This window comes from Halocynthiibacter sp. C4 (assembly GCF_028823805.1).
GTDB lineage: Bacteria > Pseudomonadota > Alphaproteobacteria > Rhodobacterales > Rhodobacteraceae > Falsihalocynthiibacter > Falsihalocynthiibacter halioticoli.
On record NZ_JAPEIE010000001.1, the window covers coordinates 1,132,547 to 1,190,217 of the forward strand.

Consider the following 57,671-nt stretch of genomic DNA (forward strand, 5'->3'; position numbering starts at 1 on the left):
GAAATCCGCGTGCCACGCAAGCGTCGTCCACGCAAATATAAAATCCAAGAGGTGATCAAGGTTCGCCAAATCCTTTTGGTACAGGTTGTAAAAGAAGAGCGCGGCAACAAAGGCGCGGCGCTGACCACATATCTTTCGCTCGCAGGCCGGTACTGTGTTCTGATGCCAAACACTGCGCGCGGTGGCGGCATTTCACGCAAGATCACCAACGTGGCCGACCGCAAGAAACTCAAGCAGATCGCGCAAGAGATCGACGTGCCAGAAGGCGCGGGCCTTATTGTGCGTACGGCTGGGGCCGAGCGGACCAAGCCCGAGATCAAGCGCGACTATGAATACCTTCAGCGCCTTTGGGAGCAGATCCGCGCCCTGACCCTGAAATCCATCGCACCTGCGAAAATCTATGAAGAGGGCGATCTGATCAAACGGTCGATCCGCGATCTTTATAACCGTGATATCGACGAAGTCGCGGTAGAGGGCGAAGCTGGCTATCGCGTGGCCAAGGACTTCATGAAAATGATCATGCCGTCCCACGCCAAAAATGTGAAACGCTATACTGATCCTTTGCCGCTGTTTGCGCGCTATCAGGTCGAGAGCTATCTGGCGGGAATGTTTAACCCGACGGTGCAGCTTAAATCAGGTGGTTACATCGTGATTGGTGTGACTGAGGCGCTTGTGGCCATTGACGTGAACTCCGGTCGCGCCACCAAAGAAGGTTCGATCGAAGACACGGCCGTCAAAACAAACCTTGAGGCCGCCGATGAGGTGGCTCGTCAGTTGCGTCTGCGTGATTTGGCCGGTCTGATCGTGATTGACTTCATCGACATGGAAGACCGCCGCAACAACGCCGCCGTTGAAAAGCGGATGAAGGAAAAGCTCAAGACCGATCGCGCCCGAATTCAGGTTGGTCGCATCTCTGGATTTGGCTTGATGGAAATGTCGCGCCAGCGCCTGCGCCCTGGTATGATCGAAGCTACAACACAGCCATGTCACCATTGTCACGGCACGGGCTTGATCCGTTCTGATGACAACCTTGCGCTGTCCATCCTTCGCCAGCTTGAAGAAGAGGGTGTGCGCCGCCGTTCGCGCGAGGTTCTGTTGAAGGTGCCGGTTGGCATTATGAACTTCCTCGTGAACACCAAGCGTGAACACATCGCCCAGATCGAAGCGCGTTACGGCCTTTCGGTGCGGATTGAAGCTGATCCGTTCCTTGTTAGCCCTGATTTCTCGATTGAGCGGTTCAAAACAGCGACGCGGAACCTTCGCGAAACCGCTGCGCCAGTTGTATCAGTTGATGCATCCCTGATGGATGGCGTTGACGAGGATATCGAGAGCGAAAACGGCCAATCCAACGATCAGAACGGTGAGAATTCCGCGCGGTCCGAGGAAGAGCAGCAGCCCAAGAAGCGCCGTCGTCGTCGTCGCCGTCGTCGTGGTGGCGGAGGCAATAACAATGCTGACGCTGAAAACGCCAACAACGAAAACGCGACAGATACGCAAACCTCTGATGACAAGCCGACAGAGGCTCAGAACGAGGAGAAAGCGGACGCTGAAGCAAAACCGGCGGAAGCGGCAGACTCTTCTGAAGCAAAGACAGAGGAGGCGCCTAAGAAACGCCGCCGCGCTCCACGTAAGAAAGCCTCTGACGCTGAGGTAAAAGAGGTGGCTTCCACAGAGGGCGAAGACGCTAAAGCAGAGTCCGCTGAAGAAGAGAAGCCAGCGAAGAAACCAGCGCGTCGCCGCACTTCCAAGAAAAAGGAAGCTGCAGAAGCTGCTGATCAAGGTGACGCAACTGTTTCTACGGATGCGCCAGAAGCAGCGTCTGAAGAGGCGCCGGCTAAGCCAGCACGCAAACGCGCACCGCGTAAAAAGGCAAAAGAAGACGCTTCAACAGAAGCGGCGGCCGAGGAAGCTCCCGCCAAGAAGACACGAAGCCGCAAGCCAAAGGCCAAACCTGCGGAAGAGGCCCCTGCAGTGGCCGCAGAGCCTGCTAAGGAAGAGGCCGCAATTGCGGTTGCAACGCCTGAACCGGAAGCCGCGCCAGTGGCAAAGCCGGAGCCAGAGCCTGTAGCTGCCGCGCCTGAAGTTAAAGAGAAGCCCAAGAAAAAGGGCTGGTGGTCGCTTGGGAAGTAGCTCTTAGTGGCACATTAGAAAATCGAAGCAACGCCGAGTCTTGGACTCGGCGTTGGCATTTGTAGCGTTGAATTTCTATTTTCGGCGGATGAAGTACCGCGTCGCTGCACGACCATTTCCAAGGCCTTCTGCGGTTTCCTGACCTAGAAACTCGTGTCCGTTTTCAGCACAGAAATGCGGCACGTCGATCTCTGCGGCGGGATCATCTGCGATCACGGCGAGAACCGCTCCAGCTTGCATTGTGCCAAGTTTCTTGCGGGCTTTCAAAACAGGTAGCGGGCACAGAAGGCCAAGCGCATCAATGTCTTCGTCATAGATCATGCACAGAACCTATGGCGCGCCTTGCGGTTTGTCCATTGCTCTTAGCCGCCGCTGATTTTGTACTTATTTCATTCAGATAATTGCGCTAGGCTGTGGTTTATCGAGGGCAAGAACGGGCAAATTGACGTGGTGGGGCAAGAGCTTAGGCAGAAAACACCGGGATCGGTGAGTAAGCGCAAGGTATTTTACATTCCCGGATATGATCCGCATCCGCCTCGGCGGTATCGTGAGTTGTATCGCACAGAGGCAATTCGACAGAGCGAAATTTCGGAATACGACATAACCTTCGGCCGCCCGATCATCGGCGAGGATGATTTTGGCTGGCAGGTACTTTCGCAAATTGACGGCACTCCCGTCCAAGCAGATGTAACCGTTTTGCCATGGACGGACATCGTCAAGAAATCCATGTCGCGCGGCGTTCTGTCGACCTATTGGCAGCTTGTTCGAACGGCGTGGATTTATACGAGAACCGGAACATTGCGCAGCCTGATGATGTTGCGCAAGGGGCCAATTATCGCGGCATTTTACCCTGTTTTGATGCTGCTCTTGCAACTCTTGGCCGCGTTCCTCGTTGCGCGTGTAGCGGCGGGGGCAGTGTCTTGGGCGATTTATCCCAACGTCGGTTGGGTGATTTTCCCGCTTGTATTCGTGATGATCCTCAGGTGGTTTCGCTCGATCGATAGCAAGATCTACGCTTATTACCTGATGCATGACTACGCGCATGCGGTCCAACTGCGCGGAGCGTATTCGGATGCGGATGAGGCAGTTATCAAAGCGTTTCGACACAGAATAGCAGATGCGATGGAACAGGATTACGACGAGGTTCTCGTTGTTGGTCACTCTTCCGGCGCGCATTTGGCTGTATCGATCCTTGCTGATTTGATCCGCAAGGCGCCACCTTCGCCACAGGGGCCTGCGTTGGCGCTGCTCACGCTCGGGCAAGCCATTCCTATGATGTCTTTCTTACCCGAGGCGCGTCGACTACGTGGCGATTTGGCGTTCTTGTCAACGCGTGATGATTTGTGCTGGGTTGATGTGTCTGCGCCGGCGGATGGGTGTTCCTTCGCGCTCTGCGATCCTGTTGCTGTGTCTGGTGTCGCGCCGCGCAACAAGAAATGGCCGCTCGTAATCTCTGCGGCATTTTCTCAAACTCTAAGCCCCGAGATGTGGCAGAAGCTCAAACGGCGCTATTTTCGCCTGCATTTTCAATATCTCTGTGCGTTTGAGCGCCCCAACGACTATGACTACTTCCAGATTACGGCTGGCCCGCTCACCTTGGCCGAACGCTTTCGCGGGCGAGCCCCATCAAAATCAAGGATAGATGTTGAGGCATCGCCTTATACAGACACATGAGTTTCACACCTCCTAAACCTCCCTCACGACCCGAAAAATCCAGTCTTTTCGCCTATTTGCGGGCGTTTCGCAAAGATATCCTCTCTGCCCAGCCGGAAAAGCTCTATGGCGCCAAGATGGCCGAGTTCAAAACGCCGTTCTTTCGCTCGTTTCTCGTAAACCAGCCAGAACTTGTGGATTTTGTCCTGAAGGAACGCCCGAGTGAATTTCCCAAGTCGAACCGTATCCGAGAGGGGCTGGAACCTCTGCTCGGAAACTCTGTGTTCCTGACCAATGGTGCGGAGTGGGAGCGGCAGCGCCGTATAATCAATCCGGCGTTTGAAGGGGGGAGACTGCGCGAAGTGCTTCCGGCGATGGAGGCGGCAAGCGCGGCTATGGTGGAGCGGCTCGCGATGAGGGCGGGGGATGATCCGGTAGAGTTTGAGCAGGAAGCAAGCTTTACCGCTGCCGATATCATTTTCCGGACTTTGTTTTCCATTCCGATTACCCATCACACCGCGTCCGAAGTGTTTGTGCAGTTTCAGGGGTTCCAGCGCACACAACCGATCCTCAATCTGGCTGCGTTCTTGCCGATTCCACGTTGGGTCCCACGGTTTCACAGGCGCGCGACAATTAAGCGTGCGCGTGCCTTGCGCGGGCTTATCACTGAGCTGGTGATGGAGCGCGCCAAAGCCATTGAGCGCGGCGACGCACCAGACGACCTAGCGACGAAGATCATGACAACAAAGGATCCTCAAACCGGCAACTGCTTTTCACCCGCAGAAATGGTCGATCAGGTGGCGATTTTCTTCCTCGCAGGGCATGAAACAAGCGCCTCTGCGCTCGCTTGGGCCATGTATCTGTTGGCGGTCGATCAAGACATGCAGCGCCGTGTTCAAGACGAGATCGACGCGCAGGTTGGGCAAGGTTCGGTTAGCTTATCTAAACTCGGGAAGTTGCGGCTAACGCGCGATGTGTTTCAAGAGGCGTTGCGTCTCTATCCACCGGTTCCAATGATGGTGCGAGAGGCGCAATGTCCGCACCAGTTTCGCGGAAGGAATGTTGAGAAGGGCGCACAGGTTGTGATCTCGCCGTGGCATATGCAGCGACACACTGGCATGTGGGATAACCCAGATTGTTTTGATCCGGACCGCTTCAAAACACCTGAAGGCAAGGCCGCGCTGCGCAAGGCCTATCTTCCGTTTTCAAAGGGCGCGCGTGTCTGTCCAGGCGCGGGGTTTGCGATGGCTGAAGGGCCGATGATCCTTGCCCATCTCCTCCGCGCTTTTTCCTTTAGCGCGGCCGATGGACCAAAACCAATACCCGTTGCGCATCTCACAGTGCGCGCCAAAAATGGTATTTGGTTAAAGGTCACGCCCCGCAAAAACGCCTAGCTCTTCAGCTTGTCCTGATAATATTTCAGGATGTATAGCCGGATCGCCGAGGCAAGCCCGAGGTCAATGCCACGCTCTTTGTCTATCTGTGCCGCTAGGGCGTTTAACGGAGTATTCTGCTCGTCCGCAATTTTTTTAAAGGCCGCCCAGAATTCATCTTCCAGCGACACACTCGTTCTATGACCGTTCAAGGTCAAAGAACGCTTTTTTGGTCTCATACTCATATACTTTCGATCAAGCAATTTGGCCCGAACGTCCTTTACCTTCGGGCAAACATCACACGCCCGAACATCCCCATCGTAAATCGTCAGGAATCCTTGGCAACCTGTACAAAAGTCAGGCGACCTTACGTCAACTTGGGCGTGTTTTCTCTAATTTACTCAGAAACAAACTACGTTGGGCCGCAAGGGATGGCTACTGCGGCGCCGGATTGCCAGCCCGAGCGTGTCGGGCCGGCGGTACTAGTCGGCTTCAAAGCCGTCGTCTTCTTGCTCTGTCAACTCGTGTTGGTCGAGCATTTTGCGTGCTTTTTCGTTGCGAGATGCATCAAGTAGGCGCTCAGCCTTGGAGCGGCCAAATTGCGCGGCGTTTTGATCCGCCTGCGCGCGTTTTTCTTCCCGTGCGCGGGATTTCCGCGCACGGTTCAGATTGGTGATTTTGGTCATGCGTCTTTGGGGCCGATCATGTTTTCTGGCCGCACGACTTCGTCAAAGGTTTTCTCGTCCACAAAGCCAAGCGCAATCGCCTCTTCTTTGAGGGTTGTGCCGTTTTTGTGCGCGGTCTTGGCAACGGTTGTTGCGTTGTCATAACCAATGGTCGGTGCGAGGGCTGTTACGAGCATGAGCGATTCATTCATGATCTTCTCGATGCGGTCTTTGTTGGCTTTGATGCCGACCACACAGTTATCAGTAAACGCAGAGGCCGCGTCGCCCAGAAGCTGCATGGATTGCAGGACGTTATAAGCCATCATTGGATTATAAACGTTCAATTCGAAATGCCCTTGGCTTCCCGCAAAACCAACCGCGGCGTCATTGCCGATGACATGGGCGCAAACCTGCGTCATGGATTCACACTGTGTCGGGTTTACTTTGCCTGGCATGATCGAGGAGCCGGGTTCGTTCTCAGGCAACAACAGCTCGCCAAGGCCGCAGCGTGGGCCGGAACCGAGAAGGCGGATATCGTTCGCAATTTTGAACAGGCTCGCCGCGACGGTCTTCAACGCGCCGGAGAACATGACAAGCGCGTCATGGGCGGCAAGCGCTTCGAATTTGTTTGGTGCTGTTACGAAGGGCAGACCAGTGATTTCGGCCATATTTGCCGCAACCTTCTCGCCCCAGCCGACGCGTGTATTCAGGCCGGTTCCAACGGCAGTACCGCCCTGTGCAAGCTCGTAAACATCGTTCAGGGATGCTTTTACGCGCTCGATCCCCTTGGCAAGCTGGTGGGCATAGCCGGAGAATTCCTGCGCGAGAGTGAGCGGTGTAGCGTCCATTGTGTGGGTGCGGCCGATTTTGATGATGCCCTCAAACTCTGCAACCTTGGCTTCGAGCGCAGCGTGGAGCTTCTCAAGGCCGGGGATCAAGACATCACGCGCGGTCATTGCGGTCGCGATATGCATGGCAGTTGGGAAGGTGTCGTTCGAGGACTGGCCCATATTGCAGTGATCGTTGGGATGCACAGGATCTTTGGAGCCGATCACACCACCGAGAATTTCAATCGCACGGTTGGCGATCACCTCGTTGGAGTTCATGTTGGATTGCGTGCCGGAGCCTGTTTGCCAGACGACGAGCGGGAAGTTGTCATCGAATTTACCGTCGATGACTTCTCCAGCGGCCTCAACAATCGCACCGCCGATTTTCGCATCCAGTGCGCCGCTTTCTACGTTGGCTTGCGCACAGGCTTTCTTGATGACGCCAAGTGCCCGAACGATAGCAACGGGCTGCTTCTCCCAGCCGATCGGAAAATTGATAAGCGACCGTTGCGTTTGCGCGCCCCAGTATTTGTCGGAAGGGACCTCAAGAGGGCCAAAGCTGTCGGTTTCGGTACGAGTTGCGGTCATTTATCTCTCCTGAGAACTCAAGGCAAAATTCGCCGTAAGCTATAGAGCGCAGGCGCGGTTTTGACAATCTCTCAGGAGGGGGAAGGGGCGCGGTAAATTGCCCGAATATTAGGCGCGGTGGCTATTTACGGAAGCTGTCGAGGCTGACAACTTCGGCGTCCTTTGCCTCTTCTTCCACGTCTTCGGCCATTGGGGCTTCTTCAACGGGGGCGTCGGCCTCTTCTTCGCGGTCTTCTTGGGTTTCAAACCGAAGGCCAAACTCAACCGAAGGATCCACAAATGTTACGATGGAATCATATGGAATATATAGGTTTTCCGGAGTTCCGCCGAATTTCATCGTAACCTTGAAACCGTCATCCGAAACTTCAAGATTTTCAAACCAGTTCTGCATTACCACCGTCATTTCACCCGGATAGCGATCCGATAGCCAGTCTGCCATCTCGACGTCGGGATGCAGGGTGTCAAAGGTAATGAAAAAGTGGTGCGCGCCTGGAAGGCCATTCTCCTGAACGCCTTGAAGCACCTTTTGGATAAGGCTCCGCATGGCGCTGTGCATCAGGTTTCCATAGTCGATGAAGTCAGACATTTTTTGGCCTTTGGATAGTCGCGTCTTTAAAAAGCATAAGCCTGCGGTTTCGGGAAGGAAAGGGGGCGCGAGCGTTTTTCCCGAAACGGCGCAATGAAATTTGTGCGGTTATATGCACTTTGCCCAAAGCGCGCGGCCACAGGCTCATGACAACAACGTTTCAATTTTTGAGGTCGCTGATTACGAGAGGCAGCGGGTAATTTATCCGGATATTTCGCCCGGTGCTTTAGAGTCCAATGGTATGAAGGCCAAGGCCCGCAAGCGCCATGATAAGCAAAGTACGCCCCATGCCGAGATTGGCTGCAAACATGAGTATTCCTGCAAGTACAGCAAGGCCAGCAGCGGCAAGATCAAGGCTTGCCGGACTCGGCAGGAGCACATCAAACCAACCGTGTTTGTACTGGGTCGTTTCTTTGAATAGCACATGGGCCGCGAACCAGATCGAGAGGTTCAGAATAACACCGACCACAGCGGCAGTAATCCCCGCGAGCGCGGCGGAAAGTTTTGGTCGGGTGCTTAGAGTTGAAAGGTAAGGTGCGAAGGTAAAAATCCAAAGGAAACAGGGCACAAATGTCATCCAGAGCGCGACGAATGCCCCGGCGATCCCGAGCGCCATGCCTCCGGCGTTATAGGCAGCCTGAAATCCAACGAACTCCGTAACCAGTATAAGCGGGCCGGGGGTTGTTTCGGCCAGTCCGAGCCCGTCCATCATCGTTGCAGTACTGATCCATCCATGCTCGGCCACCACGGTTTGCGTCATATAGGCGAGCACGGCGTAGGCACCGCCAAAGGTGACGATCGCAAGTTTTGAAAAGAACAAACCGATTGCAGTTAGGAGCTGAGCGCCGGAGAGGTACAAAAGCGCGAGAGGTGCGGCCCATAGGTTTCCCCATATCAAAACGGTTTTTAACGTTTGCGGGCGCGTTGCAGGCCCATTTTCGACGGTCATTTCAGGAAGTGAACCACGAAGCCCGATTGCACCGATCAGAGCGGCAAGTGCAACAATGAGCGGGTAGGGTAACGCAAACACATAGATTGCGATGAAGCTTGAGACCGCAATTCCCCATGCGAGTGGTGATTTCAGTGCGCGGCGCGAGACCTTGAGCAATGCGTCGATGACGATCACGACCACCGCGGCTTTTACACCTAGGAAAAGAGCCTCGACCAAAGGCACCTCGCCAAAGAGCGCGTAGGCCATCGCCAACGCCAGCACCACAAAAGCCCCGGGAATGACAAACAAAGCGCCAGCAATCAGACCGCCCCTCACGCCATGAAGCCGCCAGCCAGCATAGGTCGCAAGCTGCATCGCTTCTGGTCCGGGAAGTAACATACAGAACGACAGCGCTGACAGGAATTGAGACTCGCTAAGCCACGGGCGCTCCTCAACCAACTCCTTGTGCATGAGCGCAATTTGCGCTGCCGGCCCGCCAAACGACAGCAAGCCAATACGGGCAAAGATGCGAGTTGCCTCAGAGAGAGTGGGGTTATTCACGACATACTTTCAGGCTTGATTTCAGCGCGTTAGTTGCGTCGAGAGTTAGGCGGTTATCGATATTGGGTCAATTCTTTTGAACTGACAAAGTTCAATCGCCGCGCATGACCATTTCCTTGATCTTTGCCGCTTTGACAAAGTGATCAAGCTTATGGGTCTCAATCCACCATGTCGCCGCTTCCATAAGAAGGGCGGGGTTGTCATTTTTGTTCTTGAAGAAGGCATAAAACGATACGCCAACATCATCGCCTTTACGGGCGATCTTTTCGTCGCAGACGCGAAGGATGTGTTGGCGGAGAGAAGCGCGCATAAGGAAACCCTAAAACATGGAGCTTCATACTTATGCCGAAATACTGGGGAAGGTAAGTGCAGGTTTCTGTTGCCAGGTACCTGCGAACCCCGCCTAGGGCAGCAATGCGCTAGGGCTTAAAGTTTCGACTTTTCGGACTGCTTAAGCAGCCAGAGCCATCGGAGCGTCGTTGTCATTTGCAACTAGCTTAAATGTACCGATAACGGTGGTAACTCACCGAAACAAAGCAAACCCCTTTAGACGTTCGTCGATCCTATTTCGACCCCATGGACCTCAAATGAAGGTATTTGGTGGAGTCGCCGGGTACCGCCCCCGGGTCCGATCCGCTTATTACGAGCGCGTTTATGTTCATAGTCCCGAAGGACAGTCTCAATTTAGGCGTGGCGCGCGGAACTTACAAGGGATCATCGCCGCAATTTTCCGGTCTTGCCCGCATTGGTTTGGCTGTTCTTGCAATCGGAGCCAACGTGGTGTCTTGTTGATTTAAAGGGTGGAGTGGCAAACGGGAGATTGTCTGTGATTTGCCGAAATCAGGGAGTATTTTCATATGTTTAGAGCGCTGGTTGTCGAGAAAGACGATGAGGGAAAAACACAAGCAGGTGTAAAGAATATCTCTGTCGATGATCTTCCTGACGGTGATGTCCTCGTTGATGTGGACTATTCCACTGTGAATTATAAAGACGGGCTATGTCTTGGGAGCGGAGGCGGGCTGGTCCGAAATTATCCGCATGTTCCGGGCATTGATTTTGCAGGAACCGTCGCGGAAAGCGGTGATGAGCGGTATTCGGTTGGCGACAAGGTTGTTCTAACCGGATGGCGTGTAGGCGAGGTTCACTGGGGCGGTTATGCAGAAAAGGCTCGTGTGAAGGCGGATTGGTTGGTTCCATTGCCGGACGGGCTCACAACGCGGCAAGCCATGGCGATCGGAACTGCGGGATTGACCGCAATGCTCGCGACTGTCGCGCTCGAAGAACATGGGCTTACGCCAAACAAGGGCAAGGTTCTTGTTACTGGCGCGGCTGGCGGTGTTGGCTCCGTTGCAACAGCAATCTTGGCAAATAAAGGATATGAAGTCGCTGCAGTGACTGGCCGTCCAGAAACCGAGCCATACCTGCGAGGGCTTGGCGCCACAGAAATTGTCCCGCGTGAAGCGATTGCCGAAACTGTTAAGCGGCCATTGGAGTCAGAGACATGGGCGGGGTGCGTTGATGCCGTTGGCGGCGATATGCTGGCGCGGGTGTTTGGCCAAATGCAATACGGCGCTTCGGTCGCGGCAGTTGGGCTTGCCGGAGGACCGCAATTGCCGACGACTGTATTGCCGTTTATCCTGCGTGGGGTGAACTTGCTTGGGATTGATAGTGTCATGCAACCCTTTGAAAATAGGGTGAAAGCATGGAAAGCGCTTGCGGAGTTTCTGCCAAAAGACAAGCTTGACGACATGATCGTTCCCGCGACGCTCGAAGACCTTCCTCAACTTGGCCGAGATATCCTAAAGGGGCAGGTCAAAGGACGCGTTGTTGTGGATGTGCGTGCGTGATTTGAGCGCTTGCGCTTCACCCGAACGTTGTGCGCGTGCAACCCTGCGTAGGGAAAACCGCATGTAGGCGTGAAATCCGTTGCTCCACGGAGTAAACCCCCGTACCCATGACAAAAAAGGGGTGTTTCATGCTCTCGATGTCTCGAGTTATGGCCTTTGTGACGTTTGCAGCAGTTGCGTGGTTTGCGTCTGAATTGGTGAAATTTGAACTGCCGGAAGGAATGAACGCAGGCAAACTATCAGAGGTGAACGCGATTCTTGCAGGTATCGTTGCATGGCGCGTGGCTGGCGTTCGGCAACGGATCGGCTACTCTGCTGCGCTCGGAAACGGGTTCACGGCCATGGTGGCGGCGGTTCTTACCTGCCTCTTCTTTCAATCCGGATACGAGATGATCATGACCTCTATGCGTGGCCGATATGATGGCCCGATGGATGCGCTTGTCGAGATGGCAAAAATCTACGGTGAAATGGCGCTTTACCTTGCTACGCCTGCGGTGTTTATTACGCTTCTGGTTGGCGGTTGTGCCGCTGGCTATATGGTCGAATGGGCAAGCCGCCGCTGGAACTAAGCCAGCGGTTTTCATGCTGAAAACGGCCGGAGTAATAAGGCCGTTTTGTTTATGTCTGATACGATTTTTCTTTTTGGTACATTGCGTTACCTGCCATTGCTCAACCTTGTTGCGGGGCGTGATCTAACAACAAGCCTTGGTGCGGCGGCCCTAGAAGATCATGCAATCAATACCGTTGCCGGAGCAGATTATCCCTGTTTGGTCCATGCCAAGGGCGAGCGCGCTGAGGGCCTTTGCTTGCGGAGCGCAGACACGGGCGTACGTGATCGATTGGCCTTCTACGAAGCTTGTTTTGGCTACGTGCTCGAGACGGTGACACTCGCGAATGGCGAAATCGCAGACGTGTTTCGTCCGCTCAAAGAGCCAAAAAGTTATGCGGTTTGGGACCTTGAGGCTTGGTCCACGCGGTGGGGGGACATTGCCCTTGAGGCCGCCAGTGAGGTCATGTCGCGATTTGGCAAGGAAGCGCCAGAAGAGGTTGGCACACGGTTCGGGCCGATCCGCATTCGCGCTGCCTCGAAATTGCGCGCCATGGCTGAAGTGGAGCGAGAAGGGGCAGGCGCAGCACGTCCGGTCGCGGCTGTGAAGAAGCAGTCACGCGGATATGATCGGTTCTTCGCAGTTGATGATCTTGTGCTGTCTCACACCAGCTTTGACGGGCAGCGCGAACTGGAAGTAGAGCGCGCCGTATTTCTGATGGCGGACGCTGTTACGGTCCTGCCGTATGATCCGCAGCGGGATAAAGTGTTGCTGATCGAGCAATTCCGCGCGGGGATATTTGCACGAGGAGACCGGTATTCCCTAAGTCTGGAGCCAATTGCCGGACGCATGGATCCAGGCGAAACACCAGAAGACACCGCTCACCGTGAAGCACAGGAAGAAGCTGGCGTCTCGTTTGCGCGGTTGGAGTTCATCAGTCGCTACTACCCGTCTCCGGGCGGGACGAGCGAGTATCTGACCAGCTATGTGGGGATCGCCGACCTGCCTGATAGTATCGCTGGAATCTCCGGTGTTGCCGAGGAGGGGGAAGACATCAAAAGCCATGTTCTCTCGTTTGAGGCGCTCATGTCACTGGTTTCTGGTGGGCGGAATGCCAATGGGCCGCTGGTACTTTCGGCGTTGTGGCTGGCTCAAAACCGCTCACGACTTCGTATGCTGGCCAACGCTGGCGCTTGAGTTCCGTTGCGCTGCATCCTAAACAGTGCCAACATCTTAGAAAAAGGGCTTGAAATGCGCGTTTGTAAAGACCTGCCGGAATTGATCGGCAACACCCCGATGGTGCGCCTGAACTCTGTCTCCGACGCCACTGGTTGCGAGATTTTGGGTAAGGCCGAATTCATGAATCCGGGCCAGTCGGTCAAGGATCGCGCTGCGCTTTATATCATTCGTGCGGCGATTGAATCCGGTGCGCTAAAACCGGGCGGTACGATCGTCGAGGGGACTGCGGGCAATACCGGTATTGGCCTTGCGCTTGTGGGCGCGTCGATGGGGTTCAAAACCGTGATTGTCATTCCTGAAACGCAAAGTCAGGAAAAGAAAGACATGATCCGCCTCGCAGGGGCCGAACTCGTGCAAGTGCCTGCTGCGCCTTATAAAAACCCGAACAACTACGTGCGTTACAGCCAGCGTTTGGCCGAGGAATTGGCCAAAAGCGAGCCCAACGGTGCGATCTGGGCAAACCAATTTGATAATGTCGCAAACCGTCAATCCCACTACGAGACAACTGCGCCTGAAATCTGGGAACAGACGAAGGGCAATGTCGACGGATTTATCTGTGCGGTCGGATCAGGCGGAACACTTGCGGGCGTGGCTATGGGGCTGCGTGAGAAAAAAGCGGACGTGAAAATCGGGATCGCTGATCCGGAAGGTGCGGCGCTCTATAACTTCTATAAGAACGGCGAGTTGAAGTCCGAGGGAACGTCGATCACGGAAGGTATCGGGCAGGGGCGTATCACAGCGAACCTTGAGGGGCTTTCCGTTGATCACGCTTACCAAATCCCTGATTCCGAAGCTCTGCCTTATGTATTTGACCTTCTGGAAGAAGAAGGAATTTGCCTTGGTGGATCTTCTGGTATCAACGTCGCTGGTGCAGTGCGTCTGGCAAAGGAACTTGGGCCGGGCCATACGATCGTGACGATCCTGTGCGACTACGGCACGCGTTATCAGAGTAAGCTGTTCAATCCGGCGTTCCTGAAAGATAAGGGGCTTCCTGTTCCAAACTGGCTTGATCAAGCTCCGCGCTCGATCCCCGGAGTATTCGAGGATTAAGACATGCAGCGAGCCGGTTCGGAGCGTCACATCCAATCTCTTAACTGGCTTCGTTGGGGCGCAGCGCTCTTGTGTGCTGCGTTCATTTTGCTCTGGGCTGGTGCCGGTTTTGCGCAGGATGCAGAAGCGCCAGCCGAAGGAAATGAAGCCGAGGCCGCGAGCGAAGCATCTGGAGAAAGCAAAAGCATCCCTCTTGAGGGCGAGGCCAAGCAGGTTCGAAGCCTGCTTGCGATGGCTGATCTGGATTTGCTCGACGCAGAAGATATCGTCGGCACCGGTGTTTACAGAGATTGGCAGATAACAGCGCGGCAAGCCGAGGAAACCATAGGCAACCCTGAGTCTACTGATCAAGAGATTGAGGAACTCCGGAGCGAGGTTGCTCAGTGGCGCGAGGTGTTTCTCACTGGGCGCCCTGGCAACGAAGAGCGGTTGAGAACACTTGAGGCGCAACTCGCCGCCATCGCAAAGCCCACGCCGGAAACTCCTGAAGTCGATGTTGTTACCGAAAAACGCAAAGCGCTCGAAGAAGAGATCGCCCGTGTACGATTGCCACATCAAGCCGTCGACGAGGCATTAGCACAGGCCACGGGGCTTATTCGCGAGATTGATGCCTTGATGCGCGAGCGGCAAGTTGATGCGCTGTCTGAGATTGCTCCGTCGCCACTGCTGCCGACATATTGGGGCAGCGCGCTTGAATTACTCTATAATTTTGCTTTTGAGCGCGAGGATGTCGTCTCAAGCGATTTGGTCGAACGTCGACGTTATGATCACTTCAAAGAGAACTTTCATCTTATTATTTTGTATGGGGTTCTTGGGCTTGCGCTATTGTTCCGTGGTTCAAAGCTCGTGCGATCCTACATGCCGAAATCCGATGCCGATGTCGCATCGTCGCGCCACTGGCTTATCGTATTTGTTCTAAGCTTCCTTGCGTCGATGGCGCCGCTCGCGGGGCTTCTGCTGGTGTTCGAGGCCATATCGGAAACTGGATATGTGCGATTACGGGCTGCCGCATTGGTCGAGGGGCTGCAGTATCTTGCGATCTCTTTCTATGTGGCGCATTGGCTGGCGCATATGCTGTTTCCAAGCGCGGATGATCGCATCGGCGTTGCGGATCTTGTTAGCGACAGGCGCTTTGAGGCACGGCTGTATTTCGAACTTCTTGGCTTGATCTATGGTTTGTTTCTATTTGCGCGCGTGATTTTCCGATTTGAGATTCCGGAGATCGGCACACGCGCTGTCATTCTGTTCCCGCTGATCGTGGCAACTGGCTTGTTGGCGTATCGTTTCGCGCATGTCGTGGTTAAGGCAATCTCGCTAAATCGACTTGAAGACCAAGAGCAGCAAACCGCATTTCGCGACAAGATCCTGAAGTTTATCTGCCGTATCGTTATGGCGATTTCTATTGTCGGTCCGGTTCTGGCCGCCGCTGGATACTATACCGCATCGGTTGCGCTGGTGTTCCCGATGATCCCGTCGATTGGTTTGATCGCTGTTCTGACTTTGCTTTTCCGCGTGGTTAACGAAGTTTATGACGCTGTGTCGAAGCAATCAGGCGCTCATAACGACGCGCTGTTGCCGGTGATGTTCGCCTTTCTGGTTTGTCTCGCTTCCTTGCCTATCTTTGCTTTGATCTGGGGCGTGCGGGCTGCGCAGCTCTCTGAGCTTTGGACAACAATCCGCGAGGGCGTAACCATTGGCGGGCTGCAAATCTCGCCAGAGATATTTTTCTATTTCGCGCTGATTTTTGCGATCGGCTTTATGATCACGCGGCTGGTGCAAGGAGCGTTGCGCACCACAATCTTGCCGAAAACACGCCTCGATATCGGCGGACAGAACGCTCTGGTCGCGGGTGTTGGATATGTCGGGATTTTCCTTGCTGGCCTCGTTGCTGTTATGTCTGCGGGAATTGATCTGACGTCGCTCGCATTTGTAGCGGGTGCGCTCTCGCTTGGCATTGGCTTTGGCCTGCAAAACATCGTCTCAAACTTTGTATCAGGCATTATTCTTTTGGTGGAACGACCAATCTCAGAAGGGGACTGGATCGATGTCGGTGGGCAAATGGGGTATGTGCGCGACATTTCCGTGCGCTCCACTCGCATTGAAACCTTTGACCGCACCGATGTGATTATCCCAAATGGCGATCTTGTGTCTGGCGTCGTCACAAACTGGACCCGTGGTAACTCTGTTGGTCGGCTGGTCCTTCCTGTCGGAGCGGCTTATGGGTCTGATGCGGAGCGCGTGCAAGAAATCCTGCTCGAAGTGGCCAAGGGGCATCCCATGGTTCTTGCGGCACCAGAGCCATCCGCGCTCCTTGTACGGTTTGGCGCAGACAGCATAGATTTCGAAATTCGCGCAATCCTACGTGATGTGAACTGGAAGCTCTCGGTTGCCTCGGAGTTGAACCATGAAATTCTCAAGCGTTTTGCTGCTGAGGGCATCGAAATTCCATTCGCACAGCGTGACATATGGCTGCGCAACCCAGAGGCGCTACGCCCGACTTTAGAGTCAACTGCACAACCATCGCCAAAAACTCCATCAGAGGATTCTGCATGACGGAGATGCTATTTCGTTCCGACCCGTATCAGCGTGAAGCCAAGGGCAAGGTGCTCGGCCACACGGACGAGGGCGGCATCATTTTGGATCAAACCGTGTTTTACCCCACAGGTGGCGGGCAGCCCGGGGATTCCGGTGTGCTGACATGGAATAACGGGCAGTCGCTAGAGATCGCAACGACGATCAAAGGCGAGGGGGATCAGATTGTTTTGGTTCCCGCTGCGCCAAACCCTATGCCACCAATCGGCACCCATTTGGAACAAAAGCTCGACTGGGAGCGTCGATACCGCCACATGCGCATACATACGGCGCTGCATTTGCTTTCGGTGGTTATTCCATTGCCCGTAACGGGCGGGGCAGTTGGCGCTGAAAAGGGTCGGTTGGATTTCAACATGCCCGAACCTTTAGAGAACCGAGAGGCGTTGGAAGAGGGGATAAACGGGCTGATTGACCGCGACCTTCCCATTCGCGAAACGTGGATTACCGACGAAGAACTTGATGCCAGCCCCGGCCTCGTCAAAACACTCCGCGTGCAGCCGCCGCGCGGATCGGGTCGCATTCGCCTTGTGGCAATCGGGGAAGGCAAGGACATGATCGATTTGCAACCTTGCGGCGGAACCCATGTTGCCCGCACCAGTGAAATCGGGCGCGTTCACTTCGGCAAAGTCGAGAAAAAGGGTAAAACCAATCGTCGCGTAAATCTTCTACTGGAAGCCTAAAGGCCCGAAATTGTGCTCGTTTTCCTGTTCTAACAAGGTCAGAACAGCGCGGGCCAATTTTCCTTGTGAATCCCCAAGATTTTCCCTTGCAACCCTGAAGCTCCCGCACTAAAACCCGCGCTACGGACAGGTGGCCGAGTGGTCGAAGGCGCACGCCTGGAAAGTGTGTAGGCGGGAGACCGTCTCCAGGGTTCGAATCCCTGTCTGTCCGCCACTAATTCTTATAAGTTGTTGTTTTTTAGTGAAAAATACACTTTTTCTCCTCATCGTCCCCCAATTCATACCCCTTACCAAATTGTTTATTGATCATTAGGCGGAAACGATATTTGAATCGCAAACGGCACCAACTTGTCAGTGCGAGTTAGTTTGCTGATTGAACACAAATCATCTCTTTCGGCCCAGGGCGGACCTTCGTACTCTTTGACTCGAATGTCGGCTTTGAGCCCCATTTTGCAGGCACGAACGATTCGAATGCCGACTTGGCCGTCATTCGCTTCAGATGCATGCCTCGGTTCACAGGCGCGAGTTCAGAGACTTCTGGCACGGCCACAGGTGCCTATTGTGCCAAGACCTCAACCTCTGGGAAGTGCCAACTGCTGTCGAGGATCTCAGGTCCGGGCTCGTAGAGGCGCACCGCGTAATTCCAGCCCGGGGAAATGGGAATGCAGTTGATCCGGCCATCCTCGCAACCGCCGAAGTTTATCGTGATCGCCCCGTCCGCGTCCGGCTGTGCGGTAACATCGTTGTAACTGTTCACGCCCAGATCGTTGGCTTCGAGATAGCCTTCGGCGTTGTAGACCGTGATCGACCAGAACGCGCGGACGGGGACATCGCGTAGTGTCACGGCATGCGGTGTTTTACCGTCGTTTTCCGGGACGGCATCGATAAGATACACCGCCGCGCGGGCCGGCAACCCCATGCTGCAATCGCACCGATAAGGTAGTCTACGGGATCGACCTCGTCTTTGGTGCCGTAGGCACGCGTCGCGTCGAAGCCGAGCGTGGACAAATCGTTCAGCGCCTTTCGCGCCAATGTCAGTTGGTCGAGATTCCAGTCCGGTGCCTCGAAGGGTCCGGTGCCGCCGCCGGTGACCGATATGGCATCCTGCGCCGCATGGGCGGTCGCGATGTCCTCGGGGTCGGTTACATCTACGAAGGTTCGGAAGGCAACAATGGCAAATCGCATGCCGACATTTTCCTCGGTCAACTCATAGGTTCCAGGGGTTGCCTCGGACAGCATGTAATGGTCCTGGCTGATGACGAGCATCGACATGTAGCGCCCATCAATCTCAGGCAGGGTGATCTGCACCGGTTCCGACAAATCGAGAAGGGTACCGCTGTAGAGTGTGTCCTGGTTCATCCGGATCACAGGCTGGTTGTCCGTGGTCGTGGGCTCACGCAGATGCGTCATCTGACTGAAATCAGTGCCATATACGCGCATGTTCTCACGGATCATGTGATCGGTTTCCGCACGCACGAGGTTGGCGACAGTGACATCTGCGGCCCAGGTCCAACTGGGAAGCGCAAGCGCGACGGCCAAGAGCAGTTTTCTCATAATGATCTCCAACATGGTCAGTCAGCGGGTTGCGCCGTCGGAAAGGTCCAGCTTCCGTCGAGGATCGCAGGCCCCGGCCGGTACAGCCGCACGGTATAGTTCCAGCCTTGCGTGAGCGGCAAGCAGTTTACCCGCTCGTCTTCGCAACCGCCCAGATGTATCGTCGTGCTGCCATCCTCATTTCGGTCGCCCGTGACCGAATTGACGGTGTAAGCGTCCAGCGCGTTTTGTTCGAAGAAGCCGGCAGTGTTGTAGTGGCTGACCGATCAGAATGCGTCCACCGGAACATCGGCAGGAACGTCGATGCGGTATGTCCCTACTGGTAATTCTGGGTCCACGTTGACGTAGAACGCCTCGGCTTCGGGCAGCCCGCCCCAACCACCGGCGGTGCCGATGAGATGGCGCACGCCGTCGACCTCGTCCCTGGAGCCGAACATCCGCGAACTGTCCGGCGTGAAGGGGCCGAACGCCAGGATTGTGGCGACCAACGCCTCGTATGTATCCTCGTCATAGGCGGGCGGCAGGAAGGGTCGGGAAGATCCCGCCTCGAGCGTTATCGCATCCTGAATCGCATTAACTTCGGCCACGTCCCGGGGATCAGTTGCATCCGCCAGAATCCGAAGAAACACGATAACGAATTCGGTATCGAATTCTTCCATGTCGAGCGTGTAGGTACCACTGCCGGAAAAGACCTTGTTGATAAAATGGTCCTGGTTCACCACCATCGCCGTCATGTAACGGTCGCCGACATCTGGCAGGGTCAGCGTTGCACCCGCGCTGATATCTGCCACCACCGTGCTGTAAAGCGTATCACGGTTCATGCGTATAGTTGGCTGGTTGTCGATCGGGCTGGGTGCGCGGAAATGAAAGAACTGGTTCACTCCACCGGCCAGCGTCACGTATTTGGCCAACTCGATATCGGTCGCCGCGCGTACGAAATTGTCTATGGTGACGCGCACTTCGCGCGCCTCGAGTACATCCGTAAGCCCATCCGTGACGATCTCGGCCGTTGCCGCGGCGTTGAAAAATATCCCGCAAATACCTGTGGATATGATCCATCGCAAATCCATGATCGCAATCCCCCATATAGGTCATGACAGTACCGACACTCTAAGACGGCAATCTAATGAGGATCAAGCCATACGCACATGATTTGGATCAACGGCCGCACCCACCCTGCGCTTGCCCGTCAGGCGGGTAGGTTACCGGCTGGTCTTGCGAGCATTGCCGATCTTCTTGGCGTGTTGGAGCACTCTTAGTTTACGTTGGATGTCTCGTTCTTCGTTTGTCATGAAAACTTCCTTCACCCCAAAATGGGTAATTTACAGGAAGTGTCCCAAGAGTCCGTACATATCTACAGACGGGGCTTTTCCACCCGGTTAACGAGGCAGTGAAAGCAGTTAAGTCGGCAGGTAGGCGAAGGGAAAGCTATAAACTGGATTAACCTGAAAGTTCTCGCATCCCTAGAATGTTGTTGACAAATAAGTTCCAACAGAGCTTTAAACTTTTCAAAATATTAATAAGGGAAAACATAGTGTTAGACTACTTGAATACGTTTGCGTCGGCGCAAACAACTGCGATCAGTTTCGACCTATCAATTATTATCGTATTCCTCGCGAGTATCATATCTGCTTGGTTTGCTTGGAGCAAAAGTCAGGACCTAAAAAGGCGGGAACTCGAGCAACAAAAAAGAATCGCACTTGAAAACCATTTAGGAGTCATCCGAAAAGATTTGTTTGCACTTTTCGACGCCGAGTTTCCTCAAATTTACCGATCCATCTCCGAATATGAGTTGGAATTGGGTTTCGCGAGCGAGCTAAATCCTGAACAGCAAAAGCAGGTAATACAAGATCAAAACAAAAAACTTGTCTGGACGTTGGCCAATCTTCGCGATTTTAACAAACATATCTCACATCGTTTAAATGTGGCTAACAAATTCCGAGGTATGAAAGATGACGATCTGGAATCTTTCTTCACTCAATTCACTGAACTAGATTTGGAAATCTTGTCTTTGAACCAAAGAATTGGGAAGGATCGCGAGTACTGGACGGATACTAAAAAACTTTTAGAAAACGCCAATGAGAAGTACAATACCCTGATTGCAGAGGTCACTATTTTGTAGTGACCGCACCCTAAAGTCGGGTCACATCCTCGCTATTTAGCCGCTTAGGCAGAGGCAACCGTGTTATCAGGGCCGTTTTTCATGCCAACCATATTTTGTGCCTTGGCATGGTCAATGCTTATTCGCCGGAAGCGTCGGGGCCAGCAGGGTTTCAGTTGGCTGCGCAGTGTAGTATTGGCCTCTGCGGCGTGGAAGTGGTTTATCTCTACTGCTCCGAATAGTCTCTGATCTGCCCAATAACCGCATTATCTGGCACCCGAGACCTTCAGGTACGTTCCAAAAATCCCGTTTAAGACCTAAGCAGTTGTTGAAGGTTTTTGGCTCGAAGCTTCCGTTTGCTGCAAAGTGGCTGGGCGGCGGCGTTGGGCCGATTACGACGGCTATGCAGAGATCCTGGATGGTTTTAGTTCGGAAAACACAAGGCATCGGCCCGCAGGTCGCCTATGGCGCAAGGTCGTTGTTCACCCCATCGATACCAGCCTGCGAGACTAGAATGAGTTCGGGGTCGAGGACCGGGCAGAAGGCGTGGTGGCGTGCCTAACGGTTTGCCTGTCTTTTTGACGCCTGTTTTGCACCGCGTGGCAGACTTTAATGCACTGTGCAACGATAGGCCGCTTCCCGCCCAAATGCTTCCGACCCCTCCTGACACAACCGACAGAACCGACAAAACGCGCCGTTTGCGTTTGAACCCGCCGGTTCTGTCAGTTCTGTCGGTTGTGTCATAGGCTGTTTAGGCGCTTGGTTGATGCACCGCCGGATTGATCATGTAGAGTCGTGAGCGCCGCCCTCCTTTTGGACTTGAGGGTTGTTCCACCAATCGCAAAATATCGCCGTCCTCCAATGCCTTGAGGGCGGGATTTAGTTCACTCGCGGTTGCCAGTCCCGCGCGATCGAGGCGCAAGACCTCGCGCGAGGTGAACCGTTCCCACGTCTGATCGCGAATGAGCGCCACCAGACGACGTGCAGCGCGTTCCGTTTTGGAAAGCGAGCCGCAGGCATAGGCCCGCTCTGCCATTGGCAAAGCATAAGAGGTGACAAACAGTTCTGCGCGGGCAAAATCCTCAGTCTCGATTTCCTCCGGCTCCATGCCCTTGCCTGCGGCCCACCTTAGGTAAGCTAACACAAGCGCAAGGCGAATGGTCATACCGGGCAGTTTTCCTATGTAAGATAACATTAGGCCATCGGCATGACTTTCCCGCTCCCTTATGTAGCTACGTAACCTATCAAGCTTTGGGCAGGCACTCTCTGTGAAGGGAACCTTATAAGGGTACATAACGTCGCTTTCATCTGTCACCATGTTGAGCGAGAGCAGGCGCGTGATCGTGCGATCAATGAACGCGTCGTCCGGTGTGAACTCTGGTCGCTTGATCGGAACTGGATCAGGCTAAATCGGCATAAAGCGCGCAAGCAAACCATCATCGTCGGTGTTGATAAGCAAGGCGTTCAGGCGGTCCGGTTGGATACCTCCCAACACGCCAATGGAGAGCCGGTCGATATAGACCGGATCGCGCCCCATGCGCTCCACGGTGTAGGCCCGCCCGCCATAGGCTTCGAGCCAAAACGGGCGATCAGTCCCGCCGCCGGAATAGCGCGTCATACCTTGTAGCCATCCGGCCAATTCATCCCGTGCCGTAAGCGTGCCGCGCGCTTGCCGGTCCAGTATAACTGCCAGCCTCTCAACCGTGCCGTCAGCCACACAAAGGCGCGGCAAGAATGGCTCCGGTCCCGGATTGGCCATGTCAGGCCGATCAGGTGCTTCCGTCCCTTCCTTGATTGCGGCCTTCGTCGCTTCCTTCCACGTGCTTTCAGCAATTTCTGGCAATCTCTGCTGCCTCGCGCCATTCACCGACCTCTGCCTCCGCGCTCTTACGTAAGGTACGCTCTGCCTTACGTAACGGGGATAGCACTGCATCAAGGCCCGGAGATTTCCCACTTGAGGGCAAGCCAATCGCCATAAGCCAGAGGATTGGCGGCTCCGCCCAACCGGCCCACGGGGAGACCCATCGGGTATTCCCGATGAGTGATCCTGCCACCGCCAACAGGGCTGCGACGACATAATCAGGTGATGCAGATTTGGCCTCAGCCGCTATTCTAATCCAGCGCGCCCATTCAGGACCAAATACTTCATCAAGCGGCAAAGTGGGAGCCGGAAGCCGCTCATCCTGCAAATAGCGGGATGCAGGCTCCGGCCACTCCGGCGCAATGCGTTCTTCACGTGCAAACATAGTCATACCACTTGCGCCTTACCCAAAAGAACATCATTCCAATCAGAGCCCTGTGGAGCCGCCAATATCGAAACTTGCCATCCAAAACCGTGCGCACGGGTCGCCAAAGCCTCCGCTGCGGCGCGCCCGACATCATCACCATCTGGCGCGATGAGCAACACGCCCTGCTGCCTAGGTAGGTTTAAGGATTGCATACCGCCCGCACTCAACGCGGCCCAAACTTCAATTGGGCCATCAATCAAGCCAGAGAGAAGCGATAGGCCGGTTTCAATGCCCTCAGTTACCACAAGCCTCTTTGCCGGAAGTGATAACCGCACAGCGCCGCCCTTGGTTGCGCCAAGCATGGCCTTGCTCGGAGTGAGCGCGGCTTTTCCCTGTCCTTGTATGTCGAGGTAGGTCCGATGAACGGCAAAACCTCGATTCCGTGACCTCTGCGAATGGGTGACTTGGCCAATAAGCGCCGGAACACGCTTTGCCTTGGGATGCCAGCAGGTTGCCAGATAGCGAAGGCTTTTCGGCAAGACGCATGTGATCCCGCGCGCGCGCAAATATCGCTCTGCAAGCGTTCCTTGCACAGGGATCGCATAGTCCCAACTTGAGCGCGCAAACTCACTCCGGCGCTGATTGTGCAAACGCGCGGCTTGGCATCGTTGCCAAAGCCGCTTTGTGTCCACATGCGGCGCAAACTCACCAGCATATACACCGCGCTCTTTCAGCGCTGTTAAAACCGCCTCAAAGCTGCATCCGGCGTGACAGGTCAGCAACAACTGACCTGTGTGCCCGTTCGCAATGCTCAAGCTTGGTGTGCGATCCTCATGCGCCGGACAACAGGCGCTCCCTGAATGGGCGGACCATCGACCTCCCAAGGCACGGGTGACATATTCCGCGTCGATCATTACACCGCCCCCCGTTTAAACCTGCTGGGAAGCGTGTAGAGTTTCTCATGCTGAGAAGCTCCAGTTTGCTGGTGGAGCCGCATGAGCGCTTTTCGGGTGGTGCAGTAGCCCAAGGTGTCCCAAGCCGCTCCCCCAGCCGCAAATCGCCGCCTTCGTTTCTGGAACAACCATTGAATCCCGTCGCGACATACTGCTACGCGATAGCCACCGCGCCGGAACAATTCCCCTTGATAATATTCCGCCGTTTCACGGTAGTCGGTTTGCGGGGCAACGGTTGTGCTTTGCATCGTACAATCCAGCATCACACCACCTCACTTGTCCGGCTTTCAAGCCATGCCATGACATCTGACTGACGCCACCCCACCGCGCGCTTGCCAAGTTTGACCGGTTTCGGGAAGGTGCCTTCCGCGATCATGGCATAGATCGTAGATCGGGACAGACCGACCAGAGTTTCGACGTCAGGACGTCGGAAGATAATATTCTTCACGTTATTCATTTTCTTCCTCGAGTTTTTACGCCAATTCCTTTGACGCATGTTGCATTCAGCAGTATCGAGGGCGTCAGGGATTGCTCAAATTCCCGAAAGTCCCGCCGGTTCCGGTGTTAGCGCACCGGAGCCGACACGCGGCACCAACTGCCGATAAGCACCGCGTGAGGACGAAGAAGCACAGCGGAATCCATCTCGCAATGGCACCCAGAAGAGGTGACAAAACTATTTCTTTTCAGTATTTTATGGTGATATTTGGCGGACTAAGTAGCCAGTTCATCCAAAACTGCGTGAAAGTGGACGCAAAATCCAAGTCTTTGATTTTAAATCATTCTTTTTTGAAGAAATTTTCCCAATCCACCATCATTTTACGCCGCCGCTCCAAGGCGTCGGTTCTGCGGTAAGCCCGATGTACCTCTGATCCCACATCATGGGCCAGTGCCAGTTCCGCCAAAACATGATCATACCCTTGCTCGGCCGCCCAATCGCGAAAGGTTGACCGCAGCCCGTGCGGTACGGCAGGCGCGCCAGATTTGGCGTCAATATAGCCGCGCCCTCCATTGGCAAGGTCCGCTTTATGCATTTTGCGCATAACAGACGACAGCGCCATGTCAGAAAGCATCCCGCCCTGAGCCGCGAAGAACACATAGGGTGACCCCTCCATACGGGGCAAGTCTTCCAGCATGGCGATCAATGTTGGTGTGAGAGGCACCCGATGTTGACGCCGCGCCTTCATGCGCTCTGCGGGAATCGTCCAGTGACGCGCTTCAAGGTCAACTTCATCCCATGTCATACCGCGCACTTCACCGCTGCGCGAGACAGTCAGCGCAGCAAATCGCAACGCTGCAATCGAAGTGCCTTTCCGATTGGACAGATCGGCCCACCAGCGCCCCGTGTCCTTCTGCGCTAAGGCGGGTTGGTGTCGTACCGTTGCGACCTTGCTTGGCTTTGGCAAAACTTCCGAAAGGTTGCCTTGCCAACGGGCCGGATTGTCGCCTTCCCGTAGTTCATTCACCGTCGCCCAAGACAGAACCTTTTCAATGCGTCCACGTAACCGGCTAGCGGTTTCGGTTTTTGTGTCCCAGATCGGCTTTAAGACCCGCAGAACATCTGTCACTTGAATGTCCCGCACCGGCATCGAGCCAATAACCGGAACCGCATAAGTATCCAAGGTTGCGCGCCATTGCTTCTTGTGTTTCTCGTTCCGGAACTCCGTCAGCTTGGCTTCCAGATACTGCTCCATCACCGCTTCAAAATTGCTCACGCTCTGCGCTTTGCGTTTTGCGGCCAATGGATCGCCACCCAGCGTTGCCGTACGTTTGTTTTCAAAAGCCTGCTCGCGCGCCATTTTTAACGTCACGAGAGGGTAAGCACCCAAGCCAATCTCCCGCCGCTTGCCATTCACTGTCAGACGCTGCACCCAATATTTGCGTATATTCTTGTCGATCCGCAGAAATAGCCCTGTGCGGCCTTCATCGAAATACTTACCCTGCTGCTTGATGTTCTTCACAAACGCCGTCGTCAGGCGTGTTCCTGTGGTCATACTGCTCATTGCCTCCCTGCAAACTGTCCACCATTTTATCCCCCATTTACTGGCGGATTCAGCTGGAACTCGCAAGACCTTAAAGAACGTAACAAAGGTATTTATTGTTTATTTTTAAAACTATACGGGAAATCTCAGAACCTTACCGGAATAAGGTATGGCGGCCTGTCTGTCCGCCACCTTTCTTTCTTCCACAATGCCTTTTATCTAAAAAAACCAAAGCCATATCCGAATTCGATCGGCGTTATTACCCTATGGGCTTGATTTGCTACCCAGGCAGCACCGCATTGAGGCAACGGTGAGTGGCATATGGACAATCTGGTTAGGCGTGGAACGACATGGTATTTGAAGCGACGGGTTCCTGTTCAATTTGCCCAGCTTGAACCACGCAAGATTAACTAGATTAGCCTCAAAACAGTTTCTCAATCCCTTGCCTGCATTAGAGCGAACACGACTTGGGCCGAACAGGTTGCGCTGTGGGAGGCAAAGCTGCTTGGACGCGATGGTTCCGAAGTGGAAAAATATCGCGCCGCCCAGAAGATCGCTTCTGCGCACGGCTTTACGTTTCAACATCTCTCGGAACTGCAAACCGCACCGCTGGAGGATATTCTTGAGCGCGTTGAAGCAGTGGCGACCTCAGATAGGACGCTGGACGCACAGCTTGTACCCAGTCACTTGGGCAAGCCACGGCTCCGTCTCTTAAGCTCTCCGCTTTGGTGGATCACGTTCAGGGCCTCACCGCGCATGACAATAGCTTCTAAAGTCCGGAGCAAATGCGTCTCTGGCTAAATCCTCGCAAACGGGCTGTTGGTAATCTAATCAAGGCTCTGGGAAAAGATTGCGATGTTATTGCTGTGAGTCCCCGCATGATATTCGTATTTGTCCAGCCAGATTATCGAGCATCGGATAGGTCGCCGGATCCGTATGAGCTGCTAATGCGAGTCGTTGGAAGAGGGGGCTATCGCTTGTTAGGTAAACGCCAGAGGTCGAATTGTTTGTAAGGTTTCCACCAGCTCAACGAACTTTGGCCTTTCTTAGAAGTGACCTAGAGAAAACTTTTTCTCACAGCCGTTGGAGCGTAAGGCCACCATCTGGGCGAAGTGTTTGCCCAACGCAATAGGGTAGCTCACCGTTTGAAGCGGCGGCAACAATTTTGCCCACTTCCTCTGGCTGACCGAACCTCGGCATAAGTGTAATCTCGCGTTCGTCGATAAGCTTCTTGTAGGCCTCAAGGACAGGACGCGACAGGTCGGTTTCAATTATACCTGGTTGGATATCAAATACTTGAATTCCTTCTGGGGCCAAGCGTTGAGCGTATGTTTTTGCAACCATTCCGGCGGCGGCTTCGGAAACGCAATATTCGGCCTTGTCGATTGATGAAGCAAAAGCACTGACTGAAGATACGATACTGATGAAGTAGGCAACCTCAGGGCTCCGTTCGCGTCTTAGTAGGTGGTTTGCAAACGTCTGCGTTAAGAAGAATACAGCCTTCGCGTTTTTGTCCATAACATGGTCCCAGCTATCGGCCTCGACTTCAAGGATGTCTGCTTTGCGCAAGGGGCCAACACCCGCGTTGTTAACAAGCGTTGTGAGCTTTGCTCCAAGTCGTTCTTCGGCGCTATTGATAAGCGACCGATGTTGCTCGGGATCGGTGACATCCGCTGCAACGGGAACGGCCTTGATCCCTTTTGCTTGTAAGTCATCTATAGTTTGACTCATCGCGTCAGACTCGCTTCGGCCATTGACGGCGATATCAAAGCCCTTGTCCGCAAGACTGTTGCCTGCGGAAATCGCGTTTACATGAGCCTGCAGCAAACGTGTCTCTTTTGAAACCCAAAGTTGATGTGCCACAGCAACTCGCCAAAGAGAAAAATCGGAGAAAGTTGGTTCGCTTGCTTTGTGAAATGCGGTAGAGGGCATAGTTAGCGCGAACAATCAGGTTTGCAACGCAGTCTCTTGGCTTAAGTCAACGCTGCGGTGAATTTGCTGTTCGCAGCAAGTTTGAATGAAATGAAAATCAATAATGGCGTGTACCAAATGGCGAACAAACAATCTACTCAAGCGATAATCGGAGATCCACAGTGGGACGGTCTTTGGATCAACGACCCAATGCACCAAAAGTTTCTAAAGGGCGACGTTCAGGCGCAGCTCGACTTTTTCCGACCTATGCTGCGCAGCGATGGTGGATTTGACGTGCCCGATTTTGACGGTGCACCGTTGCCTGACGGGCCGCAAGAAATTCACACAACAGCGCGCATGGTGCATTCCTTCGCGCTTGCCAAACAATTTGGATTTGGCGGGTGTGATGACGTTATTGATGCGGGGATGGCATTTCTGTGGAACCAGCAACGGGACTCGGTTCATGGCGGATACTTTTCATCAGTAAACCGCGATGGCACGGCGGCAAGTGACGTTAAGCTCGCTTATGGGCATGTCTTTGTATTGCTCGCGGCCTCGACTGCAAAAGATGCAGGGCATGGTGATGCGGATCGTTTGCTTGCCGATGTGACCGAAGTTTTGCAAACACGCTATTGGGAAGAGGCACATGGCCGGTTTGCGGATGAATTCCGTGCAGACTGGACGCCATTCTCCGCCTATCGCGGGTTAAACGCCAATATGCACGCTGTCGAAGCGCATTTGGCTGCATACGAAGCGACAGATGACACTGCATACCTCGAACGCGCTGGTCGAATTCTCTCGTTCTTCTTTGATGAACTGGCCCCTGCGTATAACTGGCGTTTGCCGGAGCATTTTGACGAGAACTGGAAGGTTGATGCCGATTACGAAGGCGACCCGATGTTCCGCCCTGCGGGAAGCACGCCTGGGCACAGCATGGAGCTTGGTCGTATGCTCTTGCAGTATTGGGATTTGAAAGGTCGAAGCGATGAGAGCCTGCCCGCCAAGGCACGGCGGGTGATTGAAACGGCCTATACAGATGCGGCACGGCCCGACGGCGGGTTGGTCTATACCTTGCGCGATGGCGAAGTATCGGTCCCTGATCGGTACTGGTGGCCTGTGACAGAGGCAATCGGCGCTTTTGCTGCTCTTCAAAAGGTCGATCCGCAAGACAAGGATGAGGAGCGCTATCGAGCGCTTTGGGCATTTGCAGACAGCTACTTGATAGACCACGAGAAGGGCGGCTGGTTCCCCGAGCTGGACGACGCCGGGCAAGCCGTTTCAAAGCAATTCTTGGGGAAGCCAGATATTTACCACGCCATCCAAGCGGGACTTTTCCCGCCTGTTCCCGCGCTCTCACGCCTGTCTGCTAAGGCAGGCTAACCGCCTAAGGGTATAATCAACTTCGAAGGTGTAAGGACTTTACGCTTATCTGTTTCAGAAAATGATCGTGATTGGCGAGATAAACCTTGTTTACACCAATTACGATCGTTTTGTCGGAGGCGGCGCGGTTTCAGGAAATGAATAGCTGGTACTTGATAAGGCCGAAGATACCTTTTGTTCAACGTCGCGAGATGGGGGCACGGTGTTCCAGGAACTTCAACACGATAAATCTCTTGGAAGACGCAATCACGGCGGATAGGTAGTTAAGAGTTCTCTCCTTACGCGAACGACAACGAAGATAGGGCAGGCAATGGCGTGAAATCGTCAGTTCGCTGACCAAGATCACATTGCCCGCTTCCAGTTGTTCGCTTGATGTGTAGTAGAGAGTTTCTTCGGGAGCCGAAAGTTTTTCGCGATAAACGGAGTTCTGAGACTTGAAAACGCATTCAATTCATCCTGCACCTGCGGATGCGGAAAATCGGCGCGCTGTTCAGCCCGTCATATGTTATCCGACCGAAAATCTGGAAGCGCCTGACCTAGATCAGATTTCCGAACTTCGGGCAGGGGCAACCAAAGTTGCGGAATGCCTTGTTGATCCTCGCGATGCGGGATGCATAGACGTCCCAGCTGGCGCGTTCTTTCGGATTGTGTCTGTTGAGGGGCCACAGGTTGGGGATCTCAATATCTGGAACACCAAAGACCTGAACGAGAGATTTTATTCCGGCAAAACACGTGCGCTGCATGGCACGCATCTTTCGACCGGAGATCGGATGTGGTCGAGTTTTCCGTTCTTACGGCCAATGGCGACGATCGTGGATGATACGCTTGATTGGTATGGGTTTGATGCGTACGGCGGCTCTGTTCATGATGTAATCGGGACGCGCTGTGATCCCTACACGGGGCGTTTGCTTGGTGGGGGGGATTATCATTACTGCTGTCATTCTAACCTCACCCGCGCCTTGGCACAGCATAGTGGGCTTGACCTACAGGTTGCAGAGGGGCTGGTGCATGATGTTTTGAATGTTTTCATGTGCACCGGATTTACGCGGGATACGGGCCAGTACTTCATGAAAGCTAGCCCAGTACGTCCGGGAGACTATCTCGAGTTTTTTGCGGAGATTGACCTTACCGTCGGGCTTTCCGCCTGTCCGGGGGGTGATTGCTCTGCATCCCACTCTTCTGACGTGGCGAAATGCTATCCATTGCTCATTGAAGTATGGGACCCGGGCGAAGAGGCGCGTGCCGCACATGTAATGCCTGCGGTTTCCGCGTATGACCGTAGTCACGGGGCCTAGGCCTTTTATGCGGTTAGTTTTATGCCCAAACGCGCGAGCATGTCACAACACTTGTTGAGCTGCTCCACCGTAATGAACTCGTCGGGTTTGTGCGCCTGCTCAATAGAGCCAGGGCCGCAGACTACAACGTTCATGCCAAGCTCTTGAAACAAACCTGCTTCCGTTCCGAACGAGACAACATCGGCGCTGTTTGATCCTGTGAGTTCTGCCACGAGATCGCGCGCGGCGTTATCGTGCATGGGGTCAAGGCCCGTGACTTCGCCGATGGTTTCGGTTGTGATCTCTGCGTGGTTGCAAACCGCATGCATGTCCGGAAGAAGGGTGTGGCGCACATAGGCGGCGAGCGCTTGCTTCACAAACTCCGCATCAGCCTTTTGCACAGGGCGCATTTCCCAATCTACCTCTGCCTTACCTGCGATCACGTTATGAGCCACCCCGCCGGCAATGCGTCCGATGTTGATGGTGGTCCACGGCGGATCAAAGCGGCTGTTCTGTGGCGCGCGAGGTTTGAGTTGTTCGCGCAGCTCCATCAAGCGGCTTACATAGCGCGCGGCGTATTCAGCGGCGTTCACACCCGCGTCGGGTAGGGAGCCATGCCCCTCAAGCCCGCTAAAGTGCGTGGTGTATTCACAGCAGCCTTTATGCCCCTCGATGATGCGCATTTCTGTTGGCTCGCCGATAATTGCAATGTCTGGCAGTATATTGCGCTGGGCCAGTTCGCCCACAAGGTGGCGTGCCCCAAGACATCCGACTTCCTCGTCATAGGTAAAGGCAAAATGCAACGGGCGGATCAGGCGGGCAGGGTCGATTTGCCCAGCGAAGGCGACGGCGGCCGCGATGAACCCCTTCATGTCGCAGGTGCCGCGACCATAAAGTCTGCCATCTCGCTCTGTCATCTCAAATGGATCGCTGCTCCAATCCTGATCCAGAACAGGCACGACATCGCTATGCCCTGAAAGAAGTATGCCGCCAGGGCCGTCAGGGCCAAGCGTAGCAAAGAGGTTGGCTTTACTGCCTGTATCGTCTCCCGAGAGAAAACAGCGCGCACCGGCGGCTTCAAGCTGTCCGGCAAGGTGCCCGATCATCTGGAGATTGCTCTCTGAGGAAACGGTTGGGTATGCGATCAGGTCGCGCAGGATATCAATGGTTTGGTCACGCATCAGGGTTTAACAAACAGTTTTTGCGGGCGGTCACAGAAACACTCGGCTGGGCCTTCAGGTTTGATCAGGATGGACTCGGTGATTTCAAGGCCCCAATCGTCCATCCATAGGCCGGGCATGAAGTGGAATGTCATCCCAGGCTCCAAAATTGTATCGTCGTTGTCACGCAAGGAAATAGTGCGCTCGCCCCAATCTGGCGGATAGGAAAGACCGATTGGATAGCCACAGCGCGCGCCGCGTTTGATACCCGCGCGCTCAAGCGGTCCTGCGAGCGCATGTGCGATGTCCTTGGCTCGGTTTCCAGCGCGGGCAGCGTCAAGTCCAGCTTGCAAGCCCTCCACAAGTGCAGCTTCGGCCCGTTTTACGTGATCAGGCGGCGTCCCAAGGAAAACAGAGCGACAGAACGGTGCGTGGTATCTGCGATAACAGCCCGAAATCTCAAGATAGGTGCATTCTCCGGATTTGAGCGGTTTGCCGTCCCACGTGAGATGCGGGGCAGAGGCGTCCGCTCCAGAAGGCAGCAGCGGCACGATGGCAGCATAATCGCCCCAGATTTCTCCTGTGCTGCTGATCGCGTCGCGATAGATTTCGGCAACGAGGTCATTCTTTCTTAGGCCCGGTTCAATGCGTTCGACCAACCCGTCGATAATCCTTTCGGAAATGCGCGCAGCATTGCGCATCATGACGATTTCTTCGTCTGATTTCACCGCGCGTTGCCAGTTCACGAGGGCAGTGGCATCGATCAGCGTTGCCTCGGGGAGGCTCTCGACCAAAGTAAGGTGCGCTTTTGCCGAATAGTAATAGTTCTCGAGTTCGACGCCGATCCGCCCATCGCTATACCCCAACTCCTGAAATAGGGCGGCGAGGTCTTGCATGGGGTGACGGGTTGTGGATTGCACGTAAGTATCGTCATAGCCGTGCACGCGGGCGTCATCCATCCAGACTGTACGTAGGGCACCTTTGGCGTCCATATTCCGCCCCCACCAGATCGGGTCCTGATCGTGAAAGATCAACACGCCCTGATGCACATAGAACGACCAACCTTCATAACCGGTGATCCAGCCCATGTTTGAAGGGTCCTGCACATAGAGCGCATCAAGCCCGGCTTTGGCCATCGCAGCGCGTGTCTTGGCAAGGCGGCGCGCATATTCCGCTTGCGTGAATGCCGGATTTGCATGGGCCATGGCGGGCGTCCTCTATTCGGTTGTCATGAAGCGTAGCGGTACCAGATACCGCCGACGTTCGCGGATTTGAGCATGCAAAATTGCACATGGCAATAGCCTTGCGGCGCCGCAACGAAATTAACCTGTCCATTTAAACTGTGGCCATGACAGGTTTTTTTGACTATGTATTGCCTGTCTCCGCAAGAAAGGCATTGCGCGCTGCTGCGGAGAACGGAGCCATGTTGCCCGATTTGTGCGCATCCCCTGGCTTTGTGAAGATCAATACACCACAGGCAAGTACCGCCAGAGGATATGCAATGCTGAAAAATGACACGCTGGATTCATGGGACCGCGATAACTTCTTCCACCCTTCAACCCACCTCGCGCAACACGCGCGTGGCGAAAGCCCGAGCCGGATAATAACCACAGGGTCAGGCTGCCATATTGAAGATCGCAATGGCACACGGCTTCTGGATGCGTTTGCGGGGCTTTATTGTGTCAACGTGGGGTATGGGCGGCGCGAGATCTCCGATGCGATCGCGGCCCAAGCCCAAGAGCTTGCCTATTACCATTCCTATGCAGGACATGGGACAGAGGCGTCAATTACGCTTGCTAAAATGGTTCTGGACCGTGCGCCTGATCATATGTCGAAAGTGTATTTCGGGCTCTCTGGCTCCGACGCCAACGAGACAAATATCAAGCTCGTTTGGTACTATAACAACATTCTTGGTCGCCCCGAGAAAAAGAAGATCATCAGTCGCTGGCGCGGATATCATGGCTCCGGCCTGATGACCGGATCGCTCACAGGGCTGGAGTTGTTCCACAAGAAATTCGACCTGCCATTGGCGCAGGTCATCCATACTGAAGCGCCATATTTCTATCGCCGCGAAGATACGAGCATGTCCGAAGCGGAATTCGTTGCCGATTGCGCCGCCAAGTTGGAAGCACAAATTCTGGACGAGGGCCCAGAGACAATCGCGGCCTTCATTGGCGAGCCGGTCCTGGGCACAGGCGGGATTGTTCCGCCACCGGAAGGGTATTGGGACGCTATTCAAGCAGTGTTGGCCAAATACGACATCCTTTTGATCGCTGATGAGGTCGTCACGGGCTTCGGGCGGCTTGGATCGATGTTTGGTTCCGATCATTACGGCATGCGGCCAGATATCATTACGATCGCCAAGGGCCTTACCTCGGCCTATGCGCCGCTCTCTGGCTCCATCATCAGCGACAAGGTCTGGAAAGTTCTGGAGCAGGGGACAGACGAAAACGGCCCGATTGGCCACGGCTGGACCTATTCCGCGCATCCGATTGGTGCGGCGGCAGGCGTTGCAAACCTTAAGTTGATTGATGAGCTTGGGTTGGTCGAGAACGCGGGCAAAACCGGTGCATATTTCAATGCCGCTATGCGGGAGGCCGTGGGTGACATGGCTCATGTTGGCGAAGTGCGGGGCGAGGGGATGCTTTGTGCGGTCGAGATGGTCAAAGATCGCGAGAAGCGACAGTTCTTTGATGCGGGCGAAAAGGTCGGGCCATCAATCGCTGCTGCACTTCTGGCAGAGGGGGTAATTGCCCGCGCAATGCCGCAGGGAGACATCCTTGGTTTCGCACCACCGCTATGCCTGAGCCAGTCCGAATCAGACGAGATTGCGGCTAAAACAGCCTCTGCTATTCGGAGTGTATTAGGGTGAATAATGATGCCGGAAAGCGCCAAAAAATCGCAGTTACTGCAGTATTTTCAGTGATGGAAACTGCGGGAGTGACGAATCGGTTTTTGGCGGCTTCCGGCGAATCTGTTGGAATCAGGTCACGGTATAAGTTGTCGTTTTTGAACGATAAAACGGCGCAATTGGGGAGTGATCCAAGAACTTCCTAGAATCCGGTTGCGTTGCCGCAGGTGCATGCGTTCTAATGGATTTCAACAAAACGGCCCAACAAAAGTGGCTGAAAAGAAAACAGGGGGGCCTTGTGGCCAAATTGTCAAACGACGCCGCGTTCGTAGAGTTCAAACGCGTGCAAAAATCATACGATGGCGAAAATTTGGTTGTGAAGGATCTGAACCTTTCGATGCCGAAAGGTGAATTCCTGACGATGCTTGGACCTTCGGGTTCGGGCAAGACAACCTGCTTGATGATGCTCGCCGGATTTGAAACCGCAACCCATGGCGATATCCTGTTGGATGGTCAGTCGATCAACAACATCCCGCCACACAAACGCGGCATTGGCATGGTGTTTCAGAACTATGCGCTGTTCCCGCATATGACGGTTGCAGAAAACCTCGCGTTCCCGCTTGAAGTTCGCAAAATTGGGAAATCCGAGCGCGAGAAAAAAGTTATGCGTGCGCTTGATATGGTGCAGATGGGTGAGTTTGGCGGTCGTCGTCCAGCTCAGCTTTCTGGCGGTCAGCAGCAGCGGATCGCTTTGGCGCGGGCGCTGGTATTTGAGCCGGAGTTGGTTTTGATGGACGAACCGCTCGGCGCGCTCGATAAACAGCTGCGTGAACACATGCAGTTCGAAATTACCCGTCTGGCACATGAGCTCGGCATTACTACAGTTTACGTGACACACGACCAGACAGAGGCGCTGACCATGTCGGATCGCGTTGCCGTATTCGACGATGGCCGTATTCAGCAACTCGCGCCGCCGGATGAACTTTATGAAGCGCCCGGTAACAGCTTCGTTGCGCAATTTATTGGTGAAAACAATACGCTAGAAGGCGTTGTTACCAAAATCTCCGGTAACCATTGCGTTGTGACCTTGGATAATGGCGAAGAGATCGACGCCATGCCCGTTAACGTGACCCATGCCGGCGAACGAACCAAAGTGTCTATCCGTCCGGAGCGCGTTGAATTTAACAAAGAGCGTTTGCACGAAGATGCGCATACGCTGAAGGCCGAAGTTAAGGAGTTCATCTATATGGGTGACATTTTCCGCTTCCGCCTAAGCGTGGCAGGAAACGATGATTTCATCGTCAAAACGCGGAACGCCCCTGACGCCGTGAAACTCAAACCCGGCGAGATAATCAATATCGGCTGGTTGGCCGAGGATTGTCGGGCGCTCGACGCTTAATTACTTTGCCTGCGTCGCTTTGCGGCGCGGATGAACGCGATGGCTGGGATCGATCCGCCCCTGGCTATCGAACATGAACAAGGCGGACGAATGGGAGAATATGAATGAAATATTCCAAGTATTTGATGTCAGTAGCAGCAGTTGCCCTTGCGGGTGCGGCTACGGCAGAAGAAATGACAATTGTGTCATGGGGCGGGGCTTATTCGAAGTCTCAGCTTAAGGCTTATCACGAGCCATATTCCGAAAAGACCGGCATTACGATCATCAACGATGACAGCTCCAACGAAGCGGTTGCCAAACTGCGCGCGATGAACGAAGCAGACAACGTCACTTGGGATGTTGTTGACGTTGTGGCTTCTGATGCGATCCGTCTGTGTGACGAAGGTCTCGCAATGGAAATCGATGCGGACGAGGTTCTCGCTCCTGCGCCAGACGGCACGCCAGCTTCCGAAGACTTTGGTGATCTGCTCGTAAGCGAGTGCTTCATCCCACAGATCGTTTACTCGACAACATTTGGCTACCGCACCGACCTGATTGGTGACACACCACCAACAGACGTTTGTGCCGTGTTCGACACGGAAACCTATCCAGGGAAGCGTGGCCTTGAACGACGTCCTATTAACAACATGGAATGGGCGTTGATCTGTGATGGCGTTGGCTTTGACGAAGTCTATGACGTGCTGGCAACTGAAGAGGGGCAAAGTCGCGCACTTGCCAAGCTGGATACTATAAAAGACGACGTAGTTTGGTGGCCGGACTCTGCTACATCCATCCAATTGCTCGCCGATGGTGAGGTTGTACTCGGTTCGGCTTACAACGGTCGCCTATTTGCGGCGATTGCTGAACAAGAACAGCCAATTGGTATGCTCTGGGACGCGCAGGTTTTCGACCTTGATGGTTGGATCATTCCTGCCGGTCTTTCCGAAGAGCGTAAGCAGCGCGCATTGGATTACATCTATTTCGCAACAGATACACAGCGTCTTGCTGACCAAGCGAAATACATCTCCTACGGTCCTGCACGAGCTTCTTCTGCGCCACTTGTTGGGAAGCACGCCGAACTCGGCATCGAGATGGCACCACATATGCCAACCGATCCAGAGAACGCGAAGCGTACGTTCCTATTTAACTACGAGTTCTGGGCTGACTATCGCGACGACATCGACGCGAAATTCCAAGCCTGGCTTGCTCAATAAGCCTCTGGCTTAGAACCTAAAATTACGAAGGGCCGCATCGGTGGCCCTTCGTACTAAATTCAAAAAAACAGGGCGGAACAAATGTCCGACGCGACACAACAAGACGCGCCACAGTCCAACGGCCCCGTGCTGGCCGCAGACGGAACTCCTCTCAAGCAAAGCCTTGCACGCAGTTTGCGGCGGCAAAAGCTTCGTGCTCTCATATTGATCGCACCGCTACTGTTGTTTGTTATTCTATCTTTCCTCGTTCCTATTGCCTCCATGCTGTTCCGCTCTGTCGAGAACGGTATTGTTGAGGAAACGCTTCCCGAAACCGTTGCCGAATTGGCCAGTTGGGACGCCACAAGTGGCGAGTTGCCGCCCGAAGAGGTCTATGCCGCTTTCGTTCGCGATATGGTTATCGCCGTTGACGAAAAGACCCATACGCGCCTTGGTTCGCGGCTGAACTATGAAGAAACCGGTATGTCTTCGATGTTCCGCCGTTCCGGGCGCGCAATCAAGAAGCTTGATCCGGTCGAAGACGCTCCCTTCAAAGAAAAGCTGATCGATATCCATGATGGATGGGGCGAAGTCAAAACATGGGCGACGATTCAAACCCATTCCGGAAAATACACCGATGGTTATTTCCTCAATGCCGTTGATATGCAGCGCACCGCCGAAGGGCCAGAAATGCAGCCTGAAAACAAGCGGATTTTGCTCACGCTCTTTGGCCGAACGCTAAAAATGTCGCTGATCATTACGGGCTTCTGTATTCTGTTGAGTTATCCGGTGGCTTGGCTGCTGGCCAACCTGCCGATGCGTATATCGAACCTGTTAATGATCCTTGTGCTGTTGCCGTTCTGGACCTCGCTCTTGGTGCGAACATCGGCATGGAAGGTTATGTTGCAGCAACAAGGGGTTATCAACGATACGCTTGTCTGGCTTGGTTTGGTCGCGGATGACGCACGGCTTGTGATTATCAACAACCAGATCGGTACCATCGTGGCCATGACCCACATCCTGTTGCCGTTCATGATCTTGCCGATGTACTCGGTGATGCAGACCATTCAGCCAACATACCTCCGCGCGGCAAAGTCGCTTGGGGCAACCAACTGGACGGCATTCTGGCGGGTATATTTCCCGCAAAGTATTCCGGGAATTGGGGCAGGGTCGATCCTCGTGTTCATCCTCGCGATTGGTTACTACATCACGCCAGAAATTGTGGGCGGTACCAAAGGCGTGTTTATCTCGAACCGGATTGCCTACCACATTTCATCGTCGCTCAACTGGGGGCTCGCCGCCGCACTTGGCACTATTCTTCTCGCGGTCGTGCTTATTCTCTACTGGGCCTACGACAAGATCGTCGGCATCGACAACGTGAAGCTGGGATAGAAAAATGGCTAAGTTTAAAGACGTTCACATTCCAATTTCCATGTCCTTCACCTTGAGCCTCATCGGGCTTTTGGTTGCGGCTACGATGCTTGTCGCTGGTGTAACAACGGCCGAGGATTTCTCTGAGTTCTTGCTGACCATTTTGGGCGGCGTCGGGCTTTCTGTCGCGCTGGCCTATGCATTGTTGTCGATTTTCGGCACCCATGTTGCCGCCATGATCGTGAGTGCGCTCCTCTTTGCGGCTGCCGGCCTTGCTGTTGGGAGCCTTGGTGGCGCGTTCTTTGGCGCGATCGGCGGCGTTCTCTTTGCGCGGTTGGTGTTCTGGCTTCATTTCCGCGAGTATCGCCGCGGGCTGCCGCCATACCTGACGGCGGAGCAGGTGCTTTGGCACTATGGCTTCCGGTTTATCTGTGCGGCGATTTTCATTTTCCTGATCACACCTATCCTTGTTGTGTTGCCACTCTCGTTCAACGCCGAGAATTTCTTTACCTTCACACCAGAGATGCTGCGTTTTGATCCGGAAGGGTATAGCCTCAAGCATTACCGCGATTTCTTTACCAACAATGAATGGCAGCGGAGCTTCAAGAACTCGCTGATTATTGCGCCAATCGCGACGATTATCTCGGTTTCGCTTGGCACGCTTGCTGCTATCGGCCTATCGCAAAGCCACGTGCCGGGCCGTCGTGCGATCATGGCGATGTTGATTTCGCCGATGATTGTGCCGTTGATTATTTCGGCCACTGGGATGTTCTTTTTCTATTCCAGCATCGGCAACTTCCTCGAGGACTCTCTGGGCTTCAACAAAACCTTTGTTGGCTATGTGAAGGTGATCCTTGCGCATGCTGTGCTCGGTGTGCCGTTCGTGATCATCACGGTAACCGCTACACTGGTTGGCTTTGACCGCTCTCTCACACGCGCTGCGGCAAACATGGGCGCGGATCCGATGACAACATTCTTCCGTGTGCAAATGCCGCTTATTCTACCGGGTGTGATTTCGGGCGGTCTATTTGCGTTTATCACCTCATTCGACGAGGTTGTTGTGGTTCTGTTTGTTGGCTCCGCCAGCCAGAAAACCCTGCCTTGGCAGATGTTTACCGGCCTGCGTGAGCAGATCAGCCCAACTATTTTGGCTGTTGCGACCATCCTCGTGGTGATCTCTATCGCGCTGCTGACAGTGGTTGAACTCCTGCGCCGCCGCTCTGAACGGTTGCGGGGTATGAGCCCGGGTTAATCCAATAGAAAACGAATAAAAAAACCGGCCTAACAATGTGTTGGCCGGTTTTTTTGTGTCTGGAGTATGGGGGTTAACCGTCGTTCTGACGCACATCCTTGATCCATGCGACGATCATGGCGCGGGCTTCGTTGTCCATCTCAATCGCGTTTGGCGGTGGCATCGCGTGCGTACGTCCTGCCTGTAGATAGATTTGCTCGGCGTGGCGCGCCACGTCTGCTTCGGTTTCCAGAATGACGCCCTTTGGTGCCCAGTGCATACCTTCCCAAGAGGGTTCGCGCGCGTGGCACATAGAGCAATTCCCGACCACGGCATAATAGGCATCCTCGAATTTCTCCGAGGATGCGAATTTCTCTTCATATGGCGTCATTACCCGCGCTTCGGCTTCTTCATAGCTTTCGGTGGCGGAGAAGGTCGAGAGATAGGCAATCGCAATCATCAAGACCGCTGTTGCCAGCCATGTCCAGTTCGGCCCTTTGCCGTTTCTGTGCATCGTGTTGAAGTAGTGGCGGATTGTGACACCAGTCAGGAAGATCAACGAAGCGATGAGCCATGCGTATTCTGTACCGAAGGCAAGCGGGTAGTGGTTCGAGAGCATCAGGAACACAACCGGCAGCGTCAGGTAGTTGTTGTGGGTCGAGCGCAGCTTGGCAATTTTGCCGTATTTCGCGTCGGGTGTACGGCCCGCCTTAAGGTCGGCAACAACGATCCGTTGGTTCGGCATGATCTGAAAAAATACGTTGCCGGTCATGATCGTGGCTGTAAAGGCGCCAAGGTGAAGGAGCGCTGCGCGTCCTGTGAAGATTTGGTTGTAACCCCATGACATCACAACAAGAATAGCAAACAGAATCAGCATCAAAACCGTCGGGCTTTCGCCCAGCTTGGATTTGCAAAGCTGGTCATAAGCAAGCCAGCCAATTGTGAGCGAGCCGCCAGAAATCAGGATGCCTTGCCACAACGCGAGATCGGCCTTGCTTGGGTCGATCAGGAACAATTCTCCGCCCACCCAATAGACGATCATCAATAACGCGGCGCCTGAAATCCATGTCATGTAACTTTGCCATTTGTGCCATGTCAGATGTTCTGGCATCTCTGCAGGGGCAACGAGATACTTGACAGTGTGGTAGAATCCGCCGCCGTGGACTTCCCATTCTTCGCCATAGGCACCTTCAGGAAGCGCTTTGTTTGGCTTCAACATCAGGTCGAGCGCAATAAAATAGAATGACGCGCCGATCCACGCCATGGCCGTAATGACATGGAGCCAACGTACTGAAAACGCGATCCAATCCCAAATTATAGCCATATCATACATGGCGAACCTCCCAAGTTTCGAGTTAATCGTACTCTAGGCGAGAGTGTTTTATTCTGCTATTGCATTGAAAAATCAAGCTGCATCAAAAAAAACAAAATAATGTCTTATCTCGACAATATCAGAACCTTCGTCCGCGTCTATGAACTCGGAAGCATGTCCGCCGCGGGGCGCGACTTGAGAATTTCGCCTGCGGTGACCTCCTCGCGGATTTCACAGCTTGAGGAACACCTTGGTGTGCGCCTGTTTCAGCGCACTACGCGGAGCCTTACACCCACCGAGCAAGGCCAGTCTTTCTATCGCGGGGCGACGGGCATACTAGAGGCCGTTGAAAGTGCTGAGGCACAGATCGTCAACCTTACCGAAAACTTGCGTGGATCGCTCTATGTGGCAGCACCTCTTGGTGTTGGGCGACGGTTGATCGCGCCGCAAGTCCCTGAATTTTTGCGCGAATATCCCGAAGTAAGTGTTCGCCTTCGCCTGACCGACCGCAAAGTTGATTTGACGACCGAGGGGTTGGACCTCGCGTTTTTCCTTGGGCAGCCGGAGGACAGTAATCTCAAAATTCGCAAGATCGCCGATGTGGAGCGCGTTTTGTGCGCTGCGCCTTCCTATATCGAAGAGCGTGGAATGCCGCGCGATGGCGACGAGATTATCGCGCAAGGGCACGAGTGTTTAAGTCTGCGTTTTCCAGGGGCGACAGAGTTTCAATGGCGGCTCAATACACCCGAGGGGCCGAAGCGGTTTCGGGTGTCTGGTCGGTATGAATCTGACGACGGGGATATCCTTACGGACTGGGCTTTGTCGGGGCAGGGGATCGCGATGAAACCGGTGTTTGAAATTGTTGAACACCTGCGCGCGGGGAGCCTTGTGCCTGTTGCGACTGAAACGCCGCCAGAACCAATTCAAATGGCTTGTTTGTTTACGCATCGCCGGATGCAAGACCCGAAGACGCGGCTTTTCATGGAGTTCGTGATTGACCGCATCGGTGCCGCGATCCGCGCAACACACGCGGACCTAAGCAACGGCACGGCCTGAAATTGCCGCTAGCTTCCGCGATAGGTCGAGTAGCCGAAGGGCGAGAGCAGAAGCGGCACGTGATAATGTGATGCTTCTGACATGCCGAAGCGGATCGGGATGACGTTCAGGAAGCGTGGATCTTCGGGCGGGGTTCCTGTGGCGTCGAGGTAGGCGCCTGCATGAAACACCAACTCGTATTCACCAAGCTCGAACTCTTCAGCTGGCAGAATCTGTGAATCTGTGCGGCCGTCGTCATTAGTTTCCATTGTTTTCAACAGGCTGCGCTCTGTTCCTTCAATGCGGAACAGTTCGATTTTGAGGCCCTCTGCTGGGCAGCCTCGTGCCGTATCGAGAACATGAGTTGTTAGATAGCCGGTCATTCGTGCACACTCCTTGTTGGGTGCTACTTTTCTAGGCGAAAGCCCCGAGGAAACACAAATCCACTGTGTCCGAAGGTCTTTCTATTATTTTTTGAAAAATGGCACGCATTTTCTGGTTTATTACTAGCCAAAACACAAAGGGCGCGAAAAGTGAAACGTTATCCGCGAGATATGACCGGCCACGGGGCCGAGCCTCCCGCAGCGAATTGGCCGAACGGCGCAAAGATCGCCGTTCAGATCGTGTTGAATTACGAAGAGGGCGGAGAGAACAACATCCTGCATGGGGATGCGGCATCCGAGGCCTTTCTATCCGAAATCACCGGCGCGCAGCCGTGGGTCAGTCAGCGGCATTGGAATATGGAAACGATCTATGAGTATGGTTCGCGGGCCGGTTTTTGGCGCGTGCATCGGATGCTCAAAGACATTCCTCTTACTGTATACGGCGTTGCCACGGCGCTTGCCCGTGCGCCAGAACAGGTTGCGGCGATGCAGAAGGCTGGCTGGGAGATTGCGAGCCACGGGCTAAAGTGGGTTGAACATAAAGATATGTCACCCGATGAGGAGCGCGCACAAATCCGCGAGGCGATCAGGCTGCACACGGAAGTGACAGGCAAAGCGCCGCGTGGCTGGTACACAGGGCGCTGTTCGATGAACACGGTTGATCTGGCCGCTGAGGAGGGCGAGTTCGCCTATATCGCTGATAGCTACGCAGATGACTTGCCGTATTGGACAAAAGCAGGTGGCAAGGATCAACTCATCGTTCCCTATACGATGGATTGTAACGACATGCGCTTTGCGATTCAGGCCGGCTATACCAACGGAGACCAGTTCGAGAGCTATCTCAAAGATAGTTTCGATATGCTCTATGCGGAGGGTGAAGCGGGTGCTCCGAAAATCCTGTCGATCGGATTGCACTGCCGTTTGATCGGCCGCCCAGGCCGTGCGATGGCGCTAAAGCGCGCCCTTGAGCATTTTCAGAAACACGAGGGCGTCTGGTTTGCCACGCGCGAACAGATTGCCGACCACTGGATGAAAGAACACCCCCCTATGACCAAACCGCGCCCATCCGAGATGGATAAAGACAGCTTTGTTTCAGAGTACGGCGGCATTTTCGAGCATAGCCCGTGGATCGCAGAAGGGGCATTTGACTTGGAACTCGGCCCGACCCATGACACAGCGCAAGGCGTCCATAGCGCGCTCGCGCGTGTATTCCGCACCGCTAGCGAGGAGCAACGGCTCGGCGTTTTGACCGCGCACCCGGATTTGGCCGGAAAGCTCGCCGAAGCCAAGCGGCTCACGGCGGAATCTACAGCAGAGCAAGCCTCTGTGGGGCTAGATGCGCTTACTGATGAAGAGCGGCAAACATTCACCAAACTGAATGACGCCTACACTAGCAAGTTCGGCTTCCCGTTCATTATCGCCGTACGTGACAACACGAAGACTTCGATCATGGAGGCTTTCAAGCGGCGGATCGAGAATGATCGCGACACGGAGTTCGCAGAAGCCTGCAAACAGGTTGAACGCATCGCCGAACTGCGCCTGATCGAGAAATTTGACGCATGAGCGTGCGGGTGAAAACACAGCCCTTAACGGCGGAAGCTTTTGCGCCGTTCGGGGATGTTATCGAAGCATCTGGCTCTGTCGATAAGCTCATCAATCAAGGTAGATGCGAACGCTATCATAACCGCGCAAAACTGGATTTTGTGGACGGAGAAGCCGGTATCAGCATCTTCAAATCCGAAGTGTTTTCATTGCCGCTTTCAATAGAAATGATGGAGCGCCACCCCGAAGGGAGTCAGGCGTTTTTGCCGCTTTCGAACAAGCCGTTTCTTGTCGTTGTCGCTCCAGATGAAGGCGGCAAGCCGGGCGCACCACTTGCCTTTATCACTAACCCCGGACAGGGCGTTAACTATCATCGCGGGGTGTGGCACGGCGTGCTGACTCCTCTGCATGAACCGGGTCTGTTTGCTGTTGTAGATCGCATCGGCACCGGCCCGAACCTTGAGGAACACTGGTTCACAGAAGAGGTGATCCTCCACGAATAACAACAAAAACGAAACGCGCGAAAAATCAAAGATTGCGCATAATCCAACATAGGAAGGGACAACTATGTCAGATACGTCAATCGGAACACCGGAACAGCTCCGGGATCCAAACTATACACCACCGATGGCAAAGGCTGTGCCGCTCGGCATTCAACATGTGCTGGCGATGTTCGTGTCAAACGTGACACCAGCAATCATCGTTTGCGGAGCCGCAGGGTTCGGGTTTGGCTCAAACAGCCCCGATTTCCCGCAGATGATCTATATGATCCAGATGTCGATGTTCTTTGCGGGCATTGCCACACTCATCCAAACCATCGGTATCGGCCCTGTTGGCGCGCGTTTGCCAATCGTGCAGGGAACATCCTTTGCTTTCATTCCGATCATGATCCCGCTCGTGGCGGGTAAGGGCGTTGATGCGGTTGCCGTCTTGATGGGCGGTGTGCTTGTGGGCGGCTTATTCCATGCCTTCCTTGGATTGTTTATCGGCAAAATCCGCTTTGCTCTGCCGCCTTTGGTCACGGGCCTTGTGGTTACGATGATCGGTCTTGCGCTTGTTAAGGTTGGTATTCAATACGCCGCTGGTGGTGTGCCCGCGATCGGAACGCCAGAGTACGGCTCGCTGATCAACTGGGTTATGGCTGGCACGGTTATCATCGTAACGCTTGGGCTGAAGTTCTTTGCGCGCGGAATGCTGTCTGTATCTGCTGTGCTGATCGGCCTGATTGTCGGTTACGTATTGGCCTTCCTTTTGGGGCAAGTGAACCTTGGTAACGTTGGCAACGCAGCGCCGTTCGCGCTGCCGAACCCTCTGCATTTTGGGCTTGAGTTCTCTGTAGCTGCGATTGTTGGTTTCTGTCTGATGTCGTTCGTCTCTGCGGTTGAAACCGTGGGTGACGTTTCCGGGATCACTAAAGGTGGTGCTGGCCGCGAGGCAACCGACAAGGAGATTCAAGGCGCAACATTTGCTGATGGTGTAGGGACTGCGATTTCCGGTCTGTTTGGCGCGCTGCCGAACACCTCCTTCTCACAGAACGTGGGCCTGATCGCGATGACAGGTGTGATGAGCCGTATGGTTGTAACCATCGGCGCGGTGTTCCTGATTATCTGTGGTCTGATCCCGAAAATCGGCGCGATCATTTCCTCTATCCCGATTGAAGTGTTGGGCGGTGGTGTGATCGTTATGTTCGGTATGGTTGTTGCGGCAGGTATTTCGATGCTCTCCGACGTCAACTGGAACCGCCGCAATATGGTGATCTTTGCAATTGCGCTTTCGCTTGGTCTCGGCCTTCAGCTTGAGCCAAATGCGCTTCAGTATCTGCCTGGAACACTCAAGGTGCTAGCAACTTCCGGCATTCTGCCTGCGGCTCTGATCGCGATTGTGTTGAACCTTGTTCTTCCAGAAGAGCTCTCGGATGAAGCCACCGAAGAAGTCTCCGGCGGTATGTCTGGTCATAGCAAAGGCTCACTGCCCGACGACGATCACGTCTAGGGCTTGCGCCATTCTCTGCCTTGGTGCAGAGACTTAATCAGGGAAGCGGCGTTTTTCGAAGCGCCGCTTCCTTTGTATAATGGGGAGGAGAGGTGAATGACGCTTCTGTTGTTGGCGCTTGCGGGGTTTGGCGCGGGGGTCGTAAATGCAATCGCGGGCGGCGGAACATTCCTGACGTTTCCTGCGCTCGTCTGGGCTGGTGTGCCGCCTGTTATGGCCAATGCAACCAGTACAGTTGCGGTCTTTCCAGGTTATCTGAGTGGCGCACTTGGATTTCTAAAGGAGCTGAAAACGCTGTCTCGGGCACAGATGATCCGTCTGACGCTGATTACACTAGCGGGCGGTCTGACAGGGTCTATGTTGCTGCTCGTGTCGTCAAACGAAGTGTTTTCGTTCATCGTTCCGTTTCTGCTCTTCTTTGCCACAACCGTGTTCCTCTTCGGTGTGCGCTTGCGCGATTGGGCCGAGTCAAAAGCCCGCGCCGCAACACCGGAGGGCGCAATCGGCCTGTTTCTCGTGAGCCTTTACGGCGGTTATTTCAACGGCGGACTTGGTATTGTTCTGCTGGCGCTGTTTGCGCTCTGGGGATGGCGCGACCTACACCTGATGAACGGCGTCAAAAACGGGCTTTCCTTCGCGCTTTCGGCGATATCGGTTGTGACTTTTGCCATCGCAGGTTTGGTCGTGTGGCCTATGGCGTTGGTGATGATGGTGTTCACTGTTTTGGGTGGGTTCAGCGGAGCATGGATTGCACGTATCGTTCCGGCCTCTTGGGTGCGCGGATTTGTGGCGCTGATGGGCTACGGTATGAGCGTGGTGTTCCTGCTCCGCCTATTTTGACCGTCTTTAGTGTCTAGGCCGTGAGTGCAAGACGGTCATGTGTTTGCGTTTCGGTTTTTGCGGATACCCCCGCAACATAAACTTCGGATACCGCGCGATCATCTCCAAGCATTTGCAGGATAAACAACTCCTCGGACAGCGTTTCTGCCCGTTCCATCCGTAACGCCGAAGCAGGCGTCGCGCGTGCATCAAGCACGACAATATCCGCATCTGATCCGGCAGCCAGTGTGCCGATTTTGTCTTCCAACCCGAGCGCAACCGCATTGCCGCGCGTGATCCAGTGGAACGCCCGCAGAGGATGCAGCTTTTGGCCCTGAAGCTGAAGGATTTTGTAACCTTCGTTCAATGTCTGAAGCATGGAATAGCTTGTGCCTGCGCCGATATCCGTGGCGATTGCATTGCAAATCCCTTTGCCGCGCAATCCTGCGTCATCAAATAGCCCGCTCCCCAGAAACAAGTTCGATGTCGGGCAAAACACAGGTTTCGCACGTGTTTCGGCAAGTAAGTCAATTTCGCGCGGCGTCAGGTGGATAGAGTGGCCAAGCAACATTTTTGGCGTGAGCAACCCATAGGTTTCGTAAACGCCAAGGTAATCGGGTGCATCGGGGTAAAGTTCTGCCGTATAGGCGATTTCGTCGTGGTTTTCGCTCAGGTGGGTTTGGACAAAACAATCCGCATGTTCCGCAACCAAAGCGCCCGTCATTTCAAGCTGTTCTGGGGTCGAGGTGATGGCAAACCGCGGCGTAATTGCATAATGTGCGCGGCCCTTTCCGTGCCATTTGGCAATCAGGTCTTTGCTATCGTCATACCCTGTTTGTGGCGTATCGCGCAGCCCGTCCGGCGCGTTGCGATCCATCATCACCTTGCCGCCGATCATGCACATATTGCGGCGCGCAGCTTCGCCAAAGAACGCCTCCGCAGATTCCTTGTGTACAGAGCAATAGGCGACGGCCGTGGTTGTTCCGTGCGCGGTTAACAAATCATAAAACTTGCTAGCCATAGCCTCGGCGTGGGCGGCCTCGGCAAAGCGTGTTTCTTCGGGGAATGTATAGGTGTTGAGCCAATCAAGAAGCTGCGCCCCCCATGACGCAATCACTTGTAACTGTGGGAAATGGACGTGCGTATCGATGAAACCTGCCATCAAAAGGTTAGGGCGGTGATCCACGATCTCGGCCGCAGGCGCGCGTTGTGCAACATCGGCAAATGTGCCAACATCTGCGATTTTTCCGCCCTCAATCAGGATCGCGCCATCAGTGAGGTAGGTATAGGCCGATGTGTCAGTTGCGTCTTGGGGCTCTGCGTTGAAATCAAGAACCCTGCCGCGCAGGAGTTTTCGGGATGGCGGTTTTGACATTCTATTGTCCTATTGAAGGGGTGGTTCGTATCTGTGCGGGCCGCTGGTAGGGACAATGCGGCCCGCACAAGCATCTGGTGCTAAGCCAGAGCTTATTCGGCTGGAGGCGCTGCGGCCTCGTCGATGACAACGTTCTCGTTGTTGAGTTCGCCGTCTTTGTGGAACAGCGGGTAGATATAGAGGAACGCTGCCGCGATGAGATATCCGCCAGAGACGCCACTCAATTCGGGCCAGTGCAAACTCGCGCCGTGGATCACTCCGAGCGAGGACATGATCGTCGCCGCAAGGGCAAAGCCAGCCGCGTTGCGGAAGTTTCCGTCAATGACACTCGCCACGATCGCTCCCCAGATGAGACCGGTCAGGATCGCACCTTGCGATAGGGCGAGATGCCCCTCGAAATGCGCCCCCTGTTGCAAGAGTGCTGCCGTAAGTTCAGGGTCACCCAACTGTGGAAGGGAGGCCACGCCAACAGCGCCCAGTGCGCCCATGAGAGAACCCCATTTCGTGATCAGGAACGAAGAGACATGCGGCATCATCGCGATTGTCACAGCGGCCATATGGTCTGTTTTGATCGAATGGGCTGTGTTTGTGATGAGGCTAAGCGCAACGAACACCAGCACAGGAGCCGCTGCGGCAACCGGAATGAGGTTGGTAAGGAACGCCAATAGCCCAAAGAACGCCGCAAGCGGAATAACAATCCCGACGCCGATGATATACCCCGCATGTGCTCCCATGCGTTTGTACGCCGGATGCCCGATGTAAGCTGTCGTGGGGAAGGGTGAGCCAAAGAGAGCGCCGACCATGGTGCCGATGCCGTCGGTGATCTGACAGGTGGCAACGGGATAATGGTCGCCCGCAGCCTCCGCACTTTCGACGTTGTTCATGGTTTCGATGAAGTTATAGATCTGTACCGGCACGAGGACGAGGAACAGTTCAGGGTTCGCGAATAGGTGCTGAATTCCTGCGATCAAGTCTCCGAAATATGGAAGCGGTGGATAGAATCCGACACCGTCAAAGCTGATGCGTGCTTCGCCGATGGCAAAGGCCACAACCGTACCAACAATCAACGCCAGAAGACCTGCGGGGATGTTATACGGAAGGCGGAAGCGCCCCACGAGGCCCCAGAGGATGATGACCATCGAGGCAAAGCCGATGAACGGGTTTTCAAAAACGGTCGCGAGCGGCACCGTTCCGATGAACACAAGCGCAATGCCACAGAGGGTGCCGAGCATCCCTGCGCGTGGTGTTACCCGCTTGAGCCACGGCCCGATGACCGCGCCAAAAGCCGCAACGATACCGCCCATGAAGCCCGCGCCAATACCGACTTGCCACGCAAGAACGGGATCATTGGTGGACCAGTAGATCGGACCGATGACGCCGAACAGGTACACAAACATGACCGGGGTTGAGATGCCATAGGGCAGGGCGGTTACATCGCGCCCGTGTTTTTGCGCGGCGCGTTTGGCAAGGCCAACGTAAACCGCGATACCGGCCAGAATGGCAATCGCGGCACCGGGGACGATGCGGCCATAGACAATTTCGGCGGGCATTTGGAACACGAACTGACAGACGCCAGCAAGTACCATCAGGTTGATCAGGTTGTCGGTGAACAGCGCCCAAAACGCGCTAAAGTCGCTGCGGTGAAACAGCTTATATGTGTAGCTCCCATTCTGCATGGGGACCTCCTCTGTTGGGCCGGAAATCGGCGGACGGGCTCCTCTCCCGTTTCGCCGCCGGCGTTTGTTCACTGTGCCGCGATATGCGAGACAGTTACCCCCTCGGGGCGTTCTGCGGCAGGTTCAGAGGTCAGCGCCGTGATCACTTCGGCCACCACATGGGCCGCGATCACAGCAGGCCGCTTGTCGCGGCTACCGCCTGCCCCGATGGGGCAGATCAATGGAGCGACAGACAGGCCATCGCAGAATTTTCGGCACCAGTTGCGAAACTTGATGCGCTTGGTGTTTGAGCCGATCAGCCCCACATAGGCCGCATCTGCGCGTTGTAGCGCCGCAGAAGCCAGTAGGAAATCAAGCCCGTGGTCATGGGTCAGGACAATGAAGGCACTTCCAGCAGGGGCGCTCATCACGTCAATCTCGGGAATTGCACTGAGGCGTTTCTCGACCGCTGCATCGGAGAGCGCCAACTCTTCGGCGCGTTGATCGATGAGTACGGTATGCACAGGAAGATGCTGGAGCTGCGTGGCAAGTGCGCGGCCAACATGCCCAGCCCCAAGGATATAGACCGAAGGGTTGGCGGCCTGTGCTTCGGCGTCTCTGCTGAGGGCGGCGTCTTTGTCAGCCGCGCTCATACGCGTCACGCTCACTTCAACTCGTCCGCCGCAGCATTGGCCGATCTGGGGACCAAGGGGGATGTCGAGGTGTTTGGAGAGATCGCCAGAGGCCAGTAACTCTCGCGCCGCATCAATTGCCAGATGCTCAAGCTGCCCGCCGCCGATTGTTCCGAAAAGACTATCGGAGCGTACATACATTTCGGTGCCTTCCGCACGCGGGGATGACCCGCGTACGCGCGTGATCCGCAAGCAGGCAACAGGTTCGCCCGATGCGAAAAACTGCTCAAGATCCCGAGGCGCCGTCATGACTTAGGCTCCGGCCTTAAGCCGCTCGACCGCCAGCAAGACGCGCTCTGGCGTAGCGGGCGCTTCGAGGCGTGGACAAATGCGATAATCGGCAACACTGGCCACTGCCATCGAGAGGGCCTCAAATACCGAGATACCCAGCATAAACGGTGGCTCGCCCACAGCCTTACTGCGTTTGATGGTCATTTCGCGGTTTTCCGACCAATCGGCAAGTTTAACGTTGAATTCACGCGGGCGGTCGCTTGCCAGTGGTATCTTGTAGGTCGAAGGCGCATGGGTACGAAGGCGGCCTTCGTCATCCCACCAGAGCTCCTCGGTTGTGAGCCAGCCCATACCTTGGATGAAGGCCCCCTCAACTTGTCCTTTGTCGAGTGCTGGATTGAGCGAGCGCCCCACATCATGGAGAATATCAGCCCGTTCCACACGGTACTCGCCCGTGAGCGTGTCGATTGTAACTTCTGAACAGGCCGCGCCATAGGCGTAGTAATAAAAAGGCCGTCCTTTGCCCGCGGCGCGATCCCAGTGGATATCCGGCGTTTTGTAGAACCCCGTGGCCGAGAGATGCACGCGCGCCATGTAGGCCTCTTTGACGAGCTTATCGAACGGCACGACATCTGTGCCGATGCTGATGCCAGTTGGCCCGAAGGAAACAGCATCTTCGGATACACCACGGCTTTCGGCGGCAAAGGTGACGAGCCGTGCCTTGATCTGCTCTGCTGCATTTAGTGCGGCCATCCCGTTTAGGTCGGAGCCACTGGACGCCGCAGTCGCCGATGTGTTCGGCACTTTCTCTGTTGTGGTTTTGGTGATCTTGATCCGGTTGAAGTCAACCTGAAACGCCTCGGCAACCACTTGGGCAACTTTGGTGTTCAATCCTTGGCCCATCTCTGTGCCACCATGGTTCAGGTGGATTGAGCCGTCGTTATAAACATGGATTAAGGCGCCGGCTTGGTTGTAATGGGTTGCGGTAAATGAAATCCCGAACTTCACGGGTGTGAGCGCAATCCCGCGCCGCAGGATGCCGCCTTTGGCGTTGAACGCGCGAATGTCTTCGCGGCGGGCGCGATAGTCTGCACTTTCCTCAAGCTCTTCGACCACGCGGCTGATGATGTTGTCATCGACGCTTTGATGATAGGGGGTGAGGTTCCGCCCATCGGTACCATCGCCATAAAAATTGGCCTTACGGACATCGAGCGGGTCTTTGTCGAGCGCAAAGGCGATCTCTTCGATCATGCGCTCTGCGGCAATAACGCCCTGTGGTCCACCAAAGCCTCGGAAGGCGGTGTTTGAAACGGTATTGGTTTTCTGGGGCCGCGATGTCAGGCGCACATGCGGGTAAAAATAGGCGTTATCCGCATGGAACAACGCGCGGTCGGTCACAGGGCCAGAAAGATCAGAAGAATACCCGCACCGCGCGGCAAATTCACCTGATACCGCTTCGATGCGGCCGTCATTGTCAAAGCCGATGTCGTAATCAATCACGAAGTCATGGCGCTTACCGGTTGCGGTCATGTCCTGATCGCGGTCAGGGCGGATCTTAACCGGACGGCCCAGCTTTTTCGCTGCAATTGCCGCAACCGCACAGAATAGGTTCATTTGGCTTTCCTTGCCGCCAAACCCGCCGCCCATGCGCCGAACATTCACAACCACTGCATTCGACGGAACGCCCAGAACATGAGCAACCATATGCTGTGCCTCGCTCGGATGCTGGGTGGAGCAATGGACAACAACGTCCTCATCCTCACCAGGAACAGCAAAGGCAATATGACCCTCAAGGTACATGTGATCCTGTCCGCCGACGGTCACCTGACCTTTGATACGGTTTTGCGCCGTCGCAAACCCCTTGTCGATATCGCCGCGTTCTAGCTTGAGTGGCTCTGTGATGAGCGGCATCCCTGCGTCGCGCGCACTGACCGGGTCAATGGCATGGGGAAGGACATCACAATCCACTTCGGCAAACTCCGCTGCGCGCCGCGCTGCGTCTCGCGTTTCGGCGATTACCGCAAAGAGCGGCTGGCCGTGGAACTCGATTTTCTCAGTCGGAAACACAGGCTCGTCGTTGCGGCCTGTGGGGCTGATGTCGTTTGCGCCAGGGATGTCATCAGCAGTCAAGACGGCAACAACGCCATCCGCATCGCGAACTTTGCTTAGGTCGATGCCGTTGAGTTTGGCGTGTGCTACGTTTGAAACACCAAGGTATGCATGCAGAGTTCCTACCGGCTCGGCTATATCATCGGTGTATTCCGCGCGGCCTGTAACTTGCTTTACGGCGCTGTCGTGTTTCTGGTTCTGGTGGGTGAAACCTTTGGTAACGGTGTGATGTTTCATCGTGTTTCTCCCTTCAAACGGCCAAACGCACGGGCATGTCAGCGTCCGAACCTTGGCTGTTGTCGTGTTCAAGATAGAAGCGGCGCAGCAGGTTGCCCGCAACGCACGCACGGTAATCTGCAGATGCGCGCCAGTCACTGAGCGGGGTAAAATCCTCTGCTATCGCGTCTGCGGCGTGCTCGAATGCCTCTGAGCACCAACGGTTTCCAACAAGGGCTGCTTCGGCCTTTGCGGCGCGTTTTGGCGTCGCTGCCATACCGCCAAAGGCAAGGTTGGCTGAGGTGATCTTACCATTTTCGACCACAACAGAGAACCCGGCCGCCACCGCAGAGATATCCTCGTCGCGGCGTTTCGAAACCTTATAGGCCGCATCGATCTGTCCTTCGCTAGGCAGTGGAATGCGGATTGAGGCAACAAACTCTTCTTGCGCGCGGTCTTGTTTGCCGTAGTCGATGAAGAATGCCTCAAGCGGAAGTGTGCGCTGGCCCTTGGTGCTTTGCAAAGTAACTTCGGCACCAAGGGAGATCAGGACGGGGGGGGTGTCGCCAATGGGGGAGCCGTTGGCGATATTGCCGCCGATGGTACCCATGTTGCGAACCTGCCAGCCAGCAATGCGGTTCCAATACTCTTCAAGGTGCGGGAAGGCGGCGGAAATGGCGGCTTCGCATTCGCTATATGTCACGCCCGCGCCAATAGTCAGCGCGTCTTCGCTTGTCTCAATTGCTTTGAGATCTTCGAGATGGTTCACGAAAACCACGGGTGAAATCGGGCGCATAAATTTCGTCACCCATAGCCCCACATCGGTTGAACCGGCAACAATGGTGGCTTTTGGATTGTCAGCCAGAACCTGTGCAAGATCTTCGGCAGAATGCGGAAGGATTGCGCGGTCATCAGCGGGGCCAGTTTCGATGCGGCCCTCGGGCTGAATAGCGCTGAGTTGTGCAAGAAGGTTTTCACGCTCGGCATTCAGATAGTCATGCGCAGGCGTTCCATATTCATTGACCGCAAAGGCGGCCTTGATGATTGGCTCATATCCGGTGCAGCGGCAAAGATTGCCCTGAAGCGCGGTTTCAACTTCTGTTTCAGTCGGCTCTGGCTTCTCCATCCAAAGTGCGTAGAGCGACATCACAAACCCTGGCGTACAGAAACCGCACTGGCTTCCGTGATGCTCGACCATTGCTTCCTGTACCGGATGCAAACGCCCGTTTGGCCCGCTTAGGTGTTCGATTGTGACGATATGACAACCGTTCAAGGATGCAAGAAACCGGATGCAGGCATTGACGGTCTCATACCGAAGTGCTCCGTTGTAAAGCCGCCCGACAAGTACGGTGCACGCTCCGCAGTCACCTTCAGCGCAGCCCTCCTTGGTGCCGGTCAGACGCTGCTCGATCCGCAGATAATCCAATAGCGTTTGCGTTGCCTTCACATCGGTGAGGGTCTTTTCCTCTCCGTTAAGAAGAAAGCGGATGGCGGTCTGATGGGTCATAGGGCCTCTCGAATCTGCTGCCGAAGGGGGAGCTTCTGTGAGTTTAGTGCGAATGACTGCTCGCAAAAATGATCGGTATTGAGAAATACTATCAACGAATTGTTGAAAATAACAGGTCTCTGGATATGCTAGCTACCTCGCATTGCATCAACTAAGGACACAAAATGGCCTATCTGGAAAGCCTCCGCGTATTCTGCCGCGTTGTGGAACTTGGCAGTATTACGTCGGGCGGGCGCGATCTGCGTTTGACGCCAGCGGTTGCGAGCAAACGGATCAAAGAGCTGGAAACGCACCTTGGTGTGCGACTTTTCAATCGGACGACGCGCTCGTTGACGCCAACAGAGGTTGGTCAGCAGTTTTATGGTGAAGCCTTGCGTATTCTCGATGCTGTCGGGCAGGCCGAAACTGTAATCGCGCAATATTCCGGCGCCCCGCGTGGCACTATTCGGATGACGTCGCCATTGGCGGTAGGGCGCAGGATTATTGCGCCACTTGTGCCCGAATTCGTGGAGGAACATCCCGATATAGAAGTGCGCCTGCGGATGTCAGATCGCAAAGTCGATATTTTGGCCGATGGGTTGGACCTCGCGTTTTTCGTTGGCACACCCCATGATTCCAGCCTCAAGATGCGTAAGATTGCTGATTGCGAGCGGGTTCTTTGCGCTGCGCCTGATTACCTCGCGAAAATGGGTGCGCCGCAGGTTCCAGAGGATTTGTTGCAAGGGCACAATTGCCTCTTGCTGCGGTATCCGCGTTCGCCCGAATATTTCTGGACGCTGAATACTCCAGGCGGGCCGCGTAAATTTGAGGTGTCGGGAAAGTACGATGCCGACGACAGCGATGTGTTGCTCAACTGGGCGCTGGACGGACGCGGGATCGTGAACAAGCCACTGTTTGAGGTAGCGGCGCATCTTGCGCGCGGTGAACTTGTTGAAGTCTTGCCAGATAACCGCCCGATGCCTTCGATCTTTGGCTGTCTCTATCCGCACAAGAAGTTGCAAGATCCAAAGGTTCGCTTGCTTGTGGATTTTGTTGCGCAACGCGGCATGGCGCTTATGCGCGCTGCGATGGTGTGAAACAGAAGCGGCCTAGGCCCGCGCCGCCAAACGTTCGGCCATATTAAGCATTCGTGCTGAAAAACCCCATTCGTTATCGTACCAGCCGAAAAGCCGCAGTTGCTTTTGCCCGATGGCTTGGGTTTCCCGTAGCGATAGGACGAGAGATTCCGGCCGTGCACGGAAGTCGGACGACACACAGGCATCGTTGGTCAGGCCGATTTGCGGATGAGCTCCGAAAAGCTCCCGAAGGACGTCTTCAATCGGGTCTTCGGTAGGCGCATTGACTTGAAACACTGCATCAACCGCAGATACCGAAATTGTCGGCACCCGAACCGCCGAAACGCTCAGGCGGCCGTCGAATTCTGGGAGAACATGTGCGATCTGACTTGCCGCGCTGGTTGAGGTTGGAACCATCGAAACAGCCGCCGCACGGCTGCGCTCCAATGTTGCGCCAGGTTGATCAACGGTTGGTTGGCTGCCGGTATAGCAATGGATGGTGGTAATATGGGCGTGGGTAAAGCCGATGGAATCTTGCACAGTACGCAGAAGGGGGGCGATGGCATTCGTGGTGCAGGAGGCGTTGGAGATGATCTTCCCATCGCCGAGTGTCTGATCGTTTGCGCCAAGTACGATAGTTTGATCCGCCACGGGCGAGGGGCCGGAAATCAAAACGTTGCGCGCACCAGCAGAAAGGCCCGCCTCTGCGGTTTCGCGATCTTTGACCTTGCCTGTGCATTCCAGCACAACATCAACACCCGTTAGATCAATATCTGAAAGGCTTGTGGTGTTGTGAAACGGAACCGAAAGGCTGCCAATCTTGAGCGTCTTGTTTGCGGCTTCAACCGCAGTTGGGTAGGGGCCAAAGACGCTGTCATATCGGAAGAGATAGGCACAGGTTTCAAGCGGGGCGATATCGTTGATGCCGACAACTTCAAAGCCGCGCCCCTGCTGATCCGAGAGGATTTGCCGCAGCAATGTCCGTCCGATCCGTCCGAACCCGTTGATGAAAACGCGAATTGGTTTGCGCATTGCTCGCTCCGCCAGTGGCCAAGAAAAGGCTGCACCGAAATCCGGTACAGCCTGCCTTGAAAATCAGAAATTCAGGCCGCCAATCGGTGTCAGAAATCGACCTCAATGGCAATCCCCTGTTTGATCGCCAGTTCGACGACAGAAGCCGCAACTGCAAGGTCCTGTAAGCCGACACCCGTGCCGTCAAAGAGCGTGATATCCTCCGCCGAAGTCCGACCGGGGTTTGTACCATTAATAACGGCGCCGATTTGCGCGATATCGGCTTCTTTGATAAGCCCCTCGGCCACGGCGTGCTGTGCCTCGCCAATAGAGATGGATTGCGCAACCTCGTCGGTAAAGACGCGCGATTTTGCGAGGAGTGCAGCTTCGACTTCCTGCTTTCCTTTGGTGTCAGTGCCCATACATGCGAGATGCGTCCCGGGTGAAACATGCTCCGCCATCAACGAGGGCGCGAAGGCAGATGTAATCGAGATAATCACATCCGCGTCCTGCATCCCCTCAAGGGAAACGGCCTCAAATGGAAGTCCGGCCTCATTGGCGATTTTCTCAATGTTCGGAAGCATTTCCGGATGATAGTTCCAGCCGATCACCTTTTCAAAGTCGCGCTGTTCAAGAGCAGCGCGCAGTTGGAATGTCGCCTGATGACCCGCGCCGATCATGCCGATTGTTTTCGCGTCCTTGCGTGCAAGATGTTTGATCGAAACCGACGAGGCCGCAGCCGTCCGCAGCGCCGTCAGAAGGTTGCCGCCGACCATTGCCTTGGCTTTGCCCGTGTCCGGATCAAAGAGAAAGACAGTCGATTGGTGGTTGATGATGCCACGTTTTTCAAGGTTGTTTGGCCAGTAACCACCCGCCTTGAGCCCGAGTGTAAGACCCGCGCGG

49 protein-coding genes, 1 tRNA gene, 1 other RNA gene and 2 pseudogenes (2 of these 53 running past the window's edge) are annotated in these 57,671 nt (G+C 54.7%); 24 read left to right on the forward strand and 29 right to left on the reverse strand.

Annotated elements, in window-relative coordinates:
* Positions 1 to 2,130, forward strand: the 3' portion of a protein-coding gene (locus tag OU789_RS05565; RefSeq protein WP_274653973.1) for an Rne/Rng family ribonuclease. It extends 786 nt beyond the left edge of the window; 2,130 of the gene's 2,916 nt are visible here — the last part of the coding sequence; its start codon lies off the left edge, out of view; its stop codon occupies positions 2,128 to 2,130.
* Between the two features lie 75 nt (positions 2,131 to 2,205).
* Here the strand turns inward: OU789_RS05565 and OU789_RS05570 are convergent, their stop codons facing one another.
* The gene (locus tag OU789_RS05570; RefSeq protein ID WP_274653975.1) at positions 2,206 to 2,451 is read right to left on the reverse strand and encodes a sulfurtransferase TusA family protein; all 246 of its coding nucleotides are present in this window, start codon (positions 2,449 to 2,451) and stop codon (positions 2,206 to 2,208) included.
* Between the two features lie 165 nt (positions 2,452 to 2,616).
* Between OU789_RS05570 and OU789_RS05575 the strand changes: the two genes are divergently transcribed.
* Both OU789_RS05575 and OU789_RS05580 read left to right on the forward strand, forming a co-directional pair.
* A complete protein-coding gene (locus tag OU789_RS05575) occupies positions 2,617 to 3,804 on the forward strand; it encodes a hypothetical protein (protein WP_274653977.1) in 1,188 nt (395 codons plus the stop codon).
* Entirely contained in the window at positions 3,801 to 5,177 is a 1,377-nt protein-coding gene (locus OU789_RS05580) for a cytochrome P450 (RefSeq protein WP_274653979.1), read from the forward strand. Before OU789_RS05575 ends, OU789_RS05580 begins: the two co-directional genes overlap by 4 nt.
* Here the strand turns inward: OU789_RS05580 and OU789_RS05585 are convergent.
* From OU789_RS05585 to ssrA, 7 genes are all read right to left on the reverse strand, one after another.
* Positions 5,174 to 5,401, reverse strand: a complete 228-nt coding sequence (locus OU789_RS05585) for a ribbon-helix-helix domain-containing protein (RefSeq protein ID WP_274653981.1) — start codon at positions 5,399 to 5,401, stop codon at positions 5,174 to 5,176. The genes OU789_RS05580 and OU789_RS05585 overlap by 4 nt on opposite strands.
* A 237-nt stretch (positions 5,402 to 5,638) precedes the next feature.
* A complete protein-coding gene (locus OU789_RS05590) occupies positions 5,639 to 5,842 on the reverse strand; it encodes a DUF4169 family protein (RefSeq protein ID WP_263953437.1) in 204 nt (67 codons plus the stop codon).
* Positions 5,839 to 7,236 (reverse strand): class II fumarate hydratase, encoded by a 1,398-nt coding sequence (gene fumC, locus OU789_RS05595; protein ID WP_263953436.1) that lies wholly within the window; start codon positions 7,234 to 7,236, stop codon positions 5,839 to 5,841. Before fumC ends, OU789_RS05590 begins: the two co-directional genes overlap by 4 nt.
* Before the next feature lie 121 nt (positions 7,237 to 7,357).
* A complete protein-coding gene (locus tag OU789_RS05600; RefSeq protein WP_263953435.1) occupies positions 7,358 to 7,822 on the reverse strand; it encodes an SspB family protein in 465 nt (154 codons plus the stop codon).
* Positions 7,823 to 8,048: 226 nt separating this feature from the next.
* Entirely contained in the window at positions 8,049 to 9,314 is a 1,266-nt protein-coding gene (gene chrA, locus OU789_RS05605; RefSeq protein WP_274653984.1) for a chromate efflux transporter, read from the reverse strand.
* Positions 9,315 to 9,405: 91 nt separating this feature from the next.
* Positions 9,406 to 9,624: a DUF6500 family protein gene (locus tag OU789_RS05610; protein WP_274653986.1), complete on the reverse strand. Its 219-nt coding sequence runs from the start codon at positions 9,622 to 9,624 to the stop codon at positions 9,406 to 9,408.
* Positions 9,625 to 9,679: 55 nt separating this feature from the next.
* Positions 9,680 to 10,028: a transfer-messenger RNA gene (gene ssrA, locus OU789_RS05615) on the reverse strand.
* Between the two features lie 143 nt (positions 10,029 to 10,171).
* Between ssrA and OU789_RS05620 the strand changes: the two genes are divergently transcribed.
* The 7 genes from OU789_RS05620 (at position 10,172) to OU789_RS05650 (ending at position 17,484) form a co-directional block, all read left to right on the forward strand.
* Positions 10,172 to 11,161, forward strand: a complete 990-nt coding sequence (locus OU789_RS05620) for an MDR family oxidoreductase (protein WP_274653988.1) — start codon at positions 10,172 to 10,174, stop codon at positions 11,159 to 11,161.
* Between the two features lie 128 nt (positions 11,162 to 11,289).
* On the forward strand, positions 11,290 to 11,730 hold the full coding sequence (locus OU789_RS05625) for a TrgA family protein (RefSeq protein ID WP_263953431.1): 441 nt from the start codon (positions 11,290 to 11,292) through the stop codon (positions 11,728 to 11,730).
* 51 nt (positions 11,731 to 11,781) lie between these two features.
* Complete coding sequence (locus tag OU789_RS05630) at positions 11,782 to 12,906, forward strand: NUDIX domain-containing protein (RefSeq protein ID WP_274653990.1); 1,125 nt, start codon at positions 11,782 to 11,784, stop codon at positions 12,904 to 12,906.
* Positions 12,907 to 12,960: 54 nt separating this feature from the next.
* Positions 12,961 to 13,998: a cysteine synthase A gene (locus OU789_RS05635; RefSeq protein ID WP_263953429.1), complete on the forward strand. Its 1,038-nt coding sequence runs from the start codon at positions 12,961 to 12,963 to the stop codon at positions 13,996 to 13,998.
* A gap of 3 nt (positions 13,999 to 14,001) precedes the next feature.
* Positions 14,002 to 16,551 (forward strand): DUF3772 domain-containing protein, encoded by a 2,550-nt coding sequence (locus tag OU789_RS05640; protein WP_274653991.1) that lies wholly within the window; start codon positions 14,002 to 14,004, stop codon positions 16,549 to 16,551.
* On the forward strand, positions 16,548 to 17,270 hold the full coding sequence (locus OU789_RS05645) for an alanyl-tRNA editing protein (protein WP_274653993.1): 723 nt from the start codon (positions 16,548 to 16,550) through the stop codon (positions 17,268 to 17,270). The genes OU789_RS05640 and OU789_RS05645 overlap by 4 nt, the downstream gene beginning before the upstream one ends.
* Positions 17,271 to 17,394: 124 nt before the next feature.
* Positions 17,395 to 17,484 (forward strand) — tRNA-Ser (locus OU789_RS05650).
* Positions 17,485 to 17,826: 342 nt separating this feature from the next.
* Here the strand turns inward: OU789_RS05650 and OU789_RS05655 are convergent.
* The 4 genes and pseudogenes from OU789_RS05655 to OU789_RS05665 all read right to left on the reverse strand — a co-directional run bounded on the left by OU789_RS05655 (position 17,827) and on the right by OU789_RS05665 (position 19,894).
* Complete coding sequence (locus OU789_RS05655) at positions 17,827 to 18,114, reverse strand: DUF1214 domain-containing protein (protein ID WP_274653995.1); 288 nt, start codon at positions 18,112 to 18,114, stop codon at positions 17,827 to 17,829.
* Positions 18,111 to 18,824, reverse strand: a complete 714-nt coding sequence (locus OU789_RS05660) for a DUF1254 domain-containing protein (protein ID WP_274653997.1) — start codon at positions 18,822 to 18,824, stop codon at positions 18,111 to 18,113. Before OU789_RS05660 ends, OU789_RS05655 begins: the two co-directional genes overlap by 4 nt.
* A gap of 17 nt (positions 18,825 to 18,841) precedes the next feature.
* A pseudogene (locus OU789_RS16970) lies at positions 18,842 to 19,078 on the reverse strand (DUF1214 domain-containing protein); the annotation flags it as partial.
* Between the two features lie 12 nt (positions 19,079 to 19,090).
* Positions 19,091 to 19,894 (reverse strand): DUF1254 domain-containing protein, encoded by an 804-nt coding sequence (locus OU789_RS05665; protein WP_274653998.1) that lies wholly within the window; start codon positions 19,892 to 19,894, stop codon positions 19,091 to 19,093.
* Between the two features lie 464 nt (positions 19,895 to 20,358).
* On the opposite strand from OU789_RS05665, the gene OU789_RS05670 reads away from it, so the two are divergent.
* Entirely contained in the window at positions 20,359 to 20,946 is a 588-nt protein-coding gene (locus tag OU789_RS05670) for a hypothetical protein (protein WP_274654000.1), read from the forward strand.
* 730 nt (positions 20,947 to 21,676) lie between these two features.
* Here the strand turns inward: OU789_RS05670 and OU789_RS05675 are convergent.
* The 6 genes and pseudogenes from OU789_RS05675 to OU789_RS05700 all read right to left on the reverse strand — a co-directional run bounded on the left by OU789_RS05675 (position 21,677) and on the right by OU789_RS05700 (position 27,948).
* Positions 21,677 to 22,858, reverse strand: a pseudogene (locus OU789_RS05675) (DUF3987 domain-containing protein).
* The gene (locus OU789_RS05680) at positions 22,752 to 23,177 is read right to left on the reverse strand and encodes a DUF3987 domain-containing protein (RefSeq protein WP_274654002.1); all 426 of its coding nucleotides are present in this window, start codon (positions 23,175 to 23,177) and stop codon (positions 22,752 to 22,754) included. Before OU789_RS05680 ends, OU789_RS05675 begins: the two are co-directional and overlap by 107 nt.
* On the reverse strand, positions 23,174 to 24,067 hold the full coding sequence (locus tag OU789_RS05685) for a DUF7146 domain-containing protein (RefSeq protein WP_274654004.1): 894 nt from the start codon (positions 24,065 to 24,067) through the stop codon (positions 23,174 to 23,176). Before OU789_RS05685 ends, OU789_RS05680 begins: the two co-directional genes overlap by 4 nt.
* Before the next feature lie 301 nt (positions 24,068 to 24,368).
* Entirely contained in the window at positions 24,369 to 24,563 is a 195-nt protein-coding gene (locus OU789_RS05690; RefSeq protein WP_274654006.1) for a helix-turn-helix transcriptional regulator, read from the reverse strand.
* Positions 24,564 to 24,882: 319 nt separating this feature from the next.
* Complete coding sequence (locus OU789_RS05695) at positions 24,883 to 26,106, reverse strand: tyrosine-type recombinase/integrase (protein WP_274654008.1); 1,224 nt, start codon at positions 26,104 to 26,106, stop codon at positions 24,883 to 24,885.
* A 1,053-nt stretch (positions 26,107 to 27,159) separates the two neighbouring features.
* Positions 27,160 to 27,948: a 3-ketoacyl-ACP reductase gene (locus tag OU789_RS05700; protein WP_274654010.1), complete on the reverse strand. Its 789-nt coding sequence runs from the start codon at positions 27,946 to 27,948 to the stop codon at positions 27,160 to 27,162.
* A 186-nt stretch (positions 27,949 to 28,134) separates the two neighbouring features.
* On the opposite strand from OU789_RS05700, the gene OU789_RS05705 reads away from it, so the two are divergent.
* Both OU789_RS05705 and OU789_RS05710 read left to right on the forward strand, forming a co-directional pair.
* A complete protein-coding gene (locus OU789_RS05705; protein WP_274654012.1) occupies positions 28,135 to 29,376 on the forward strand; it encodes an AGE family epimerase/isomerase in 1,242 nt (413 codons plus the stop codon).
* Between the two features lie 434 nt (positions 29,377 to 29,810).
* A complete protein-coding gene (locus OU789_RS05710) occupies positions 29,811 to 30,671 on the forward strand; it encodes an urea carboxylase-associated family protein (RefSeq protein ID WP_274654014.1) in 861 nt (286 codons plus the stop codon).
* Positions 30,672 to 30,676: 5 nt separating this feature from the next.
* Here OU789_RS05710 and argE read toward each other — a convergent pair whose 3' ends face one another.
* On the reverse strand, positions 30,677 to 31,831 hold the full coding sequence (gene argE, locus OU789_RS05715; protein ID WP_274654016.1) for an acetylornithine deacetylase: 1,155 nt from the start codon (positions 31,829 to 31,831) through the stop codon (positions 30,677 to 30,679).
* A complete protein-coding gene (locus OU789_RS05720; protein ID WP_274654018.1) occupies positions 31,831 to 33,015 on the reverse strand; it encodes a M24 family metallopeptidase in 1,185 nt (394 codons plus the stop codon). Before OU789_RS05720 ends, argE begins: the two co-directional genes overlap by 1 nt.
* A 296-nt stretch (positions 33,016 to 33,311) precedes the next feature.
* Between OU789_RS05720 and OU789_RS05725 the strand changes: the two genes are divergently transcribed.
* From OU789_RS05725 to OU789_RS05745, 5 genes are all read left to right on the forward strand, one after another.
* A complete protein-coding gene (locus OU789_RS05725; RefSeq protein ID WP_274654019.1) occupies positions 33,312 to 34,682 on the forward strand; it encodes an aspartate aminotransferase family protein in 1,371 nt (456 codons plus the stop codon).
* Positions 34,683 to 34,959: 277 nt separating this feature from the next.
* Positions 34,960 to 36,060, forward strand: a complete 1,101-nt coding sequence (locus tag OU789_RS05730; RefSeq protein ID WP_263953408.1) for an ABC transporter ATP-binding protein — start codon at positions 34,960 to 34,962, stop codon at positions 36,058 to 36,060.
* Positions 36,061 to 36,164: 104 nt separating this feature from the next.
* Complete coding sequence (locus tag OU789_RS05735; protein ID WP_274654021.1) at positions 36,165 to 37,253, forward strand: extracellular solute-binding protein; 1,089 nt, start codon at positions 36,165 to 36,167, stop codon at positions 37,251 to 37,253.
* A gap of 81 nt (positions 37,254 to 37,334) precedes the next feature.
* Positions 37,335 to 38,624 (forward strand): ABC transporter permease, encoded by a 1,290-nt coding sequence (locus OU789_RS05740; protein WP_274654023.1) that lies wholly within the window; start codon positions 37,335 to 37,337, stop codon positions 38,622 to 38,624.
* 4 nt (positions 38,625 to 38,628) lie between these two features.
* Entirely contained in the window at positions 38,629 to 39,855 is a 1,227-nt protein-coding gene (locus OU789_RS05745; protein WP_394358489.1) for an ABC transporter permease, read from the forward strand.
* A 73-nt stretch (positions 39,856 to 39,928) separates the two neighbouring features.
* Here the strand turns inward: OU789_RS05745 and OU789_RS05750 are convergent, their stop codons facing one another.
* Positions 39,929 to 41,167, reverse strand: coding sequence for a urate hydroxylase PuuD (locus tag OU789_RS05750; protein ID WP_274654025.1), 1,239 nt, complete (start codon positions 41,165 to 41,167; stop codon positions 39,929 to 39,931).
* Between the two features lie 99 nt (positions 41,168 to 41,266).
* Here OU789_RS05750 and OU789_RS05755 point away from each other — a divergent pair, with 99 nt between their 5' ends.
* The gene (locus OU789_RS05755) at positions 41,267 to 42,202 is read left to right on the forward strand and encodes a LysR family transcriptional regulator (RefSeq protein WP_263953404.1); all 936 of its coding nucleotides are present in this window, start codon (positions 41,267 to 41,269) and stop codon (positions 42,200 to 42,202) included.
* A gap of 8 nt (positions 42,203 to 42,210) precedes the next feature.
* Here OU789_RS05755 and uraH read toward each other — a convergent pair whose 3' ends face one another.
* The gene (gene uraH / locus OU789_RS05760; RefSeq protein ID WP_274654030.1) at positions 42,211 to 42,564 is read right to left on the reverse strand and encodes a hydroxyisourate hydrolase; all 354 of its coding nucleotides are present in this window, start codon (positions 42,562 to 42,564) and stop codon (positions 42,211 to 42,213) included.
* 150 nt (positions 42,565 to 42,714) lie between these two features.
* Between uraH and puuE the strand changes: the two genes are divergently transcribed.
* The 4 genes from puuE (at position 42,715) to OU789_RS05780 (ending at position 46,938) form a co-directional block, all read left to right on the forward strand.
* Positions 42,715 to 44,127 (forward strand): allantoinase PuuE, encoded by a 1,413-nt coding sequence (gene puuE, locus OU789_RS05765; RefSeq protein WP_274654032.1) that lies wholly within the window; start codon positions 42,715 to 42,717, stop codon positions 44,125 to 44,127.
* Positions 44,124 to 44,609, forward strand: coding sequence for an ureidoglycolate lyase (locus tag OU789_RS05770; RefSeq protein ID WP_274654034.1), 486 nt, complete (start codon positions 44,124 to 44,126; stop codon positions 44,607 to 44,609). The genes puuE and OU789_RS05770 overlap by 4 nt, the downstream gene beginning before the upstream one ends.
* A 64-nt stretch (positions 44,610 to 44,673) precedes the next feature.
* Entirely contained in the window at positions 44,674 to 46,098 is a 1,425-nt protein-coding gene (locus OU789_RS05775; RefSeq protein WP_274654036.1) for a uracil-xanthine permease family protein, read from the forward strand.
* Between the two features lie 96 nt (positions 46,099 to 46,194).
* Positions 46,195 to 46,938, forward strand: coding sequence for a sulfite exporter TauE/SafE family protein (locus tag OU789_RS05780; RefSeq protein ID WP_274654038.1), 744 nt, complete (start codon positions 46,195 to 46,197; stop codon positions 46,936 to 46,938).
* A gap of 13 nt (positions 46,939 to 46,951) precedes the next feature.
* On the opposite strand, the gene guaD is transcribed toward OU789_RS05780, so the two are convergent.
* The 5 genes from guaD to xdhA form a co-directional block, all read right to left on the reverse strand.
* Positions 46,952 to 48,292, reverse strand: a complete 1,341-nt coding sequence (gene guaD, locus OU789_RS05785) for a guanine deaminase (protein WP_274654040.1) — start codon at positions 48,290 to 48,292, stop codon at positions 46,952 to 46,954.
* Positions 48,293 to 48,384: 92 nt separating this feature from the next.
* Positions 48,385 to 49,968, reverse strand: coding sequence for a xanthine/uracil/vitamin C permease (locus OU789_RS05790; RefSeq protein WP_274654042.1), 1,584 nt, complete (start codon positions 49,966 to 49,968; stop codon positions 48,385 to 48,387).
* A 68-nt stretch (positions 49,969 to 50,036) separates the two neighbouring features.
* Positions 50,037 to 50,888, reverse strand: coding sequence for a xanthine dehydrogenase accessory protein XdhC (xdhC, locus tag OU789_RS05795; protein ID WP_274654044.1), 852 nt, complete (start codon positions 50,886 to 50,888; stop codon positions 50,037 to 50,039).
* A 3-nt stretch (positions 50,889 to 50,891) separates the two neighbouring features.
* Entirely contained in the window at positions 50,892 to 53,216 is a 2,325-nt protein-coding gene (gene xdhB / locus OU789_RS05800) for a xanthine dehydrogenase molybdopterin binding subunit (RefSeq protein ID WP_274654046.1), read from the reverse strand.
* Between the two features lie 13 nt (positions 53,217 to 53,229).
* The gene (xdhA, locus tag OU789_RS05805; protein ID WP_274654048.1) at positions 53,230 to 54,702 is read right to left on the reverse strand and encodes a xanthine dehydrogenase small subunit; all 1,473 of its coding nucleotides are present in this window, start codon (positions 54,700 to 54,702) and stop codon (positions 53,230 to 53,232) included.
* A 164-nt stretch (positions 54,703 to 54,866) separates the two neighbouring features.
* Between xdhA and OU789_RS05810 the strand changes: the two genes are divergently transcribed.
* Positions 54,867 to 55,778: a LysR family transcriptional regulator gene (locus OU789_RS05810; RefSeq protein WP_274654050.1), complete on the forward strand. Its 912-nt coding sequence runs from the start codon at positions 54,867 to 54,869 to the stop codon at positions 55,776 to 55,778.
* Between the two features lie 12 nt (positions 55,779 to 55,790).
* Here the strand turns inward: OU789_RS05810 and OU789_RS05815 are convergent, their stop codons facing one another.
* Complete coding sequence (locus tag OU789_RS05815) at positions 55,791 to 56,789, reverse strand: type I glyceraldehyde-3-phosphate dehydrogenase (RefSeq protein WP_274654052.1); 999 nt, start codon at positions 56,787 to 56,789, stop codon at positions 55,791 to 55,793.
* Positions 56,790 to 56,878: 89 nt separating this feature from the next.
* Positions 56,879 to 57,671, reverse strand: partial view of an iminosuccinate reductase BhcD gene (bhcD, locus tag OU789_RS05820; protein WP_274654054.1) — the 3' portion only. 173 nt of this gene lie beyond the right edge of the window; 793 of the gene's 966 nt are visible here — the last part of the coding sequence; its start codon lies beyond the right edge, outside the window; the stop codon is at positions 56,879 to 56,881.

Excerpts from the sequence above, each read along its gene's own strand:
- OU789_RS05570 (WP_274653975.1), bottom strand. The coding sequence starts at position 2,451 with ATGATCTATGACGAAGACATTGATGCGCTTGGCCTTCTGTGCCCGCTA.
- OU789_RS05580 (WP_274653979.1), top strand. The coding sequence starts at position 3,801 with ATGAGTTTCACACCTCCTAAACCTCCCTCACGACCCGAAAAATCCAGT.
- OU789_RS05585 (WP_274653981.1), bottom strand. The coding sequence starts at position 5,401 with ATGAGTATGAGACCAAAAAAGCGTTCTTTGACCTTGAACGGTCATAGA.
- OU789_RS05590 (WP_263953437.1), bottom strand. The coding sequence starts at position 5,842 with ATGACCAAAATCACCAATCTGAACCGTGCGCGGAAATCCCGCGCACGG.
- fumC (WP_263953436.1), bottom strand. The coding sequence starts at position 7,236 with ATGACCGCAACTCGTACCGAAACCGACAGCTTTGGCCCTCTTGAGGTC.
- OU789_RS05600 (WP_263953435.1), bottom strand. The coding sequence starts at position 7,822 with ATGTCTGACTTCATCGACTATGGAAACCTGATGCACAGCGCCATGCGG.
- OU789_RS05610 (WP_274653986.1), bottom strand. The coding sequence starts at position 9,624 with ATGCGCGCTTCTCTCCGCCAACACATCCTTCGCGTCTGCGACGAAAAG.
- OU789_RS05620 (WP_274653988.1), top strand. The coding sequence starts at position 10,172 with ATGTTTAGAGCGCTGGTTGTCGAGAAAGACGATGAGGGAAAAACACAA.
- OU789_RS05625 (WP_263953431.1), top strand. The coding sequence starts at position 11,290 with ATGCTCTCGATGTCTCGAGTTATGGCCTTTGTGACGTTTGCAGCAGTT.
- OU789_RS05630 (WP_274653990.1), top strand. The coding sequence starts at position 11,782 with ATGTCTGATACGATTTTTCTTTTTGGTACATTGCGTTACCTGCCATTG.
- OU789_RS05635 (WP_263953429.1), top strand. The coding sequence starts at position 12,961 with ATGCGCGTTTGTAAAGACCTGCCGGAATTGATCGGCAACACCCCGATG.
- OU789_RS05640 (WP_274653991.1), top strand. The coding sequence starts at position 14,002 with ATGCAGCGAGCCGGTTCGGAGCGTCACATCCAATCTCTTAACTGGCTT.
- OU789_RS05645 (WP_274653993.1), top strand. The coding sequence starts at position 16,548 with ATGACGGAGATGCTATTTCGTTCCGACCCGTATCAGCGTGAAGCCAAG.
- OU789_RS05660 (WP_274653997.1), bottom strand. The coding sequence starts at position 18,824 with ATGAGAAAACTGCTCTTGGCCGTCGCGCTTGCGCTTCCCAGTTGGACC.
- OU789_RS05665 (WP_274653998.1), bottom strand. The coding sequence starts at position 19,894 with ATGGATTTGCGATGGATCATATCCACAGGTATTTGCGGGATATTTTTC.
- OU789_RS05680 (WP_274654002.1), bottom strand. The coding sequence starts at position 23,177 with ATGACTATGTTTGCACGTGAAGAACGCATTGCGCCGGAGTGGCCGGAG.
- OU789_RS05685 (WP_274654004.1), bottom strand. The coding sequence starts at position 24,067 with ATGATCGACGCGGAATATGTCACCCGTGCCTTGGGAGGTCGATGGTCC.
- OU789_RS05690 (WP_274654006.1), bottom strand. The coding sequence starts at position 24,563 with ATGAATAACGTGAAGAATATTATCTTCCGACGTCCTGACGTCGAAACT.
- OU789_RS05695 (WP_274654008.1), bottom strand. The coding sequence starts at position 26,106 with ATGAGCAGTATGACCACAGGAACACGCCTGACGACGGCGTTTGTGAAG.
- OU789_RS05705 (WP_274654012.1), top strand. The coding sequence starts at position 28,135 with ATGGCGAACAAACAATCTACTCAAGCGATAATCGGAGATCCACAGTGG.
- argE (WP_274654016.1), bottom strand. The coding sequence starts at position 31,831 with ATGCGTGACCAAACCATTGATATCCTGCGCGACCTGATCGCATACCCA.
- OU789_RS05720 (WP_274654018.1), bottom strand. The coding sequence starts at position 33,015 with ATGGCCCATGCAAATCCGGCATTCACGCAAGCGGAATATGCGCGCCGC.
- OU789_RS05725 (WP_274654019.1), top strand. The coding sequence starts at position 33,312 with ATGCTGAAAAATGACACGCTGGATTCATGGGACCGCGATAACTTCTTC.
- OU789_RS05735 (WP_274654021.1), top strand. The coding sequence starts at position 36,165 with ATGAAATATTCCAAGTATTTGATGTCAGTAGCAGCAGTTGCCCTTGCG.
- OU789_RS05740 (WP_274654023.1), top strand. The coding sequence starts at position 37,335 with ATGTCCGACGCGACACAACAAGACGCGCCACAGTCCAACGGCCCCGTG.
- OU789_RS05745 (WP_394358489.1), top strand. The coding sequence starts at position 38,629 with ATGGCTAAGTTTAAAGACGTTCACATTCCAATTTCCATGTCCTTCACC.
- OU789_RS05750 (WP_274654025.1), bottom strand. The coding sequence starts at position 41,167 with ATGTATGATATGGCTATAATTTGGGATTGGATCGCGTTTTCAGTACGT.
- OU789_RS05755 (WP_263953404.1), top strand. The coding sequence starts at position 41,267 with ATGTCTTATCTCGACAATATCAGAACCTTCGTCCGCGTCTATGAACTC.
- uraH (WP_274654030.1), bottom strand. The coding sequence starts at position 42,564 with ATGACCGGCTATCTAACAACTCATGTTCTCGATACGGCACGAGGCTGC.
- OU789_RS05770 (WP_274654034.1), top strand. The coding sequence starts at position 44,124 with ATGAGCGTGCGGGTGAAAACACAGCCCTTAACGGCGGAAGCTTTTGCG.
- OU789_RS05775 (WP_274654036.1), top strand. The coding sequence starts at position 44,674 with ATGTCAGATACGTCAATCGGAACACCGGAACAGCTCCGGGATCCAAAC.
- OU789_RS05780 (WP_274654038.1), top strand. The coding sequence starts at position 46,195 with ATGACGCTTCTGTTGTTGGCGCTTGCGGGGTTTGGCGCGGGGGTCGTA.
- guaD (WP_274654040.1), bottom strand. The coding sequence starts at position 48,292 with ATGTCAAAACCGCCATCCCGAAAACTCCTGCGCGGCAGGGTTCTTGAT.
- OU789_RS05790 (WP_274654042.1), bottom strand. The coding sequence starts at position 49,968 with ATGCAGAATGGGAGCTACACATATAAGCTGTTTCACCGCAGCGACTTT.
- xdhC (WP_274654044.1), bottom strand. The coding sequence starts at position 50,888 with ATGACGGCGCCTCGGGATCTTGAGCAGTTTTTCGCATCGGGCGAACCT.
- xdhB (WP_274654046.1), bottom strand. The coding sequence starts at position 53,216 with ATGAAACATCACACCGTTACCAAAGGTTTCACCCACCAGAACCAGAAA.
- xdhA (WP_274654048.1), bottom strand. The coding sequence starts at position 54,702 with ATGACCCATCAGACCGCCATCCGCTTTCTTCTTAACGGAGAGGAAAAG.
- OU789_RS05810 (WP_274654050.1), top strand. The coding sequence starts at position 54,867 with ATGGCCTATCTGGAAAGCCTCCGCGTATTCTGCCGCGTTGTGGAACTT.
- OU789_RS05815 (WP_274654052.1), bottom strand. The coding sequence starts at position 56,789 with ATGCGCAAACCAATTCGCGTTTTCATCAACGGGTTCGGACGGATCGGA.